The 40902-nt window shown below is 61.0% G+C and carries 34 protein-coding genes; 17 read left to right on the top strand and 17 right to left on the bottom strand.

Annotation, left to right across the window (positions count from 1 at the left end):
* Nucleotides 1–115: 115 nt before the first annotated feature.
* Nucleotides 116–610, bottom strand: coding sequence for a hypothetical protein (locus PMI28_RS14255; RefSeq protein WP_007987037.1), 495 nt, complete (start codon nt 608–610; stop codon nt 116–118).
* 70 nt (nt 611–680) lie between these two features.
* On the bottom strand, nt 681–1457 hold the full coding sequence (locus tag PMI28_RS14260; protein WP_007987035.1) for a helix-turn-helix domain-containing protein: 777 nt from the start codon (nt 1455–1457) through the stop codon (nt 681–683).
* A gap of 76 nt (nt 1458–1533) precedes the next feature.
* Between PMI28_RS14260 and PMI28_RS14265 the strand changes: the two genes are divergently transcribed.
* The gene (locus PMI28_RS14265; protein ID WP_007987033.1) at nt 1534–2226 is read left to right on the top strand and encodes an aspartate/glutamate racemase family protein; all 693 of its coding nucleotides are present in this window, start codon (nt 1534–1536) and stop codon (nt 2224–2226) included.
* A gap of 1 nt (nt 2227) precedes the next feature.
* Here the strand turns inward: PMI28_RS14265 and PMI28_RS14270 are convergent, their stop codons facing one another.
* From PMI28_RS14270 to PMI28_RS14280, 3 genes are all read right to left on the bottom strand, one after another.
* On the bottom strand, nt 2228–2749 hold the full coding sequence (locus PMI28_RS14270; protein WP_007987031.1) for a GNAT family N-acetyltransferase: 522 nt from the start codon (nt 2747–2749) through the stop codon (nt 2228–2230).
* Between the two features lie 173 nt (nt 2750–2922).
* On the bottom strand, nt 2923–3903 hold the full coding sequence (locus PMI28_RS14275) for a LysR family transcriptional regulator (RefSeq protein WP_007987029.1): 981 nt from the start codon (nt 3901–3903) through the stop codon (nt 2923–2925).
* Nucleotides 3904–3976: 73 nt separating this feature from the next.
* Nucleotides 3977–4417, bottom strand: a complete 441-nt coding sequence (locus PMI28_RS14280) for a carboxymuconolactone decarboxylase family protein (protein ID WP_007987028.1) — start codon at nt 4415–4417, stop codon at nt 3977–3979.
* A gap of 205 nt (nt 4418–4622) precedes the next feature.
* Here PMI28_RS14280 and pdxR point away from each other — a divergent pair, with 205 nt between their 5' ends.
* The 4 genes from pdxR to PMI28_RS14300 all read left to right on the top strand — a co-directional run bounded on the left by pdxR (nt 4623) and on the right by PMI28_RS14300 (nt 8093).
* Nucleotides 4623–6056, top strand: coding sequence for a MocR-like pyridoxine biosynthesis transcription factor PdxR (pdxR, locus tag PMI28_RS14285; RefSeq protein WP_007987026.1), 1434 nt, complete (start codon nt 4623–4625; stop codon nt 6054–6056).
* Nucleotides 6057–6179: 123 nt separating this feature from the next.
* Nucleotides 6180–6473: an antibiotic biosynthesis monooxygenase family protein gene (locus PMI28_RS14290; RefSeq protein WP_007987025.1), complete on the top strand. Its 294-nt coding sequence runs from the start codon at nt 6180–6182 to the stop codon at nt 6471–6473.
* Nucleotides 6474–6742: 269 nt separating this feature from the next.
* Nucleotides 6743–7153 carry a cupin domain-containing protein gene (locus tag PMI28_RS14295; RefSeq protein ID WP_007987023.1) on the top strand — a complete coding sequence of 137 codons (411 nt, stop codon included), beginning with the start codon at nt 6743–6745 and terminating at the stop codon, nt 7151–7153.
* Nucleotides 7154–7382: 229 nt separating this feature from the next.
* On the top strand, nt 7383–8093 hold the full coding sequence (locus tag PMI28_RS14300) for a hypothetical protein (RefSeq protein ID WP_007987022.1): 711 nt from the start codon (nt 7383–7385) through the stop codon (nt 8091–8093).
* A gap of 161 nt (nt 8094–8254) precedes the next feature.
* Here the strand turns inward: PMI28_RS14300 and PMI28_RS14305 are convergent, their stop codons facing one another.
* Complete coding sequence (locus PMI28_RS14305) at nt 8255–13150, bottom strand: NAD-glutamate dehydrogenase (RefSeq protein WP_007987021.1); 4896 nt, start codon at nt 13148–13150, stop codon at nt 8255–8257.
* Nucleotides 13151–13653: 503 nt separating this feature from the next.
* On the opposite strand from PMI28_RS14305, the gene PMI28_RS14310 reads away from it, so the two are divergent.
* The 10 genes from PMI28_RS14310 (at nt 13654) to PMI28_RS14355 (ending at nt 26881) form a co-directional block, all read left to right on the top strand.
* A complete protein-coding gene (locus PMI28_RS14310; protein WP_007987020.1) occupies nt 13654–14007 on the top strand; it encodes a hypothetical protein in 354 nt (117 codons plus the stop codon).
* Nucleotides 14008–14293: 286 nt separating this feature from the next.
* Entirely contained in the window at nt 14294–15253 is a 960-nt protein-coding gene (locus PMI28_RS14315; RefSeq protein WP_007987019.1) for an AAA family ATPase, read from the top strand.
* Between the two features lie 5 nt (nt 15254–15258).
* On the top strand, nt 15259–16203 hold the full coding sequence (locus PMI28_RS14320; RefSeq protein ID WP_007987018.1) for a DUF58 domain-containing protein: 945 nt from the start codon (nt 15259–15261) through the stop codon (nt 16201–16203).
* Nucleotides 16200–16694, top strand: coding sequence for a DUF4381 domain-containing protein (locus PMI28_RS14325; RefSeq protein WP_007987017.1), 495 nt, complete (start codon nt 16200–16202; stop codon nt 16692–16694). Before PMI28_RS14320 ends, PMI28_RS14325 begins: the two co-directional genes overlap by 4 nt.
* Nucleotides 16687–17769 carry a vWA domain-containing protein gene (locus PMI28_RS14330; RefSeq protein ID WP_007987016.1) on the top strand — a complete coding sequence of 361 codons (1083 nt, stop codon included), beginning with the start codon at nt 16687–16689 and terminating at the stop codon, nt 17767–17769. Before PMI28_RS14325 ends, PMI28_RS14330 begins: the two co-directional genes overlap by 8 nt.
* Complete coding sequence (locus PMI28_RS14335; protein WP_007987015.1) at nt 17766–19505, top strand: tetratricopeptide repeat protein; 1740 nt, start codon at nt 17766–17768, stop codon at nt 19503–19505. Before PMI28_RS14330 ends, PMI28_RS14335 begins: the two co-directional genes overlap by 4 nt.
* On the top strand, nt 19502–21151 hold the full coding sequence (locus tag PMI28_RS14340) for a BatD family protein (protein WP_007987014.1): 1650 nt from the start codon (nt 19502–19504) through the stop codon (nt 21149–21151). Before PMI28_RS14335 ends, PMI28_RS14340 begins: the two co-directional genes overlap by 4 nt.
* 254 nt (nt 21152–21405) lie before the next feature.
* The gene (locus PMI28_RS14345) at nt 21406–22650 is read left to right on the top strand and encodes an exonuclease SbcCD subunit D C-terminal domain-containing protein (protein ID WP_007987013.1); all 1245 of its coding nucleotides are present in this window, start codon (nt 21406–21408) and stop codon (nt 22648–22650) included.
* On the top strand, nt 22647–26288 hold the full coding sequence (locus PMI28_RS14350; RefSeq protein ID WP_007987011.1) for an AAA family ATPase: 3642 nt from the start codon (nt 22647–22649) through the stop codon (nt 26286–26288). Before PMI28_RS14345 ends, PMI28_RS14350 begins: the two co-directional genes overlap by 4 nt.
* Nucleotides 26285–26881, top strand: a complete 597-nt coding sequence (locus tag PMI28_RS14355) for a glutathione S-transferase (protein ID WP_007987009.1) — start codon at nt 26285–26287, stop codon at nt 26879–26881. Before PMI28_RS14350 ends, PMI28_RS14355 begins: the two co-directional genes overlap by 4 nt.
* Nucleotides 26882–27072: 191 nt before the next feature.
* Here the strand turns inward: PMI28_RS14355 and PMI28_RS14360 are convergent, their stop codons facing one another.
* From PMI28_RS14360 to PMI28_RS14395, 9 genes are all read right to left on the bottom strand, one after another.
* Nucleotides 27073–27330 carry a hypothetical protein gene (locus PMI28_RS14360; RefSeq protein WP_007987006.1) on the bottom strand — a complete coding sequence of 86 codons (258 nt, stop codon included), beginning with the start codon at nt 27328–27330 and terminating at the stop codon, nt 27073–27075.
* Nucleotides 27327–27539 carry a hypothetical protein gene (locus PMI28_RS14365; RefSeq protein WP_007987004.1) on the bottom strand — a complete coding sequence of 71 codons (213 nt, stop codon included), beginning with the start codon at nt 27537–27539 and terminating at the stop codon, nt 27327–27329. The genes PMI28_RS14360 and PMI28_RS14365 overlap by 4 nt, the downstream gene beginning before the upstream one ends.
* Nucleotides 27540–27654: 115 nt before the next feature.
* Nucleotides 27655–27780, bottom strand: coding sequence for a hypothetical protein (locus PMI28_RS31405; protein ID WP_007987003.1), 126 nt, complete (start codon nt 27778–27780; stop codon nt 27655–27657).
* A 217-nt stretch (nt 27781–27997) separates the two neighbouring features.
* The gene (locus tag PMI28_RS14370; protein ID WP_007979950.1) at nt 27998–28177 is read right to left on the bottom strand and encodes a hypothetical protein; all 180 of its coding nucleotides are present in this window, start codon (nt 28175–28177) and stop codon (nt 27998–28000) included.
* Nucleotides 28178–28333: 156 nt separating this feature from the next.
* On the bottom strand, nt 28334–29503 hold the full coding sequence (locus PMI28_RS14375; protein WP_033063337.1) for a lactonase family protein: 1170 nt from the start codon (nt 29501–29503) through the stop codon (nt 28334–28336).
* Nucleotides 29496–29834, bottom strand: coding sequence for a DUF5629 family protein (locus tag PMI28_RS14380; RefSeq protein WP_007986999.1), 339 nt, complete (start codon nt 29832–29834; stop codon nt 29496–29498). Before PMI28_RS14380 ends, PMI28_RS14375 begins: the two co-directional genes overlap by 8 nt.
* 141 nt (nt 29835–29975) lie before the next feature.
* A complete protein-coding gene (locus tag PMI28_RS14385) occupies nt 29976–31556 on the bottom strand; it encodes an aldehyde dehydrogenase (NADP(+)) (protein ID WP_007986997.1) in 1581 nt (526 codons plus the stop codon).
* A 10-nt stretch (nt 31557–31566) separates the two neighbouring features.
* On the bottom strand, nt 31567–32559 hold the full coding sequence (araD1, locus tag PMI28_RS14390) for an AraD1 family protein (RefSeq protein WP_007986995.1): 993 nt from the start codon (nt 32557–32559) through the stop codon (nt 31567–31569).
* A gap of 160 nt (nt 32560–32719) precedes the next feature.
* Nucleotides 32720–34042, bottom strand: a complete 1323-nt coding sequence (locus tag PMI28_RS14395; RefSeq protein WP_007986993.1) for an MFS transporter — start codon at nt 34040–34042, stop codon at nt 32720–32722.
* Between the two features lie 194 nt (nt 34043–34236).
* On the opposite strand from PMI28_RS14395, the gene PMI28_RS14400 reads away from it, so the two are divergent.
* Together PMI28_RS14400 and PMI28_RS14405 are read left to right on the top strand one after the other, a co-directional pair.
* On the top strand, nt 34237–35973 hold the full coding sequence (locus PMI28_RS14400) for an IlvD/Edd family dehydratase (RefSeq protein WP_007986991.1): 1737 nt from the start codon (nt 34237–34239) through the stop codon (nt 35971–35973).
* A gap of 184 nt (nt 35974–36157) precedes the next feature.
* Complete coding sequence (locus PMI28_RS14405; protein WP_007986989.1) at nt 36158–36877, top strand: FadR/GntR family transcriptional regulator; 720 nt, start codon at nt 36158–36160, stop codon at nt 36875–36877.
* Between the two features lie 176 nt (nt 36878–37053).
* Here the strand turns inward: PMI28_RS14405 and PMI28_RS14410 are convergent, their stop codons facing one another.
* Both PMI28_RS14410 and PMI28_RS14415 read right to left on the bottom strand, forming a co-directional pair.
* A complete protein-coding gene (locus PMI28_RS14410) occupies nt 37054–39438 on the bottom strand; it encodes an efflux RND transporter permease subunit (RefSeq protein WP_007986987.1) in 2385 nt (794 codons plus the stop codon).
* A gap of 28 nt (nt 39439–39466) precedes the next feature.
* On the bottom strand, nt 39467–40519 hold the full coding sequence (locus PMI28_RS14415; protein ID WP_007986985.1) for a WD40/YVTN/BNR-like repeat-containing protein: 1053 nt from the start codon (nt 40517–40519) through the stop codon (nt 39467–39469).
* Nucleotides 40520–40902 lie beyond the last annotated feature (383 nt).

Below are 40902 nucleotides of genomic sequence, written 5' to 3'. Positions count from 1 at the left end.
CGGGCTTGCTCGCGAAGGGGACCTGCCAGTCGACATTGATGTTGAATGTCCATCCGCCTTCGCGAGCAAGCCCGCTCCCACATGGGTTATTTACTGTTCACACAACTGGAACCCGTCAGACACGATCCCGGGGGATCAAAACCTGTAGCTGCTGTGCCAGAAAATCCGCATCGAACGCAAAGGTATCCGGGTCTTTCAAGCCATTGGTCTTGCGCCACTGCCAGGCGTTAGACGGCGGCAGGCACACCAGCGAAACGCTGCCATAGCGCGCAGCGGTAAAACCCATCACTGCCAGGGAAATCTGCCCACCGGCGCCCATCACATCCGGCACGAACTCCACCGGTTTGCCGGCAATCGCAATGGACAGTTTCTCGGTCTTGAACGTCGACGTCTCGACCGGTACGCTCGGCCCGAACGCAACATAGGCTTCGCGTGTCACCTCCAGCAGATTTGGCGCCAGCACTGGTTCCAGCCATTGCTGGATCTGATCGAACAAATCGCCAATGCGCGTCGCCCACTCGGCCGATTGCGCCTCAAACACTTGTTTCTTGTGCGCTTCGCTTTCTGCGTAGTGGCGAAGCATCTCGCCCAATTGCCGTACGTCGTCCATTGCGGTGTTCCTTTGGTTGCAGCGGTACTGCGGACTTCGAGCATGGCAGATGCGCGCTGCCGGTGTACGACTAAAAGCGCGAACGGTACTGGCTGGGGGTCATGCCCAGGTGTTTGCGGAAGGCGCTGCCCATGTGGGACTGGTGGGCGAAGCCGACGTCCAGGGCGATGTCGGCCAAGGGTCGGTCGGTGCGTTCGATCATCCGCCGCGCTGCCTGTAGCCGCACTTCCACGAGGTAAGCATGGGGCGTGAGGCCAATGTACCGGGTGAAGTCGCGCAGCAAGCGCAGTTCGTTTTGCCCGTAGACCGCCGCCAATTGCTCCAGTGTCAGCGGCTCATCAAACTGTTCGGCGATCTGCTCCAGCACGCGGGTGAACGCCTTCGGCGCGACACGCCGGGACATATTCGCCGTACCGTTGCCCAGTCCCACCAGCCCCATTGCACATTGTTCAAGCGCCAGCGCATCCGCTTGAGGTGCCAGCAGCAGGCGCCGCAATTCCCGCCCCAACATCAACGCCTGTCGGTTACCGGCCGACTGCACGCGGTGATTGACCGCCGGTAAATTCTGCTTGGCCAGTGGATCGTCCAGGCGCAGCAGCAGATATTCGCCACCGCTGGTCGACTCGGAAAAAACCTCCACGCCGACCGGGGTGTAGGCCAGCACGCCGGGCAAGGTATCGAAATCGACCCGCCGGTCCGAATCGATCGCGTGCACGCCCTGCTGGCGCTCCAGGGTCACGCCGAGGGTTTGCCATTGCGCAGGATCGCGGGCGCTGTACGCCGCCCGGGGCAACAGCTGCACATTGAGCCGACCGCCCAGCAGATCCTGGCTCAGTACCGTGGGCATGTGAAATTTCCTGATAGATCGAAGCGAAGATCCACGGGACACTCTCGAAAAGGGTTACCAACAACAGGAGCACAGCATGCGCACCATCGGCCTGATCGGCGGCATGAGCTGGGAGTCCAGCGCCGAGTATTACCGCCTGATCAACCAGCAGGTTCGCGACCGCCTCGGGCCGTTGCGTTCGGCGAAATTGTTAATGTACAGCGTCGACTTCGGCCCTGTCGAACAGGCCCAGCATGCCGGTCGCTGGGACGATGCGGCGTTGATCCTGGTGGATGCAGCGCAGCGCTTGCAGGCGGGCGGCGCCGATTGCGTGGTGTTGTGCACCAACACCATGCACAAGGTCGCCGGGCAGATTCAGGCCGCCATCGACATTCCCTTCCTGCACATCGCCGATCCGGCCGCTCAGGCCGCGGTCGAGGCCGGTGCCTTGAAGGTGGGCTTGCTGGGCACCGCGTTTACCATGGAACAGGACTTCCTCAAGGCACGCCTCGCTGCCCGGGGTTTGACGGTGCTGGTGCCGGAGACCGAGGAGCGCCAGGCCGTGCACCGGATCATCTACGACGAGTTGTGCGTCGGCGTGATCAGCGAAGCCTCACGCCAGGTATATCAGCAGGTGATCAAGGCGCTGACTCAGCGCGGCGCCCAGGCGATCATCCTTGGCTGCACGGAAATTGGTTTGCTGATCAAACCCGAACACAGCGCCCTGCCCTTGCTCGACACCACCGAGCTGCATGCGCAAGCTGCGGTGGCGTTCGCCTTGGGCGACTGACTCAACCGGCCTTGGGTGTGCGACGCAGGCGCGCCATGCTCAAGGTGTCCACCAGCACACCGTCGCGTACGGCGTAATCACGCAACAGGCCTTCGGATTCGAAACCGAACTTGCGATACAGCGCAATGGCCGCTTCGTTGTCGGCGTACACCGAAAGCTCGACGCGCTGCAGGTTCATCCAGTTATCGGCGATATCCAGCGCCGTCGCGAGCAGCTTCGAGCCCACGCCCTTGCCTTGCCACTCGACCGCAACGCCCATGCCGAAACTGCCGGCATGGCTGCGACGAATGCGCGAGAACTGCTCCAGACCAATGTTGCCGATGACCGTGCCTTGATGCAGGGCCACCACTTTCACCAGGCGTTCGTTATCCAGCGCCAGGCGACTGCGCCAGAGTTCGGTGGACTGAAACGGCATTTGCAGGGTTTGACGGGCGATTGCGGGGTCGTTGTACAGCGCCGTAATGCCTTCGATGTGGGATTCGTTGAAGCGTTCGAGGGTGATGACGGGATCAGTGGCTGGCATGGGTGAATCATCCTTGAAGCAGACATGGCCGTTCACTCTATAACGCTTCCTTCCTGTGTGGCGAGAACCAAAGTGGGAGCGGGCTTGCTCGCGAAGGCGGTTGACCAGACACCTTCAACGTTGAATGTGATGGCGCCTTCGCGAGCAAGCCCGCTCCCACATTTTGATCGCACTCACCTTTCGAACCACTCCCGACGCTCGCTGAAGGTGTTTTCAATCAACTCGACGATCATCCGTACCTGCGCGTCGTCCTCGGAACGGGCGTTGACCGCCATCCACACCTGACGTCGCATCGCCCGGTCAAACAGGCCCGGCAAGGCAATCAACCCACGATCTAAGTGCCCTATGTAGTGCGGCAGCAGGCCGATGCAGGCGCTGCAACGGATCATCTCCAGCATCAGTTCGTAGGATTGCAGATGCACCACCCCGGCCAGGCGTTCATCCACCAGTGCATTCCATGGCTGGAAGCTTTCAACCTGGCAGTCCTGTCGCCATTGCACCAGGAGAAAATCGGCCAGCTCATCCAGGCGTTCCGGCCTGGAAGCGACCCGCGAGTAGCGCTTGGCAATGTGCGGCAGGTAATCCAGTTGCGCCAGAGGCTGGGGTTCTGTGGTGGCAAAGCTTGGCCCCGGTAACGGCGAAGCGGTTTTACCCAGCCACACCACCACGTCGGCGCTGGCCACTTGCAGGGACAATTCGCTGTCGAGCGAAATGATATCCAGGCGCACGCGGGCGTTGCGCCGCAACAGTGCAACCAGGTCGCGACCGAGAACGTCACGCAGGATCGAGTCCGCCACGGCCAGCCGAATCAACGGCTGCTCGATCACCGGCAAATTGCGCTCATGGGCCAGGGCGATCAGTTGTGCGTGCAAGCGCAAGCCATCGCGGCTGAGGCTGAAGCCATTGTCTGAATGGTTGAACAGCGAACACTGCAGCTGCGTTTCCAGCAGCACCAATTGCCTTCGCAGGCGGGTGGCCTTGATGTTGAGACTGCGGGCGGCCTGCATGAAGCAACCGCAACGGGCACTGACGGTGAAATACAGCGCCAGTTCGGGGTCGAGCCCCGCAGCCAACTGGCGCCATGACGCATTTTTATCGATGGCTATACGATATTCGGCAGCCCCCTGGTGGGCGCTGGTTTCCATGACTGACATCGAGGACTCCCTGTCGACCTTGCAATGACAGTTGCATCCTGCGGATCATTCATGAACCTGCTGTGACAATGACTCAGGCGCTGGGTGTTTGCCGAAAGCTCACGGCCAGGCGATTCCAGCTGTTGATGGTGGTGACGGCGATGGTCAAGTCGACCAATTCGCTTTCACTGAACTGCTCCCGGGTTTGCGCGTAGACATCGTCCGGCACGTGGCTTTCGGAGAGCAAGGTGACCGCCTCGGTCCATGCCAGCGCGGCTCTTTCCCGCGGATTGAAGAAGTTACTGTCACGCCAGACCACGATGGAATACAGGCGCCGATCGCTTTCGCCCAGGCGCCTGGCATCCACCGAGTGCATGTCGGTGCAAAAGGCACAGCCATTGAGCTGCGAAGCACGAATCTTGATCAGGTGCAGCAGGCCCTGTTCGATGCTCAGGCTGCTGGTCAGGGCCTCCATGGCGATCATGGCTTTCATCGCTTTGGGGGACGCGCTGTAGTAATCCAGACGGGGGTTCATGGAGCGATCTCGTGCAGCCGTGAGGTGATCTTCACGGTAGCCGCTGGCGCGGGGGCATGACAGATCCAATTCGGCGATTTCCCCGTGGACCACCGCCACCAGACCAATTGACGGTTTTTCCACTGCACAACTTCTGCACCGCCGGCGGATAAGGGTAATCTTGCGCGACGCACACGCGCCTCAATCGCCCCGGAGCCTCGCCGGTATGGAACTACATGTTGTCATCAACGGTCGCAAGGACCTGGCCGGCCAGCTGTACAACCAACTGCGCAGCGCCATCGAGTCCGGTCGCCTGGCCGCCGGGACGCAACTGCCGCCCAGTCGTTTGCTGGCCGAACAATTGGGTATTTCGCGCAAGACCATATCCGATACCTACGCCCAACTGACCTACGAAAACTTCCTCACCGGAGTGGTCGGCAAAGGCACCTACGTCAACGCGCGCACTTCAAAGGTGCAGCGTAAACAGAGCCATTGCGAGCTCGCCGGTTTCGAGGTGATCGAATCCTGGCGCAACCTGCCGGTGTTTCTGCGTCACCCGACCCTGGAAGGCTCGCTGCGCTACGACTTCATCGGTGGTGCGACCAGCAAGGGCCAGTTTCCCCAGGATGACTGGCGGCGCTGCACCTCCCATGCACTGCGCCAGATAGCCGGTTCCAAGGGCTTCTACAGCGTGCCCGAGGGCCTGCCTGCCCTGCGCAACGCCATTGCGCGGCACATCGCGTTCTCCCGCGGGGTCAACTGCCAGGATGAGGATGTGGTGGTGTGCAACGGCGCGCAGCAAGCGCTGGACCTGATCGCCCGGGTGCTGATCAGTCCGGGCAGTCTGGTCGCCATGGAGGACCCCGGCTATCCGCCGGCGCGCCTGCTGTTCGGCACCCATGGCGCCACGGTGATTGGCGTGCCAGTGGACGCCGAAGGCATCGTGGTGGACAAAATCCCGCACGGCACGCGCCTGATCTACGTCACCCCTTCGCACCAGTTCCCGCTGGGCATGCCGATGAGCCAGGCGCGCCGGGTGGCACTGCTGGCCAAGGCCCACGAGTTGGGCGCGATCATCATCGAAGACGACTACGACAGCGAGTTCCGCTACGAGGGCCGTCCCACCGACTCCCTGCAAAGCATGGATGAACGCGGGGTCGTCGCGTACGTCGGGACTTTTTCGAAAACCCTGCTGCCCGAACTGCGCCTGGGCTATGCGATTTTGCCACCGGCGATCCTTGAGGCCGTGGTGCGCGCCAAGCAGCTCACCGACCTGCACACCTCGACCCTGCCGCAATGGGCGCTGGCCAAGTTCATCGCCGAAGGCTGCCTGCTCAAGCACATTCGGCGCTGCCATACGATCTATGCCGGCCGCCGTGAGCGGATCCTGGCGCGCATGGCCGGCGACCTCTCGCCCTGGCTGGAGGCCGTGCCGACCACTGCCGGCTTCCACATGGCGGTGATGTGCAAAGTGCCGCTGGATATTCCATTAGTGATCGAACTGGCGAAAAAAGTCGAAGTCGGGCTCTATGCCATCGACAGCTTTTTCTATCAGGAAGCGCCCAGGGCCGGGCTTTGGTTCGGTTTTGGCGCCATCGAAACCCTCGACATCGACATCGCCCTGGACCGTTTGCGCGACATCCTGCAACAGGTGGCCTGACGGATTGGCCTGCATCTTTATCCGGCGATTGGCTATTGGCGGTCCCGGGGTGCAGGCCTATCCTGCATAGGCGTTATCCCTCAATGAGCAGGATTCGTCCGGCCTGATTCAGGAGTGTGAGCAATGTCCTATGAAGTGATCAATACCGTACAGGTACAGGCCGCCGCCGGCCGCTCGGATGAACTGGGCAGGCAATTGCAGAAGATTGTCGAAACCCTGCGTGAATTGCCCGGCTGCGAATCCTATATGGTCGACCGCTGCCCCGAGGACACCAATCGCTGGACCGTCAGCGCCCACTGGCAATCGGAAGCGGCCATGCGATCGCATTTCAACTGCCCCGAAGTCCAGGGCTTCATCAGCCTGATCGATAGCCAACTGGCCAATGCCGTGGACTTCAACAGCTTCCCGATCGTTTAACCAATACCTGTGGCGAGGGAGCTTGCTCCCGCCGGGCTGCGAAGCGGCCCCAAAACCGGTACACGCAAAGGGTCAGGCAGACCGCGTTTACCGGTTTTGCGTCTGCTGCGCAGACGAGCGGGAGCAAGCTCCCTCGCCACAATTCATTCTCCGTTCCCCGAAATCGTCTGTAATTGGTCCCCTCGCCTTCCCGAATATTGGCTGTTTAACCTGTACTGCTTGCGCACTACTGTTGTTTACGACAACTAACCCACCGCAGGTAAACAACCATGAACGTATTGCGCTTTTGTGCTGCCCCCCTTGCTGCCCTGGCCCTGATGGTCTGCACATCGGCTTTTGCCCATGACCCTTCGGAAAAGGTCACCATCCTGCAAGACGAGATGTTGAAAAACGTCCCCGGTAAAAAAGCGCTGATGATCAAAGTCGATTACGAGCCCGGGCAGTCCTCCATCGCCCACAAGCACGAAGGTACCGCCATGGCTTATGTCCTTTCGGGACAGATCATTTCCCAAGTCAAAGGCGAGGCGGCGAAAACCTACAAGGCCGGTGAGTTCTGGTATGAGCCGGCGGGGTCGGAACACATGGTGTCGAAAAACGCCAGCGCGACCCAACCGGCCAAGTTGCTGGTGTTCATGGTATTGGCCCCCGACGAGAAAGTGTTGATCCCACTGGAACACTGATGGCTGAACGTACAGCTATAAATAAAAAGGCTCGAATCGCGAATTCGGGCCTTTTAATTTCCTCACGCAATTAACCGAAAGCTTTTAAACCAAACAAAACTATTGGTCGCCGGACAAGGGTGGATATTGGCTATTTAAATAAATCATCCAGGGTTTAGTCTTGAGTCACCGCCGGTACAACACCGGCAACTTTAACTTTCGACTGAAGTTGATTCACTGGAGAAACACCATGAAACTTGTGCTTGCCAGTACGTTGACCATGGCCGTTGTTTTAACCGGTTGCTCGATCCCCACCGCGCCGACAGCGGTTTCTTCACTGAACGGTATCTTTTCCGAACCGGTAGGCCGCAGCGGTGCCACCCGTATTACCAACGGCAGCCATGTCTCGCTGGGCATCGTCTACAGCCAGAATACTCAGACCAACCGCGCCTACCTTCGGGACTACCAGGCCAACGCCGGCACGGGTTTCGGTCAGAGTCTGCTGGTGCAGCCGATTCATGACGCCTACGTAGCCACTTCCAGGCCAGACCTGGCCGTGGATTGGGTCAAGGCCTCCCTGCAGCGGCAATTCGGCTCGGTTACGGTGTATCCGGACATGCAGAGCCTCAGGGCGGCAAAACCGGATGTGATGGCGGTGGTCGACACCCGCAGTCAACTGATAACGTCGCGCAGTTCGGATATACAGGCGGATGTCAGTGCGGATTTCTATGATAAAAATTTCAATTACATCGGTACTGCAAAAGGTCACGATGCTAAAGCGCTTAGTCCAGTCTGGGCGGACTATAAACGTAGTGAAGAGATAGTTGCGGACATTAACGAACAACAGAGCGTGCAAGTCCGGGCGCTGCAAAGGTTTGACCAGTCGCTCAGTAATTTACTGACCAGCCCGACAAGTAATGTATCGATGCTTGATTCTAAACAAAGCCAGAAGTTGTATTGAAACTGAAGACCCTATCGCGAGCAGGCTCGCTCCTACAGTTGACCGCATGCTACCTGTAGGAGCGAGCCTGCTCGCGAAGAGGCCAGTACAAACTCCCCTGAACCTCAAGCAAAAAAAAGCCCCGCATCTCTCAATGCGGGGCTTTTTCATTCAACGCCTGATCAGGCAGCCGGTTCCAGCTCGAGGCTGGCAGCGGCAGGCGCTACCGCTTGACCGCTCAATGCCAGGTCCAGCAGCTCGCGGTTGGCCACCGCGTACATGGCGTAGTCCGTGCCGCTGGCGGCACGGATTTCCACCAGCATGACGCGCCAGCGCTCGATCATGCTGTCGTTCTGCGCCATCCACAGGGAGAGCCGTGTTTCCACGTCCTGGGTACCGTCGCCCTGTTGCAGGACCGAGATGGTGATCGCACGTTGCTGCCAGTCGACGTCATCGCGGAACGCTTCACGGGCCAGGGCCTGCCAGTTGTTTTCAACCGGCAGAGCGCTGATCTGTTGCAGGTACCAGGTGATGTCCAGTGCGCTGCCCACGGCGAAGTAGGCCTTGGCCACGTCCGCAGGGTCCTGGCCGGTCACGTCGGAAGCCTCGATGATCGGCAGCAGGGTGTACAGGTGCGAAGTGCCAGCCACCATGCGCGCCAGCAACTCCGGTACACCGGCTGCGACGTACGCCTGATAGCGAGCCTGCCAGTTCTCGCGGATCTCGCCACTGAGCAGTTCGTCGAGCTTGAGGCCCAACTCCTTCAGATGCGGACCGAAGTGCGCGACGTCACGGGCAGCGTTCTGCTCGTTGCGACGGGCACGCAGGAACCAGCGCGTGGCGCGACGGCCCAGGCGCATCAGCTCGTCCATCAGCTCCAGTTGCACGTCGGCGGAAACCTGGTAATCGAGGTTTTCGATCTGACGGAACCAGTGCGGGAGATGGAAAATGTCACGCACGATCACGTAGGCGCCGGCCACGTTCGCCGGGCTCATGCCGGTCGACTCTTTGAGTCGTTGAACGAAGGTGATGCCCATGTGGTTCACCAGATCGTTGGCGATCTGGGTGCTGACGATTTCACGCTTCAGACGGTGACGGCGCATGGCCGCAGAGAACTTGCTCACCAGCGTTGGCGGGAAAGCGGTTTCCATGTCGCGGGTCAGGTAGTCGTCGTCCGGCACCAGGGAGCCCAGCAACTGCTCCTTGAGGTCGATCTTGCTGTAGGAGATCAGCACCGACAGCTCGGCACGGGTCAGGCCATGGCCTGCCGCGATACGCTCGTTGATGGCGTCTTCGGCCGGCAGGAACTCGATGGCGCGATCCAGCTTGCCGCGGCCTTCCAGATCGTTCATCAGGCGCTTGTATTCGGCAATCCGCGGCAAGGCGCGACGGGCTGCCAGGGACAGGGCCTGAGTCTGCTTATAGTTGTTGCCCAGCACCAGACCACCGACTTCGTCGGTCATACTCGCCAGCAACTGGTTACGTTGCTTGTCGGTCATGTCGCCGGCCTGAACCACTTCGTTCAGCAGGATCTTGATGTTCACTTCGTGGTCGGAGCAGTCCACGCCACCGGCGTTGTCGATGAAGTCGGTGTTGGAGCCGCCGCCATTGAGGCCGAACTCGACGCGACCCAGCTGGGTCATGCCGAGGTTACCGCCCTCGCCCACCACTTTGCAGCGCAGTTCGTTGCCGTTCACGCGCAGTGCATCGTTGGCCTTGTCGCCGACATCGGCGTGGCTTTCGCTGCTGGCTTTGACGTAGGTACCGATACCGCCGTTCCACAACAGATCCACTGGCGCCTTGAGCAAGGCATTCAGCAGTTCGGTCGGGGTCAGCTTGTCGGCCTCGATGTCGAAGCGCTCTTGCATCTGCGGGGAAATCGCGATGCTCTTCGCGCTGCGCGAGAAGATACCGCCACCTTCGGACATGATGCTGGTGTCGTAGTCCGACCAGGCCGAACGCGGCAGGTCGAACAGGCGCTGACGCTCGGCGAAGCTCGACGCCGGCTCAGGGTTCGGATCGATGAAGATGTGCAGGTGGTTGAAGGCTGCGACCAGTTGCAGCTTGTCAGACATCAACAGGCCGTTACCGAACACGTCACCGGCCATGTCGCCGACGCCCACAACGGTGATGCTGTCTTCCTGGACATTGATGCCGCGCTCGCGGAAGTGGCGCTGTACGCCAACCCACGCGCCCTTGGCGGTGATGCCCATTTTCTTGTGGTCGTAACCGGCCGAACCACCGGACGCAAACGCGTCACCCAGCCAGAAGCCGTAGTCGATGGCAATGCCGTTGGCGATGTCGGAGAAGGTCGCAGTGCCCTTGTCCGCCGCCACGACCAGGTACGGGTCGTCGTTGTCATGACGCACGACATTGGCCGGCGGTACCAGTGCACCGTCTTTCAGGTTGTCGGTGATGTCCAGCAGGCCGGAAATGAAGATGCGGTAGCAAGCGATGCCCTCGGCCGCGATCTCGTCACGGCTGCCGCCCAGTGGCAGGCGACGCGGCAGGAAGCCGCCCTTCGCACCCACCGGCACGATCACCGAGTTCTTCACTTGCTGGGCTTTTACCAGACCCAGGACTTCGGTACGGAAGTCTTCTTCACGGTCGGACCAGCGCAGACCGCCACGAGCAACGTTGCCGAAGCGCAGGTGCACGCCTTCGACGCGTGGCGAGTAAACGAAGATTTCGAACTTCGGTACAGGCTTCGGCAGCTCGGGAATCAAGTGCGGGTTGAACTTGAAGCTGAAGTACGACTTGTTATGGCCGTTGGCATCGGTCTGGTAGAAGTTGGTCCGCAGGGTGGCCTTGATCAGGTCCAGGTAGCGACGCAGGATGCGGTCTTCGTTCAGTACCTGGACGTCGTCCAGGGCGCTGAGAATCGCGTGTTCCAGGCGTTGCTGCATGTCTCCCAGATCGTCGCCGGTCAGCTTGCGCGCCAGGTAGAAACGGGTCTTGAACAACCGGGTCAACTCGCGAGCGATGTCGGTGTGGTTGTTCAGGGTGCTGGCGATATAGCCCAGATCGAAGCCCAGACGAATCTGCTTCATGTAGCGGGCGTAGGCGCGCAGCAGCGCCACGTCGCGCCATGGCAGGCCCGCGGTCAGTACGAGGCGGTTGAACGCGTCGTTCTCGGCTTCGCCACGCACGATGTGGACAAATGCGTCCTGCAGCGTGTCGTTAAGCTGCTGGATATCGAGTTCCAGGCCTTCGGCGGCAGTGAACGCGAAGTCGTGAATCCAGAATTCGCGACCATTGCTGTGACGCAGGTGATACGGGAACTCGCCCAGCACGCGCAGACCGAGGTTTTCCAGGATCGGCAGGACGTCGGACAGTGCCAGCGGAGTATCGGCGTGGTACAGCTTGCAATGCAGCTGGCGCTGACCGGCGAGCTGGCCCAGCGGCTGATAGAAGCTCATCACCAGCGGGTTTTTGTCGCTCAGGCTCAACAGATGCTGCATGTCGACCACAGCGGAATGCGCGGCGAAACGCTCGCGGTAACCGGCCGGGAAGCCTTTCGGGAAATCGGCCAGCACGTTGGTGCCCTGGGCTTCACCGAAGCTCTCGACGGTCAGTGCGGCGTAGTCGTCCTGCCAGCTGCGGCAGGCCTGCACCACTTCTTTTTCCAGCAGCAGCGGGTCGATGTCGAGGCGGTTTTTCGGGTCGACGCGCAGGATCAGCTGCACGCGGGCCAGCACGGACTCGGAGAAGAAGGTCCAGAACTCGCAGTCGGTCGCTTTCAGGCGATCCATCAGCACTTGCTGGATCTTCTGGCGCACTTCGGTGGAGTAGATGTCACGCGGCACGTAGGCCAGGCAGTAGCAGAAACGGCCATACGGGTCTTTGCGCAGGAACACGCGAATCTTGTTGCGTTCCTGGATCTGCACGATCGACATCACGGTGCTGAACAACTCGTCCACTGGCGTCTGGAACAGATCGTCGCGTGGCAGCACTTCGAGCACTTGCGCCAGTTCCTTGCCCAGGTGAGCCTTGGCCTGGAAGCCGGAACGGCGTTCGATTTCCTCGACCTTGCGGCGGATGTACGGGATCACCCGCACGCTCTCGCCATACACCGACGAGGTGTACAGGCCCATGAAACGGCATTCCTTGATGACCTTGCCGTTGGCGTCAACTTCACGGATCGACACGAAATCCGGGTAAGCCGGACGGTGGACACGGCTTGGGTGCGAAGCCTTGGCGAACGACAGCAGGGTCGGTTCGCGCAGGTAGTTCACGGCGTAGTCTTCGATGCGCAGGTCATCGTAGGTCAGGCCGGCACGCAGCAGCTTGGTCAGGCCGAGGAAGGAGTCCTTGTCGTAGACGATATGACCGCCATCGGCCTCATCGCTGACCACGAACTCTTCGTAGCCGAGGAAGGTGAAGTGGTTGCCCACCAGCCATTCCAGGAAACTCTTGATTTCGTTCTTCTCGTCGGCGTCGACGGCGAACTGGCTGTTGTCCAGCTTGGTCAGGATGTCCTGGACCTTGGCCTTCATCGGCTCGAAATCGCCGACGGCAACACGAACTTCACCAAGCACCTGCTCCAGCTCTTTGCTCAGGACATTGAGCTCGGCGGTGTTGGCGCAGCGGTCGATTTCCAGGTACATCAGCGACTCTTGCTGAATGTCGTCGCCCTGGGTGCCTTTCGGCAGGATTTCCAACAGCTCGCCCTTGCTGCCACGACGCGCGCTCAGCACGGTGGTTTGCAGGGTATGGATGCTGTAGCCGCGGCGGTTCAGCTCGGTACGCACCGAGTCCACCAGGAATGGCAGGTCGTGGTGCAGCACTTCGACCGCGGTGTGGGTCGATTGCCAGCCGTGGCGTTCGTAATCGGGGTTGAAGACGCGCACTTGCGGTTGCGCGTGATCGAAGCGCTCAAGCAGGCGCCACGCAGAAAGGGTGCAGCCAGCGAGGTCGGACAACCGACGCTGGGTCAGCTCGTCAAGGGAAATGATGCCGAAGAATTGTTCAGAGAACAGCGCCACTTGTGGCAGTGCCTGTTCACTGATGTGCTGCGCCAGTGCCGCTTGCAGTTGGTGCTGGAAGTCGGCTTTGCTGGCTGCGGTGAAGAACGCCATCTGTGGTACTCCGCTTGGGCTTGTTATTGATGGAAGCGTCGCGTGCAAAACCCCTTTTCGGGGCTACCCGTCATCCTGTTCCTGATTCTCGGGCAGAGGAAACAGGGTGACAGGTGGGTGAAGCTGGACGAGACACTCAGGTCACATTCACCTTCCGTGAATGGGCATCTGCAAAAACGACTGGCTGCGTGCAGCGCAATGTCTTTACGGGTGCTCATCCGTTGCGCAGCTTAACGAGAGCGGCAAGGCCCGTGCTTGCGATGCTGCGACATATTCGGTCAACGGTACGCAGCTCAAGGCATACGCATCGAACAACACTAGCATTCGCACAGAAAAATGACGGTTTTCCGTCCGGTTTTACGGGACATGCGTACCAGAAATGACCAGTAACACCCTGTCCGTCCACAACCCGCTCATTGACACTCGGACGAGCAGAAATGTGCGCGGGCTGGCAGAATCGCCCTTTGTTGCGTTTACCACGCTCGTCGAGCCAGGAATTTCCCATGAAAATGAAAACCGCCCTCTTGATCGTCAACCCTTGCGACGACGAAGAAGACAACATGGCCATGCTCTGCTGCCACAGCGACCAGGGCGAAATGTTCCTGATGAGCCGCTATCCCGATGAAGACGAGCTGGAAATCACCCTTGACGGCGAACCCTCGACCCTCGACGGCGTGAAAGTCACCCTCAGCCCTACGCTCCTGAAGATCGAAATTGCGGCGGCAGATGCCGATGCGCTCAATGGCGATGATGTGCTGGAAATCACCTTTGATGCCGATATGACCGATCTGGCCGAAGTGGAAGAAACCTTGCAGAACATTCTCAAGGGTACTGGCACCTATATCAGCCAAATTTGATGGTGTCTGAGCGGGCGCCTTCGCGAGCAAGCCCGCTCCCACAGTCGACCGCGTTCTTCCAGTAAGAATGCGATCAAATGTGGGAGCGGGCTTGCTCGCGAAGAGGCCCGAAAGAACACCGCCAGCCTGTAACCTGTAGAAAGTTCCTACAACGATTGCCAACCATTTCCTGCACTTTGCACAAAATGCCGTTAGTCGCCGCCCCCCGCGATGGATTAAAGTAACGCCCCCAGCCCTGGCGCATTTTCGAACGTCCTAGGCCACCCTTTTGCAGGAACAGTCATCGATGGAACATCGTGAAGCGCTGCTCGCGCTGCGAACCTTTCTTTCAACGCAGATTCTCGGCCAGGAAAAACTCATCGAGCGCTTGCTCATCGCCCTGCTCGCCGATGGCCACATGCTGGTCGAAGGCGCCCCTGGCCTGGCCAAGACCAAGGCCATCAAAGAACTTGCCGAAGGCATCGAGGCTCAGTTCCACCGTATCCAGTTCACCCCCGACCTGTTGCCGGCCGACATTACCGGTACGGAAATCTACCGCCCGGAAACCGGCAGTTTCGTGTTCCAGCAAGGTCCGATCTTCCACAACCTGGTATTGGCGGACGAAATCAACCGCGCCCCGGCCAAGGTTCAGTCGGCCTTGCTCGAAGCCATGGGCGAGCGACAAGTCAGTGTCGGGCGCAGCACCTATGAGCTGTCGCCGCTGTTCCTAGTGATGGCCACGCAAAACCCCATCGAGCAGGAAGGTACCTATCCGCTGCCAGAAGCCCAACTTGACCGCTTCCTGATGCACGTGAAAATCGGTTTCCCCGATGCCGCTGTTGAGCGCCGGATTCTGCAGCAAGCCCGTGGAGAGGCCCTGAACGGCGAAGCGAAGCCTGAGCGGCGGGTGACGCAACAGACGATTTTTGTCGCACGCAAGGAAATCCTCGGCTTGTACATGGCCGACGCCGTGGAGGAATACCTGGTGCAACTGGTCATGGCCACCCGCACTCCGGCCAAATTCGATCCGGAGATGGCCGAGTGGATCGCCTACGGCGCCAGCCCTCGTGGTTCGATTGCCCTGGACCGCTGCGCCCGTGCCCACGCCTGGCTTGCCGGGCGCGACTTCGTCAGCCCGGAAGACATCCAGGCCGTACTGTTCGACGTGTTGCGCCATCGCATCATCCTTTCCTTTGAAGCCGAAGCCGCTGGCATCGATCAGGACCGGGTGGTCCAGCGGATTCTCGACGTCGTAGCCGTCGCTTGACCCCGATGAACGCCAGCCAGCCGCCCGAGCCGGGCATTCGTGTCAGCCTCGCCGACCTGATCGAGATGCGCCACCGCGTGCGCGAAGTGCAGCTGTTTTCCACACCGAGCCAGCGCAGCCCGCTGATCGGCCTGCACCATTCCAAACTGCGCGGACGGGGCGTGGATTTCGATCAGGTGCGGGTCTATCAGGCCGGCGACGATGTGCGCACCATTGACTGGCGCGTGACCGCGCGTACCCAGGAACCCCACACCAAGCTGTTCCACGAAGAACGTGAGCGGCCGATTTTCATTATGGTCGAACAAAGCCGCCGGCTGTTTTTCGGCTCGGGCCTGATGTTCAAGTCGGTGCTCGCCGCCCAGGCCGCGAGCCTGATCGGTTGGGCAGCCCTGGGTCACAATGACCGGGTTGGCGGCCTGGTGTATGGCGATAATGTGCATTACGAAATCAAGCCCCGGCGCAGCAAGCAAAGCCTGTTGCAATTGCTCAACCGACTGGTGCGGGTCAACCAGTCGCTGAGCACCGAAGGCGAGCCGGACCGCGACGCCTTCGGCATTGCCTTGCGCCGCGCGCGGGAAGTGTCTCGTCCGGGCAGCCTGGTGATCGTGATTTGTGATGAACGCGCGCTGTCGGAAAGCGCCGAGCAACAGCTGAGCCTGTTATCGCGCCATTGCGACCTGTTGCTGCTGCCGGTGTCCGATCCGCTGGATCATGCCCTGCCCGCCGCCGGCCTTTTACGTTTCGCCGAACGCGGTGCGCAACTGGAGCTCGACACGCTGAATTTCGACCTGCGCCAGACCTACCGGGCCCAGGCCGAATTGCGCATCGCTCGCTGGGAACTGCTCGCACAGAAACTACGGGTGCTGATGATGCCTTTGAGCACTCAGAGCGAGATGGTCGAGCAACTGCGCGAATACCTGAACCCACAGAAACCGGGGAAAGGTCGATGAGCAGCCTTGATCAACTGCAACCGCTGATTTCCCCGCCACCGGTGGAGTTCTGGCCTCCGGCACCGGGTTGGTGGTTGCTGCTTCTAGTGGTGCCACTGCTCGGCCTGGGCCTGTGGAAGCTGCGTCGCTTTATTCCGGCCAAGCGCCCCGTGGTACGAGCCGAGCAGCCGCTTGACCCGGTGCGCCTTGCCGCCCTGGCGGAGCTGGCACTGATGCCCAAACCCTACGACGGTGCGCCAGCCGGTGCCTGGCTGCAGCAACTCAACGGTTTGCTCAAACGCCTGTGCCGCAACCATTACCCCTACAGCCAGAGCCACACCCTCAACGGCCGCAAATGGCTGGCGTTCCTCGACAACCGCTGCCCGGCGGCCGGCCTGACCCGCTGGATGGTGCTGGTCGAAGGCGCGTACAAACCCGAATGCAAACTCGACGACAAGGCCATTGCCGGCCTGACCCAAGCCGTTGAAACGTGGATTCGCAAACATGTTTGAGTTCGCCTGGCCGTGGATTTTCGCCCTTTTGCCACTGCCGTGGCTGATGCGCATTGTATTGCCGGTGGCTGACAGCGGTGAACCGGCACTCAAGGTCAGCTTTCTCAGCGATCTCGAAGGCCTCGCCGGGCGTCGCGCCCGGGCCAACCTGCCAGCATGGCGCCAGCAGGCACCGTTCATGCTGCTATGGCTGTTGCTGCTGATCGCGGCGGCGCGCCCGCAGTGGCTCGGCGAACCCTTGCCGATTGCCGCCAGCGGCCGCGATCTGCTGGTGGCGGTGGACGTTTCCGGCTCCATGGATTTCCCTGACATGCAATGGCAGGACGAAGAGGTCAGCCGGCTGTCGTTGGTCCAGCATCTGCTCGGCGATTTCCTCGAACTCCGCGAAGGTGACCGTGTCGGCCTGATCCTGTTTGGCAGCCGGGCCTATCTGCAGGCGCCGCTGACATTCGACCGGCACACCGTACGCGTCTGGCTCGACGAAGCGCGCATCGGCATTGCCGGCAAAAATACCGCCATCGGCGATGCTATCGGTTTGGCCCTCAAACGCCTGCGCTTACGGCCGGCAACCAGCCGTGTGCTGATACTGGTGACCGATGGCGCCAACAATGCGGGTGAAATCGGCCCACTCACCGCTGCGCGGCTGGCGGCCAAAGAAGGCGTGAAAATCTACCCGATCGGTATCGGTGCCGATCCGGAGCAAAGTGGCACGGTCGGCTTTCTCGGCGTCAATCCGAGCCTGGACCTTGACGAACCTTCTCTCAAGGCAATCGCCGAGGTCACTGGTGGCCAGTACTTCCGTGCTCGCGACGGCAAGGAACTGCAGGCAATCAAAGACACCCTTGACCAATTGGAACCCGTGGCCCAGCAACCCACCCAGGCCCGCCCGGCTCAAGCCTTGTATCACTGGCCACTGGCCCTGGCGCTGTGGTTGAGCATACTGCTGGTGGCCCCCGTACTCTGGCCGGACAACCCACTGCATCGCCTGTTTACCAAGGATCTGTTTTTGCAAACCCAACTGCTGCCTGACTGGCGCCAGCGTCTCAAACGCCTGCGTCTGCGGAGGCGTCGATGAGTGTGTTGTGGCCTTACTGGTTCCGCCCCTGGTGGCTACTGTTGCTGCCGGTGCTTGGCTGGTTGCTCTGGCAACTCTGGCACCGCGAGCAACGCGCCGGGCGCTGGCAAATGATTCTGCCTCCGGCCTTTCACGCAGCACTGCTCAGCGGTGGCAGTGGACGTAACAGTAAATTGCCCTGGATCGCCCTCGGTCTCGCGTGGCTGTTGACCGTGCTCGCCCTGCTGGGGCCGGGCTGGCAGCGTGTCGAACAGTCCAGTCAAAAGCCCGCCGACCCGCTGGTGGTGATTCTCGAGCTGACCCCGGAAATGCTCGCCACCGACGTCATGCCCAACCGACTCGAACAGGCACGACGCAAGTTGCTTGATCTGCTGCAGATTCGCAGCGACGCGCAAACCGCCATTGTCGTCTACGCCGGCAGTGCCCACACGCTGGTACCGCTGTCGGATGACCTTTCCACCAGCCGCAACCTGTTGGATGCACTAAAACCGTCGTTGATGCCAGAGGCCGGGCATCGTGCCGATCTGGCGGTGCTCAAGGCCCTGACGCTGCTAGAACAGGCAGCTCTGGGCGATGGCCGGATTCTGCTGATTGGTTCGTCCCTGACCGAACAAGAGCGGCTGGGCATCCGTCACGCGCTGGACGGCAAATCGACCCGGTTCCTGATGCTCGGCATCGGCACCGCCGAAGGCTCGCCCATCACCCAGGAGGACGGTAGTTTCCTCAAGGATGAACAAGGCGCCATTCTCGTACCGCGCCTCGACGAGCCTGGCTTGAAAAGCTTTGCCAACGACCTGGATGGACGCTATCGCCAAGCGCGCCTGGACGATAGCGACCTGCACGCCCTTGGCCTGCTCGACGGTCCACGCAACTTGCGTGACGACGGTCAGACTTTGCTTCTGGACACCTGGGCCGATCAAGGCTATTGGCTGTTGCTCCCGCTGTTGTTGCTCGCGGCCTGCGCAGGACGTCGCGGTTGGCTGCTCTGCCTGCCGCTGCTATTCACACTGCCTCAACCGAGCTACGCCTTCGATATTGCAGACGTGTGGCTGCGTCCTGATCAACAAGGCGCGCATTTACTCAAACAGAAGCGCCCGGCCGAAGCCGCCAGGCGTTTCGACGACCATCAGTGGCAAGGCGTGGCGCTTTATGAAGCCGGTGACTACGCGGGCGCCGCCGAGCGTTTCGCTGAAGGCAACAGTGCCCACGCCCACTACAATCGAGGCAATGCCCTGGCCAAAAGCGGTGAGCTGGAGGCAGCCCTGGACGCTTACGAACAGGCACTGGAACGTCAACCGGATTTGCGGCCGGCGCTGACCAACAAGGCGCTGGTGGAAGAGTTGCTCAAGCAGAAAAACAGCTCGACCGCTGTGCAACCGGACAAATCCGCGAGTGACGAACTCCAGCCCAAGGAACAACAGACGCCGCCCGGCGCCACGTTACAGCCTTCGGACAGTGGCGAGCCGCAAGCGCAAGAACCGCACACCAGCGCCGACACCGAGCAATCGCCAACGTCGCCGCCCAAACCCGGAACCAACGAAGTGCCAGGCAGCGAGTTGGGTGACGAACAACACACCACGCCGCCCTTGCGCCCGGCCACCGACAGCATCGAAGGTGAACAGCGCCAGGCACTGGAACAGTGGCTGCGGCAGATCCCGGATGACCCCGGTGAACTGCTCAGGCGCAAATTCTGGTACGAACAGCAACAACATCAGGATCAGGAAGAAACTCGATGACCCGCTTCACCGTTTTATTGCTCGCGCTGCTGCATGGCCTGTTGTTCTGCACTTTTCAGGCACAGGCAGCAGAGCTAGTCGCCAGTGTTGATCGCAGTCGCCTGAGCTCGGGCGAGACGGTCGAGCTGACCCTGGAATCCACCGATGTAACGCAGTTCGGCAAACCCGACCTGGCGCCGCTGGAGCCGCTGTTCGAAGTGCGCGGCACACGCCAGGTCAACCAGTTGAACACCCTCAGCGGCGAAAACCGGGCCACCACCCGCTGGATCGTCACCCTCCTGCCCCGGCAAAACGGCAGTGTGGTAATTCCGTCACTGCAACTGGGCGAACTGCAGAGCCAGCCGATCACCCTGCAAGTAGTCGAAAGCGATACGCCGGACAACCCGAACAAACGGGCCCCGGTGTTCATCGATGCCAGCCTCGATCAAACCAGCGTGTACGTACAGGCCCAGGCGATCCTGACCCTGCGCATCTACCATTCGGTGTCGCTGTACGACGACAGCAGCCTGCCGCCCTTGCAGATACCTGATGCGCGCATTGAACAATTGGGCGACTCACGCACCTACGAAAAAGACATCGATGGCCAGCGCCACGGCGTGATCGAAATGCGCTATGCGATCTACCCGCAACACAGTGGCGAACTGATCATTCCGGCACAGGTATTCAACGCCGCACTGGTCGATGCGCAGCCGGCACAGGACGCGACCCAAGTGCCGAAATCCGGCAAGCAGATGCCCGTCACCTCGACCGAACTGTTATTGACGGTCAAGGCCAAACCCATCACCTATCCCGCCGACGCGCCCTGGTTGCCTGCCCGCAGCCTGAACCTGAGCGAAAGCTGGAACCCGGAGCCGGATCACACACAGGTCGGCGATTCGCTGACCCGCAGCCTGACAGTGACGGCCGAAGGCTTGTCCAGCACCCAACTGCCGCCGCTGCCCGGCACCGATGTCGGCGGCCTGCGCCGCTACCCGGATCAACCGGTGCTCAGCAACCAGAACAGCGAACGCGGCCTGGTCGGCAGTCGTGAAGACCGGGAAGCATTGGTACCGACACGCACCGGCGTCATCGAGTTGCCCACCGTCGACGTGGTCTGGTGGAACACCTTCGAAGACCATCTGGAACACAGCAGCCTGCCGGCGCGCACGCTGCACGTGGCGGCCAACCCGAGCCTGGTGATCGACACCCAGGCCGGCGCCTCAGCGGTCGATGCCGGTGTCGACAACGGAGCACTCTGGCGCTGGAAGCTCAGCACCCTGATTCTGGCCTGCACCACCCTGCTCGGCTTCGGCCTCTGGTGGCGTGGCCGCTGGCAACCGGCGGTGACGCGTGCCGCTCAAACCGGCCCGAGCCCGCGCACCGTGCTCGACGACCTCAAGCGCGCCTGCCAGGCCAACGACTCCCACGCCACCCGCCAGGCCCTCGACGCCTGGGCCCGGCAACAACCGGAAACCCTGGCCGACATGGCCGCCCGTTTCGTACCACTGTCCGACGCCCTCGACGGCCTGAACGGCGCGCTCTACAGCGAAACCGGCCAGTACTGGCAAGGTGACGAATTGTGGCGGGCGATCAAGGCGATCCCGATGGCCGAACGGGCCCAGGACCCGGTTGGTGACAGTGGGTTGCCGCCGCTTTATCCGAAGTAAACTCCGATCATTGTGGCGAGGACACTTGCCTGTGGCGAGGGAGCTTGCTCCCGCTCGGTCGCGAAGCGGCCGTAAATCCCGGCAACTCGGTGTGCCAGAAAAAACCTGGGTCCGCTTCGCGGCCCAACGGGAGCAAGCTCCCTCGCCACAAAACACTCCATCGCGCGACCGGGCGTTTTTACCAGTAAACTCTTTCCCCTTTCGCCGCCTTCATTTTTCACGCGGCCATTACCTATTTTGTAGCGGAGTTCGCCTTGCGCTTGTTTCACACCTCCGACTGGCACCTCGGGCAGAACCTGCACGGCCAGGATCGTGATTTCGAACATGGCTGTTTTCTTGACTGGCTGTTGCGCCAGCTGAAGCTGGATCAGCCGGATGTGCTGTTGATCGCCGGCGATATTTTCGACACGGTCAACCCGCCGGTCAAAGCCCAGGAGCGTCTCTACGACTTCATCGTCAGCGCCCACGAGCAGCAGCCGTCGCTCACCATCGTGATGATTGCCGGCAACCACGATTCCGGCTCGCGGATCGAACTGCCCGCGCCATTGATGCGGCGCTTGCGTACCCACGCGCTCGGCCGCGTGCTGTGGCTCGACGACGGTCAACTGGACGCCGAGCGCCTGTTGCTGCCCTTGCCGGATGCCAGTGGTGAAGTCGCCGCCTGGTGCCTGGCACTGCCATTTCTGCGCCCGGCGGAAGTCACTGGCGCGCACTTGGGCGACAACTATCTGCGCGGGATCGGTCAGGTGCACGAGTGGCTGATCGAAGCGGCCAACGCCAAGCGCCAGCCGGGGCAGGCACTGATCGCCATCAGCCACGCGCACATGGCCGGCGGCTCGGTGTCGGAAGACTCCGAGCGCAGCCTGATCATCGGCAATGCCGAAGCCCTGCCGGCCAGCCTGTTCGGGCCGAGCATCAGCTACGTTGCCCTGGGCCACCTGCACAAGCCGCAGAAGGTCAACGGCGAAGAGCGCATTCGCTACAGCGGCTCGCCAATTCCGCTGTCGTTCTCCGAGATCAGCTATCAGCACCAGATTCTGCACATCCATCTCGACGGCGAAACCCTGGTCAGCGTCGAGCCGAAACTGATCCCTCGCGCAGTCAACCTGCAACGCATCGGCCCGGCGCCATTGAGCGAGATCCTGCTGCAACTGGCGGATCTGCCGAACATCGACCTGTTGGCCGACATCCAGCGCCAGCCATGGCTGGAAGTACGTGTACGCCTGGATGAACCGCAGCCCGACCTGCGCAATCAAGTGGAAACCGTCCTGCAAGGCAAAGCCGTGCGCCTGGTGCGCATTGCCGCTGAATACGCCGGGAACGGCAGCCGCGACGGCGTCGAGGATGGCAACGCGCTGATCGAACTGGATCAGCTCACGCCCCAGGAACTGTTCAGCCGCACCTGGCAGGACAACTACGGCAGCGAGGTCGACGAGCAGACCCTCAAGGACTTTGCCGAGCTGTTGCAAGACGTGCAGATGGAGAGCGAACAACCATGAAGATTCTCGCAATCCGCCTGAAAAACCTCGCCTCCCTGGCCGGGCCGTTTGAAATCGACTTCACTGCCGAACCCCTGGCCAGTGCCGGACTGTTCGCCATCACCGGCCCTACCGGCGCTGGCAAAAGTACCCTGCTCGACGCTTTGTGCCTGGCGCTGTTTGGCGCCGTACCGCGCCTGAACAACACCGGCCGCGACGCGAAAGTGCCGGACGCCGACGGCGAAATCGCTACCGGCGACCCACGGACGTTGCTGCGTCGCGGCACGGGTGAAGGCTATGCAGAAGTGGATTTCGTCGGCGTCGATGGCCGCCGCTATCGCGCACGCTGGGAAGCCAATCGCGCCCGGGAAAAGGCCGGTGGCAAACTGCAAGCCAGTCGCCAGAGCCTGCGCGATATCGATCAGGATCAATTGCTGGCCAGCCAGAAAGGCGAGTACAAGACTCAACTCGAAGCCGCGCTGGGGCTGAACTTCGAACAGTTCACCCGCGCCGTGCTGCTGGCGCAAAGCGAGTTCAGCGCGTTCCTCAAGGCCGATGACAACGACCGCAGCGAACTGCTGGAGAAACTCACCGACACGGCGCTCTACACCCGCCTCGGTCGTCGGGCCTTCGACAAGACCAAGGAGGCTCGCGAGGCGCACAAGCTGCTGCAGGATCAGGCCAGCGGAGTGACGCCGCTGTCGCCCGAAGCCCGTGCGGAACTGGATCTGCGCTTCAACGAAGCGCAGCAGCAACTCAAGACCCAACAGGCGCAACTCAAACAGCTTGAACTGCAAGACACCTGGCTCAAGGACTTGCATCGATTGCAGGACGAGCATCTGGCCGCCAGCGAACAACTGCAATCGGCGCAGACCCACTGGGAAGCCTTGGCCAGTGAGCGCTTGAGGTTAACGCGCCTCGAACAGCTTGCCCCGCAACGACATCAGTTCGCCCGTAAAGCCGAGGTCGATGCACTGCTGACACCGTTGGTGGCGCAAATTGCCTTGCATACGCAGCAACATGGCGAACTCGGCGAGCGCCAGACGCAACTTGAGCAACAGCTCAGCGCCGCCCGGATCACCTTGAGCGAAACGCAACAGCGGCAAGCCGACAGCACGCCGTTGCTGCGTCAGGCCTTCGAAGCGCAAAGCACCCTCGCCCGCCTGGCCAAAGACACAGCCCTCAGCGCCGAAGCCAAGCAACAGGCGGAACAGGCCTGCACCCAGGGCCAGAGCACGATTCAGACCTTGCTCGATCAACAGGCCCGTGGCGCCGGGCAGTTGCAGCGCATCGCCACCGAGCTGGAACAAAGCACTCACCTGGCACCGTTAAGCGAGGCCTGGAATGCCTACCGCGATCGCCTGCAGCAGTTGATGCTGATCGGCAACCGGTTGAATCAGGGCCAGGCCGAACTGGCCAGCCTCGAACAAAACGCCGCGACTACCGATCAAGTGCTCACCGCGCAGAAGCAGCAACTTGAGGTGCTGTTCAAGGAGGCCGGTGCCGAACCGGATGCCGTCGCCGAGCAGATCGGCATTCTGGGCAGCCTGTTGCAGGACAACCGCAAACAACTGCGCGCCATCGAAGACCTGGCGCGCTTGTGGGCCAGTCAGCAGGACCTGGACAAGCGCGGTACCGAGCTGCAACAGCGCCAGTTCACCGCACAGCAGGAACGTGAACGCCTGACCCAGGACGGAGTAAAGACCAAGGCTGAACTGAGTGTTGCCGAGCAAACCCTCAACGTCACCCGCGAACTGCTGGAGCGTCAGCGTCTGGCGCGCAGTGCCAGTGTCGAAGAGCTGCGCGCACAGTTGCAGGATGACCAGCCATGCCCGGTCTGCGGCAGTAGCGAGCATCCGTATCATCAGCCTGAAGCGCTGCTGCAAAGCCTCGGCCGCTTCGATGAAAGTGAACAGGCCAACGCCCAGAAGGCCGTGGACCTGCTCAAGGAAAAACTCACTGACTTGCGCGCCGAAGTCGGTGGGCTGATCGCCCAGCAAAAGGAACTGCTGCAACAGCAGGAACAACTGGCGATCCAGCAGCAAGCCCTCGCCCCCAGCCTGGAAGGTCATCCGCTGGCGACTCAACTGCTGAATCAGGATGCCGCCAAACGCGACGCCTGGCTCAACCAGCAAAACAGTCAGCTCAACCAGAGCATCAGCCAGGACGAGCAACGGCAGAGCGCACTGCTTACCCTGCAACAGGATGCCGCACGCCTGACCCAGCAACTGCGCCATGCCGAAACCGCGCACCAGCAGGCAGCCCAGCACCTGAGCAATCAACAGCGTGAGCTGGGCAACGACCGCCAGCGTCTGGACGAAGAACTCAAAGCATTCGCCAGCCTGCTGCCAGACGAGACCCTGCAAGCGCTGCGCGTCGAGCCAGCCGCGACCTTCTTGCAGCTCGACCGGCAAATCGCCGAGCGTCTGACGCAACTCGATCAACAAAAGGAAGAACTGACCGAACAGCAACAGCGCCAGCAAAACCTGGAGAAGGAACAGGATCGCCAGCACAGCCGCGTGCAGCAATTGCATGCCGCCGAACTGCAGTTCACCGGGCTGGCCGAACAGCAACAGGCTAGCCAGCACACACTCGGGCAATTACTCGGCGAACACACCAGTGCCGAGCATTGGCAGCAGCAACTGGAACAGGCCGTGGAACAGGCGCGCAACGCTGAAACCAGCACCGCGCAGGCGCTGCAAAGCGTCCTTACGCAGTCAGTGCAAATCGCCGCCGAGCTCAAGGCCCAGCAAGAGCGCTTGCACGCACTGGAAGGCGAAGAGCATGAACTCGCCGGCAAAATCGGCGATTGGCGCGCCCGCCACCCTGAACTGGATGACGGCGGTCTCGAAGACCTGCTGCGGGTTGACGACACTCAAGTCAGTGAACTGCGCCAGCGCTTGCAGCACAGCGAAAAGGCCATCGAACAAGCCAGCGTCCTGGTGCGGGAGCGCGACAAACGCCTGCTCGACCATCAAGCACAACACAACGGCAACCTCGACGCCGGGCAATTGGCCGCCGCACTGGTCGATCTGCAAAACCTTGCCGCCACCAGCGAGCAACGCTGCGCCGAACTGCGCGCCGAGCAGGCCGAAGACCAGCGCCGACAGAACGCCAATCAGGCCCTGGCGCAACAGATCGCCGATGCCTACAGCGAATATCAGCGTTGGGCGCGGCTCAATGCGCTGATTGGCTCAGCCACCGGCGACACCTTCCGCAAGATCGCCCAGGCCTACAACCTCGACCTGCTGGTGCACCATGCCAACGTGCAATTGCGCCAACTGGTGCGGCGCTATCGCCTCAAGCGCGGCGGCAGCATGCTCGGGTTGCTGGTGATGGACACCGAAATGGGTGACGAACTGCGCTCGGTGCATTCGCTGTCCGGTGGCGAGACATTCCTGGTATCGCTGGCGTTGGCCCTCGGTTTGGCATCGATGGCGTCGAGCACGCTGAAAATCGAATCGCTGTTCATCGACGAAGGCTTCGGCAGCCTCGATCCGGAGTCCTTGCAACTGGCCATGGACGCCCTCGACGGCCTGCAAGCCCAGGGTCGCAAGGTCGCGGTGATTTCCCACGTACAGGAAATGCATGAACGGATTCCGGTGCAGATTCAGGTCCAGCGCCAGGGCAACGGCCTGAGCACCCTGGAGGTGAAATGAATACGCTGTATTCCTTCCGCCGCTGCCCGTACGCCATGCGCGCACGCATGGCCCTGCGTTATTCGGGAGTGGCCGTGGACATCGTCGAAGTCAGCCTGAAGGCCAAGCCCGCCGAAATGCTCGCGCTGTCGGGCAAAGGCACGGTGCCGGTGCTGAGTGCCGATGGCCAGGTGATCGACGAAAGTCTCGACATCATGCGCTGGGCCCTGGCGCAGAACGATCCGCAAGACTGGTTGCTCAAGGACAATCCTGCCGCAGCAGCGCAAATCGCCAGTCTGATCGAACAGAACGATCAGGTGTTCAAGGTGCACTTGAATCGCTACAAGTACGCCGAGCGCTATCCCGAGCAGCCGATGGAAGTTTATCGCGCCGAAGGCGAGGTGTTCTTGCAAAGGCTGGATGAGTTGCTGGAGGAACGCGACTACTTGCTGGCCGACCATCCAAGCCTGGCCGACGTGGCGCTGATGCCCTTCGTGCGGCAGTTCGCCCACGTCGACCGCGAATGGTTTGCACAGACACCGTATCGGCGGTTGCAGGATTGGTTGCAGCGGTTTCTGGAGTCGGAATTGTTTACCGGAGTGATGCGAAAATAAGAACACCGACACTGTGGCTCTGTGGCTCTGTGGCTCTGTGGCGAGGGAGCTTGCTCCCGTTCGACTGCGCAGCAGTCGCAAATCGGAGAATACGGTATGTCTGGCAAAACCAATCGTCTGAAATTGGGGCCGCTTCGCAGCCCAGCGGGAGCAAGCTCCCTCGCCACAAAAGATTCAGTTGCCAGCTGGGATCACGCGAACACCTCACACATCCCGATCACCGAGCAATCGACCTGGAACGGCCCGAAAACCACCCCTTCAGTCCTGATCGGCGGATTGCCGGCCAGCATCCCCTGGGCCTTGGCGTTTTCGATGTTGCGGGCGATGTTGTGATTGGCTTCGATGGACCGTGCCACCGAGCCCGCCGAGCCCTGCCCGATCCCCAACAAGGAGGATCCGTTGGTCATGAACGCCAGGAAGGCGATGACCCAAAGTCTGTGCCCTTTCATGCGCCGGCGACTCCTGCGAGTTCAGTCTGATCAACGCTCGCGTTTTGCGCACGGTGTTCAAACTGGATGCCGGGATGAGCGACCTGGATCGGTGCTTCAAAGGTGAATTGCGACTGGGCGCAAAGGCTGACCACCAGCACCAGGGCAAGGTAAAGACCGATCGCCACATAGGCGCCGTGCTTGGCAGAAGTGAGAATTGCGCTGGCCATGATGTTCTCCGCAGGCATGTTTCAATGCCCACAGAATCGATCAAAAAAGCCTGGGTAACCACTCAGGGTTATCCATAGTGACCATCAGCTTCATTGATCATTAAGCCAGACTATTTCAGTCTTCAATAAAACTTATCAAGCGTTCCCGGGCTGCATCCGGTTCACCCGGAACAGGGTCGGCCGCCGACAAAATGGGGGTGGAATAGAGGAAAAGAAGAACCAATGCCAGACGCGTCACCATGCTGCCGATCCTTGCCGTGAGGAGGAGTCAAAAAATCAGCGTCAATTTAAACGTATGGCTATGTGATATCAAGCGCGACATTGATGGCAAACTGATACTGTCGCAAATGCGTTATGCAGGAGCGACATCACTCTGATCGTTTTCGACACTTGGCTTTGAACACCACGGTCTTCGATCATCAGTGACTTCGCTCCTGCATAAAGGCAGGGATGAACTTTCAGGCTTGGGTTTTGTGATCCAGCGCGGCGTAGAAGTTGGCGCTCTGTTGCAGGTATTTCTGGGTGTAGCTCTGGGTGTGGGCTTTTTTATCGCTGATTTCAACGTTGGCACTGGCTGGCAGCGCAACGGTGGCAGAAATGGCGGAAGCGGCGATGACAGAGAAGATGTTGAAGTTCATGGCGGTATTCCTCGGATTCAGTTGGCTTGCTTGCCCGGTGGGGCCGTGAAGCAAACTTAACCCTCGAGGGTTCTTGCCTTGAAATGCTTTGTAGCATTACCGAATATCAGCGTCATTGATAAAAGCAGGCAGGCCCCACGAACCGGGGCCTGCGGCCTATTGACGCAGCAGAAACCCGAGATCGCTCGGGGCATCCATCGGCAGTTTTTGCACGGTTTTACCCAGCAGACCGGTCTTGGCATCGCGTTCGACGACGACAATCTGGTTGCTCTTCTGGTTGGCAATCAACAGGAATTTGCCACTCGGGTCGAGGCTGAACTCCCGTGGATGGTCGCCCTCCACCGCCCGACGCTGCAGCTCGCTGAGGTGACCGCTCGCCGGATCGATGGCAAACACCAGCAGCTGATTGGCCGTGCCACGGTTGCTGACGTAGAGGAACTTGCCGTCGGCAGAGGTATGCAACGCCGCGGCAGCCTTGTCTGAAACGGGTTGCCCGGCGGCCAGATCGACCATCTGCGTCTGCTCAAGCGTGCCATCGTGGTAATCGAACACCGCCACCTGAGCGCTCATCTCCATGGCCAGCCAGGCGTGTTTGCCATCGGCGCTGAACAGCAAGTGGCGCGGCCCGCTGCCGGGCGGCAGTTGCACGAATGCCGGGATCGCTGCGATCAACGGCAGATCCGGGTTGGCCTTGGGGTCGAAGCGGTAGGCAAACACCTTGTCCGCCCCCAGGTCGCAGGCAAACACGTACTTGCCATCTGGAGACGGGATCGCCGAATGCACATGGGCCGAGGCCTGGCGCTCGGGATTGACCCGGCTCGCCGGGTGGCTGCTCATCTGTACCACAGGTTTGAGCTTGCCATCGACCGCCACCGGCACCACCGCGAGGGTGCCACCCGGGTCTTCGGCCACCGAGTAATTGCTGACAAACAAATGGCTGCCATCGGCGCTGAGGCTGGAATGGGTCGGCTCGTTGCCCAGGCTTTGCACCTGACTGATCAGGCTCAACGCATGGGTCTTGGGATCGATCGCGTAACTGCTGACGCGCCCGACCGGATCAGCCTGGCCCGGGCCGTTTTCGTTGACCACGAACAGGTGTCGCTGGTCTTTCGACAGGGTCAACCACGATGGGTTTTCGCTTTTGATGATTTGTAGAGGTTTGGCGTTGATCTGCCCGGTCGCGCTGTCGAAGGCCAGGCGATAGATCCCCTGGCTTTGACCGGCGGTGTATGAGCCGACGAGCAGTTGATAGTCATCTGCGGATGCGGCCTGGACGCCCATCGCGCCGATACTGCCGGCCATCAACAGTGGCCAGAGCTTACTCATCCTCAGGTTCATCGTCATCGTTGTCACCGCTGACGACGTCGCCCAGGCAGACCAAACGGTGTTCACCCGAATCACCGGTGATCAACCAGCTTTGCAGCGAGTTGTCGAAGGTCGCCGCCTGGATCTGCGCCGGGGTGAACTCCCAGTGTTTGGCCGCACGGCCATCCATGCATTCAATGTGCAGGTTATCAAACTCGTCGAGGGCGAATTCGAAGGCATGCAGCCCGTCGATTTCCACCATTCCACAGTGTTCGAGGGCATTGAGCAGGGTATCGGTTGCGGAAGTCATGGCAGTCAATCTTTGAATGGGAAAGTCGCAATGATAGCTCATCGCACCCCATTTCCCTCGGTTGGAATGACCAACCTGTGGGAGCGGGCTTGCTCGCGAAAGAGGAGTGTCAGCCAACAGAGATGTTGAATGATAAACCGCATTCGCGAGCAAGCCCGCTCCCACAGGGATTGTGGTTGCCTGTTACAACGCGTCACGGGATGGCTGGCCATCCACCAGACGCTGGATGCGCAGCGGATTGCCGTTCTTCAGCGCGTCCGGCAGCAAACTGTCCGGATAGTTCTGGAAACACACCGGGCGCAGGAAACGATCGATGGCCAGTGTGCCCACAGACGTGCCTCGCGCATCGGACGTTGCCGGGTAAGGCCCGCCGTGGACCATCGAATCGCAGACTTCCACGCCAGTCGGGTAACCATTGAGCAGGATTCGCCCGACCTTCTGTTCCAGTAATGCCGTCAGCCCGGCGAACTGCTCGAGGTCTTGCGGCTCGCCAATGACGGTGGCGGTCAATTGGCCGTGCAGGCCGTTCAGGGCGGCCACCAGTTGCGCCTGATCCGCGACCTCGACCACCACGGTGGTCGGCCCGAACACTTCCTCTTGCAGGACTTTATCGCCATCGATCAGCAGGCGGACATCGGCCTTGAACAGCTGCGGCTGTGCCTGATTGCCCCGTTGCGGATCGCCGGCCAGGTGTTCAATTCCCGGATGCGCGAGCAGTTTTTGCAAGCCTTGGCCATAGCTGCTCAGGGTTCCAGCATTGAGCATGGTTTGCGCCGGCTGGTCGCCCATCAACCCGGCCACTTGCTGCACAAAGGCACTGAACGACGCCGAGCGAATGCCGATCACCAGACCCGGATTGGTGCAGAACTGCCCGCAGCCCTGCACCACCGAGGCCGTGAGGTCCCGGGCAACCGTGTCGGCCCGCGCCTGCAATGCCTGAGGCAACACGATCACCGGGTTGATGCTCGACATCTCGGCGAACACCGGAATCGGTTGCGCACGTGCCGCAGCCATGACGCACAGGGCTCGACCACCCTTGAGCGAGCCGGTGAACCCCACGGCCTGGATGGCCGGATGCTTGACCAGTGCCTCGCCGACACCCCCGCCGTAGATCATATTGAACACGCCGGCCGGCATACCCGTTTTTTCGGCAGCGCGAATGATCGCATCTGCCACCTGCTCGGCCGTGGCCATGTGGCCGCTATGGGCCTTGAACACCACCGGGCACCCGGCAGCCAGCGCCGAGGCGGTATCGCCGCCGGCGGTGGAGAACGCCAGCGGAAAGTTGCTGGCACCAAACACCGCCGCAGGTCCCAGGCCGATGCGGTACTGACGCAGATCCGGACGCGGCAGGGGCTGACGCTCAGGCAATGCCCGGTCGATTCGCGCGCCGTAGAAATCACCGCGACGCAGCACTTTGGCGAACAGGCGCATCTGCCCGCTGGTACGCCCACGCTCGCCTTGAATCCGGCCTGCGGGCAACGCCGTTTCGCGGCAGACGACAGCGACAAAATCATCAGCGAGGGCGTCCAGTTCATCGGCGATGGCATCGAGAAACTGCGCCCGTCGCTCCGCGCTCAGGCTGCGATAGGCCGGATAGGCGGCCGCTGCTGCGTTGGCCGCCGCATCGACTTCCTGCGGTGTCGCCTGAAAAAAATCGTGGGGCAAGGTCTCGCCGGTGCTGGCATCGACACTCTGCAACTTGACGCTGCCGGCGGCGCTACGTTGGCCGCCGATGTAGTTGTGACCAAGAATCCGGATCATGGGCAAATCCTCAAAGTGTGCCGACAGTGCCGGGTTCGAAAGCCGCCGGGACCGGTGCGATGCCATTGATCAACGGTGCGCCGAATTCAGCCTGGGTGATCTCGAACACATCACCCGGTCGGGTGCGAATGCCGTCGGCAAAGGACAGGGTCGCGGTACCGAAGAAGTGAATGTGCACGTCCCCCGGGCGCAGGAACTGGCTGTACTTGAAATGATGGAATTCCAGGTTGGCGAGGCTGTGGCACATGTTCGCCTCGCCACTGAGGAACTCGTTCTGCCACAGCACTTCGCCGTTGCGCAGGATGCGGCTGGTGCCCGCCAGATGTTGCGGCAGTTCGCCGACCCGCAGTTCCGGGCCGTAGCTGCAGCTACGCAGTTTCGAATGGGCCAGGTACAGGTAGTTCTTGCGCTCCATGACGTGGTCGGAGAACTCGTTGCCCACGGCAAAACCCAGGCGATACGGCTTGCCGTCGTGACCGATCACGTACAGGCCAGCGATCTCCGGCTCTTCACCGGCATCTTCGGCAAACGGCGGCAATGGAAACGGCTGCCCCGGCCTTACGACGATGCTGCCATCGCCTTTGTAAAACCATTCCGGTTGCACGCCGGCTTCATTCGCCGCCGGCTTGCCACCCTCCACGCCCCATTTGAAAATGCGCATGGTGTCGGTCATCGCGGTTTCGTCGCCGCTTTGCTGGTGCATCTTGTCCCGGGCCGACGCGCTGCCCAGATGGGTCAGGCCCGTACCGCTGACCAGCATGTGCGCCGGGTCCGGATGGTCCAGCGGCGGCAGGATGCGCCATTGCGTCTGCAGTTCGGCATAGTCATGGCTGATGCCCAGCCCCAGGCTCTGCACCTGTTGCTCAAGGCTCGCACCCGCCTCGATCGCCGCCAGTGCCAGGTCGCGGACAGTGCGCGCGTCCTGCACTTCACGCACCAGACCGTTGTCGACCACGCCGACACGGCGTTCACCGTTACTCAATTCGAATTGAACCAAATGCATGAATTTTCTCCTGTTAACCCAGAACCTGGGCAAACACGCCCCCCTGTGGGAGCGGGCTTGCCCGCGATGACGGCGGCACATTCAACATTGATGTGCCAGACAGATTGCTATCGCGGGCAAGCCCGCTCCCACAGGGTCCGTGGTGATTAACTGTTCCCTGTCAGGTACGCGACGCCCCACGCGCACTCGCCGCAAACTCATCGACCGGCAACACGTGCTTGCACTCCAGCAAGCGATACACCACACCGGTCAACACCAGCCCGAACACCATCACGCCCGAAAGGAAATACAGGCCCGAAGCCAGGTTGCCGGTGTATTCCTTGAGTGCGCCGATCACGAATGGGCCGAGGTAGCCGCCGAGGTTGCCCACCGAGTTGATCAAGGCTATCCCCGCCGCCGCGCTGGCGCCGGCAAAGAAGCGGCCCGGCAAGGTCCAGAACACCGCCGTGCAGGAGAACAACGCGAATGCCACCAGGCACAGCGCCGCCAGTTGCAGCACCGGCACCGACAGCCAGGCGCTGAGAAACAGGCCAATCGCACCCAGCACGTAAAGCACGGCGAGGTGGCCGTAGCGGTCATTCAAGCGATCGGAACTGCGCGGAATGATCAGCAGGCCGACGATACCGAAGATATACGGCACCGCGGAAACGAAACCGGTCACCAGGTCGCTGCCGCCGAACTGCTTGATCAGTGTCGGCAACCATAAGCCGAGGCCATAGATGCTCAGGGTCACCGGCAAATAGAACAGCGCCAACAGCAGGACGCGCTTGTCCTTGAGGGCGTGCAGCGGATTGCCGTGTCGGGTCTGGCCGTACGCGTCCAGGTCCTTTTTCAGCTCGCCGCTCAGCCAGTCTTTTTCCGTCTGGTCCATCCACTTCACTTGCTGCGGGCCGTCCGGCAACCAGCGCAGCACTGGCCAGGTCAGCAGGATCGCCGGGGTGCCGATGACAATGAACAGCCACTGCCAGCCGTGCAGCCCGAGCACGCCATCCATACCCAGCAGGCCGCCGGACACGGGGCCTGTGATCATCATCGCAATGGGTTGCGAGAGGATGAACAGCCCGAGGATCTTGCCGCGATGGCGCACCGGGAACCATTGGGTGATGTAGTACAGGACGCCTGGGAAGAACCCGGCCTCGGCGGCGCCGAGTAGAAAGCGCATCACATAGAAGCTGTTCGGCCCCTGGACGAAGGCCATGCCGATGGTGATGGCGCCCCATGTAAGCATGATCCGCGCGAACCAGCGCCGTGCGCCGAAGCGGTCGAGCATCAGGTTGCTGGGGATTTCCAGCAGGAAGTAGCCAATGAAGAACAGCCCGGCGCCAAGGCCGTAGGCCGCATCGCCCAGACCGATGTCGGCGCCCATGTGCAGTTTGGCGAAGCCCACTGCGGAGCGGTCCACGTAGGCGATCAGGTACAGCAGGATCAGGAAGGGAATCAGTTTCAACGTGATGCGACGGATAAGCCGCAGTTCCTGGCTCATGAGATCGGTCTCCGATTGTTGTTGTTATGGAACCTCGGGGGACGCCTCTCGCGAAAGATTCGCCAGGGCCATCCCTCCGTTTGAGCGGACTATATAGTAATACTATTTATTCAACAACACTTCCAAACAGAGCAATTTGAGCTTATGTTACGCCTCAGCTCGAACTATATAGTCATACAATAAGAGAACAAATCATGTCTGATAAGAAACCCACCCTGCGCTCCGCCCAATGGTTTGGCACGGCCGACAAGAACGGCTTCATGTACCGCAGCTGGATGAAGAATCAGGGCATCGCCGACCACCAGTTCCATGGCAAGCCGATCATCGGCATCTGTAACACCTGGTCGGAACTGACTCCGTGCAACGCGCATTTCCGCCAGATTGCCGAGCACGTCAAACGCGGCGTGATCGAGGCCGGCGGCTTCCCGGTGGAGTTCCCGGTGTTCTCCAACGGCGAATCCAACCTGCGTCCTACCGCCATGCTCACCCGTAACCTGGCGAGCATGGACGTGGAAGAAGCCATTCGCGGCAACCCGATCGATGGCGTGGTGCTGCTGACCGGTTGCGACAAAACCACCCCGGCACTGCTGATGGGCGCCGCCAGTTGTGACGTGCCGGCCATCGTCGTCACCGGCGGGCCGATGCTCAACGGCAAGCACAAGGGCAAGGACATCGGCTCCGGCACCGTGGTCTGGCAGCTCAGCGAACAGGTCAAGGCCGGCACCATCAGCATCGACGACTTCCTCGCGGCCGAGGGCGGCATGTCCCGCTCGGCCGGCACCTGCAACACCATGGGCACGGCCTCGACCATGGCCTGCATGGCCGAAGCACTCGGCACTTCCCTGCCCCACAACGCCGCGATCCCGGCCGTGGATGCGCGCCGTTATGTGTTGGCCCACATGTCCGGCATGCGTGCCGTGGAGATGGTGCGTGAAGACCTGAAACTGTCGAAGATCCTCACCAGGGAAGCCTTTGAAAACGCCATTCGCGTCAACGCTGCCATCGGTGGTTCGACCAATGCGGTGATCCACCTCAAAGCCATCGCCGGGCGTATTGGCGTGGAGCTGGACCTCGACGATTGGACCCGCATTGGTCGCGGCATGCCGACTATCGTCGACCTGCAACCGTCAGGGCGCTTCCTGATGGAAGAGTTCTATTACGCCGGTGGCTTGCCGGCGGTGCTGCGTCGCCTCGGCGAAGCCAACCTGATCCCGAACCCGAATGCCCTGACCGTCAACGGCAAATCCATCGGCGAGAACACCAGGGATGCGCCGATCTATGGCGAAGACGAAGTGATCCGCACCCTCGACAACCCGATCCGTGCCGACGGCGGCATCTGTGTTTTGCGCGGCAACCTGGCACCGCTGGGCGCCGTGCTCAAGCCGTCCGCCGCCGCGCCGGAACTGATGCAGCATCGCGGCCGTGCGGTGGTGTTCGAGAACTTCGACATGTACAAGGCGCGGATCAACGACCCGGAACTGGACGTGGATGCCAACTCGATCCTGGTGATGAAGAACTGCGGGCCGAAGGGTTATCCGGGCATGGCCGAAGTGGGCAACATGGGTTTGCCAGCCAAGCTGCTGGCCCAGGGTGTAACCGACATGGTGCGCATTTCCGATGCGCGCATGAGCGGCACCGCGTACGGCACTGTTGTCCTCCACGTCGCCCCGGAAGCCGCTGCCGGTGGACCGCTGGCCGCAGTGAAAGAAGGCGACTGGATCGAACTCGATTGCGCCAGCGGCCGTTTGCACCTGGATATTCCGGATGCAGAACTGGCCGCGCGCATGGCCGAACTGCAACCGCCGCAGAACCTGATCGTCGGTGGGTATCGTCAGCTGTACATCGACCATGTGCTGCAAGCGGACCAGGGTTGCGACTTCGACTTCCTGGTCGGTTGTCGCGGGGCTGAAGTGCCGCGCCATTCCCACTGATACCGCCCTCTAATGGGGGAGCGGGCTTGCTCGCGAATACGGTTTATCATTCAACATTTCAGTTGGCTGAGATTCCGCATTCGCGAGCAAGCCCGCTCCCACATTCGATTTTCGTCTGCCTCAAGATTGCGCCGCGCCTGCTATCATGCGCGACACCTCATCGCACAGGATCGCGTGGTTCCCCATGGATTACCGCAAACCCTCCGACCGCAAAAGCATGCACTCGCGCATTGTCCAGGAACTGGGCATGCAGATCGTCTCGGGACGTTTCCTGCCGGACGACAAACTGCCCGCCGAAGCGCAGTTGTGCGAAGAATATGCGGTCAGCCGGCCGGTACTGCGCGAAGCCACCCGAGTATTGGTTGCCAAGGGCCTGGTGTATTCCCGCCCGCGCGTCGGGACCGTGGTCAAGCCGCGCAAGGACTGGCACATGCTCGATCCAGACGTGCTGCACTGGCTGATGCAAAGCAGCCCACAGAATGAGTTTTTCGACCTGCTGACCAGTGTGCGCAGCATCATCGAACCGGCCGCTGCCGCCCTCGCCGCACAATTCGCCACCGAGGCGGACATCGCGTCCATCGGTGAGGCCTACCAACGCATGGAAGCCGCACCGACACCGGAGGCGCTGTTGCAGCCGGACCTGGACTTCCACAGTCGCATCGCCGACGCCACGCACAACGACTTGCTGGCCAACCTGTGCAACATGCTCTCGGTGGCGATTGCCGAAGCCTTGAAGCATTCGAACCAGCGGCCGAACCTGCATGAACTGGCGCTGCCGCGGCACAAGGCGATCCTGACCGCCATCGAAAACCGCGACGCCCTCGGCGCACGGCATGCGACGCTGGTGCAGCTGGATGATGCGCGTAATGCGTTGAATGTCGTATTGGGCACCGATCTTTCATAACGACCAAAGAACCCATGTGGGAGCGGGCTTGCTCGCGAAAGCGGCGTGTCAGTCGACATCAATGGTGACTGTCAGTCCCCTTTCGCGAGCAAGCCCGCTCCCACATTGGACGGTGTGAAATTCGAAGCAAAAAAAAGCCGCAACCTGAGGTTGCGGCTTTTTCATTTCAGCGTGGATCAGTGGGCGAACAACGAATTGCCCTTCTGTCCCGCCAGTTTTTCAGGCTTGATCAGGAACCGCGCCAGTGCCGGCAACAGCCACAGCGCACCGAACATGTTCCACAGCAGCATGAAGGTCAGCATCAGGCCCATGTCGGCCTGGAACTTGATGGCCGAGAAGATCCAGGTGCACACGCCGATGGCCAGGCACAGACCGGTGAACAGCACCGCCTTACCGGTGGACTTCAGCGTCTGGTAGTAGGCTTCTTGCAGCGGCAAACCGGCACGCAGGAAGCTTTCCAGGCGACTGTAGATGTAGATGCCGTAGTCCACGCCAATCCCCACCCCAAGCGCCACGACCGGCAGGGTCGCGACTTTCACACCGATGCCCATGAAGGCCATCAGGGCGTTGCCGAGTACCGAGGTCAGCACCAGCGGCAGCACGATGCACAAGGTCGCCGCCCAGGAGCGGAAGGTGATCATGCACATGACCGCCACACAGATGTACACCAGGATCAGGATGGTCAGCTCGGACTTCTTGATCACTTCGTTGGTGGCCGCCTCGATCCCGGCGTTACCGGCAGCGAGGATGAACTCCAGGCCTTCCTTGTTGTTTTCCTTGGCGAACTCCTGCACCGCAAGCACCGCGCGATCCAGGGTCTCGGCCTTGTGATCGTTGAGGAACACCAGCACCGGCGCCAGGGAGCAACTGTTGTTATACAGGCCATCAGCGCGGGCGATGGAGTTGTTCAGCACATCAGGGTTACGCGACAGGGTTTCCCATTTCAGGTTGCCTTCGTTCATGCCCTTGATCATTTGCTTGGACACGGTCACCAGGGAAATTGCCGACTGCACGCCCTCGGTGTTCTGCATCTTCCACATCAGCTCGTCGATCGGCGCCATGGCTTCGTAGCGCGAGCAGCCTTCGGACTTGGTCTTGACCATCACCACCAGCACATCGGAACTGGTCGAGTAGTTCTTGATGATGAAGTTGTTGTCCTTGTTGTAGCGCGAGTCCGGACGCAGTTCCGGAGCACCCTGGTCGAGGTCGCCGATTTTCAGGTTCTGGCTGTACCAGAGGCCGCCACCAAAGGCGATCAGCGCCAGCAGGATGGAAACCGGCGCGACTTTCGGGCTGGCGAAATTTGCCAGCAGCCGCCAGAACGGATGTTCGCGATGCGCGTCCTTTTTGCTGCGTTCGACGGCGCGCTTGCTGATGCCGACATAGGAAATCGCCACCGGCAACAGGATCAGGTTGGTGAACACGATCACCGCCACACCGATGGATGCGCCGATGGCCAGTTCGCGGATCACCCCGATATCGATGATCAGCAGCGTGATGAAACCCACGGCATCGGCGAGGATCGCGATCATCCCCGGCAGGAACAATTGACGGAAAGTGCGCCGCGCCGCCGTCAGGGCGTTGTCCGCTTCACTGGATTGCAGGGCGATCCCGTTGATCTTCTGCACGCCGTGGGAAATACCGATGGCGAAGATCAGGAACGGCACCAGCATCGAATAGGGGTCGAGCCCGAAGCCGAAGAAGTGCATCAACCCCAGCTGCCAGACCACCGCCACCAGCGTCGTGCTCAACACCGCGACGGTACTGCGCAGGCAATTGGTGAACCACAGCAGGAGGATCAGAGTGATGACGAAGGCGATGCCGAAGAACATCACGACCATCACCAGGCCATCGATCAGGTCACCGACCTTCTTGGCGAAACCGACGATGTGGATCTTCACGTTCGGGTTCTGTGCTTCGAACTTGTTGCGGATCTTGTCTTCAAGTTCGTGGGAGAACTGACGGTAGTCCAGCGCCAGCAGCTTGCCCTGGTCCTGCGGGTCCGGGTAGGACTCCAGCAACGGAATATCGACGATGCTCGACTTGAAATCGTTGGACACCAGGCGCCCGACCTGGCCGGACTTGAGCACGTTGTTGCGCAGCAGATCGAGGCTGGCCTGGGAGCCGTTGTAGCTCTGCGGAATCACCTCACCGCCGGCGAAGCCCTCCTCCGTCACTTCGGTCCAGCGAACGCTGGGGCTCCACAGCGACTTGAGACCGGATCGGTCGACACCGGAGATGTAGAACACCTCGTCGTTGATCTGACGCAGGGTCTCCATGTACTCCTTGGAGAAGATGTCGCCATCGGTGGCTTCCACCGAAATCCGCACCGTGTTGCCCAGGTTCGCCAGATCGTTGCGGTGCTCCATCATCTTCTGGATGAAGGGATGCTCCAGCGGGATCATTTTTTCGAAACTGGTGGACGGCCGGATCAGCGTCGCCTGCCAAAACAGGAAAATACTGACCAGCAGGCAGATGGTGATCACTGCCGGGCGGTTGTTGAAGATCAGGCGCTCAAGAAACGTCGCCTTGTCCTGATGATGAGTGCTCAAGGAAGTCATAGCCCCGCCTTCTTATTATTAACCCGGCTCATTTGCCCGACTCGGTGCCGTTTGGCGAGGTGACGCGAACGCCGCCCTGCCCGGCCAGAACCAGATTGCCATTGCCTGCCGCAGTCACCGCCGAGACCGAAATACGGTCCGGACGGTTGACCACCTTGAAGGTTTCGCCATTGTCACTGCTGCGAATCACCGAGCCACCGTTACCGACGATCACGATGGAACCATCGTCGAGCAGCGTGCCGCCGGACAGCCCGAACTCCAGAGCGCCGCGTTCAGCCTTGAGCTCGACCTGCTCCCAGGTGCTGCCGAAATCCGTGGAGCGATAAAGGTTGCCGCGCAGACCGTAGGCCAGCAGCGTATTGGCTTGTGCTGTGCCGATCACGCCGAAAAGCGAACCTTCGTACGGGCCTTCGAGCTTCTCCCAGGTCTGGCCCCAATCGGCGGAGCGGAACATGCTGCCCTGCTCGCCGACGATGAACAGCCCGGCGTCCTTGACCGCGGCAATCGCGTTCAGGTGGTACTGGTCTTCGTTGTCCAGGCGGTCGCTGGCGTCTTCCCAATGCTTGCCACCGTCGGTGGTTTCCATCAGCGAGCCATAAGCACCCACGGCAAAGCCGCTGTCGACGTCCTTGAACCAGACATCGAGCAGCGGCGATTCGCGTTTCAGATCTTCGAATTGCTTGGTCCAGGTCGCGCCGCCGTCCTCGCTGGCGAGGATCTGCGCGTCATGGCCGACGGCCCAGCCGTGCTTGTCATCGACAAAAAACACCGACGTCAGCAGGGCCCGGGTCGGGACCTTGGCCTGGGCCCAGGTGGCGCCCTGGTCATCGGAATACAGGATGTGCCCACGATCCCCGACCGCCACCAGGCGCTTGCCGGCGTGGACGACATCGAGCATCAGGCTTTTGGCAGCCTTGGCAGATTCAATGGAATAAACAACGTCGGATGCTGGCGCCGCCGCGGCCAGCACTGGTGCCGACAGCATGGCAGAGCCCAACAGCGAGAGCGCTGTAGCCAGCAACGCGAATTTGCGCAGTGCCGGCGGGCGGCAGATACCCACACCCATGACAGGCTCACTCATAGACCTTCCCCCATTATTATTGTTAGGTCGTTCAACCTTTCAGGGCGCCGCAAGGGTGCGTGTCTGGACCGGCTGTTTCAGAGCATAGTCCTGAAACCCGCAATCCAGAGCCCCTTCGGAAGCTGGCTTATCCTATCGGTGTTTTTTAATGTCTGACAATCGACGCCACGTTATCTTTTGTTAACCGGGGGGATGGGGGCTTGTTCTGAATGATTGGGTATCAGGTGGGGTGATTGGGGGGTTGGTGGTTGTGGTCGGTCGTCGGTGTACATATCCGTTGTTGCGGTAACGGCTGCTTGTTCAATCGGTGTACATATCCGTTGCTGCGGTAACGGCTGCTTGTTCAATCGGTGTACATATCCGTTGCTGCGGTAACGGCTGCT

This window comes from Pseudomonas sp. GM48, from assembly GCF_000282335.1.
Lineage (GTDB): Bacteria > Pseudomonadota > Gammaproteobacteria > Pseudomonadales > Pseudomonadaceae > Aquipseudomonas.
This window is presented reverse-complemented; position numbering and strand designations above follow the sequence as displayed.

Bases quoted from the DNA above. Each gene is read 5' to 3' on its own strand.
- PMI28_RS14310 (WP_007987020.1), top strand. From the start codon at position 13,654: ATGAAAATGAAAACCGCCCTCTTGATCGTCAACCCTTGCGACGACGAA.
- pdxR (WP_007987026.1), top strand. From the start codon at position 4,623: ATGGAACTACATGTTGTCATCAACGGTCGCAAGGACCTGGCCGGCCAG.
- PMI28_RS14290 (WP_007987025.1), top strand. From the start codon at position 6,180: ATGTCCTATGAAGTGATCAATACCGTACAGGTACAGGCCGCCGCCGGC.
- PMI28_RS14395 (WP_007986993.1), bottom strand. From the start codon at position 34,042: ATGAGCCAGGAACTGCGGCTTATCCGTCGCATCACGTTGAAACTGATT.
- PMI28_RS14415 (WP_007986985.1), bottom strand. From the start codon at position 40,519: ATGAGTGAGCCTGTCATGGGTGTGGGTATCTGCCGCCCGCCGGCACTG.
- PMI28_RS14380 (WP_007986999.1), bottom strand. From the start codon at position 29,834: ATGAGCTATCATTGCGACTTTCCCATTCAAAGATTGACTGCCATGACT.
- PMI28_RS14375 (WP_033063337.1), bottom strand. From the start codon at position 29,503: ATGAGTAAGCTCTGGCCACTGTTGATGGCCGGCAGTATCGGCGCGATG.
- PMI28_RS14370 (WP_007979950.1), bottom strand. From the start codon at position 28,177: ATGAACTTCAACATCTTCTCTGTCATCGCCGCTTCCGCCATTTCTGCC.
- PMI28_RS14300 (WP_007987022.1), top strand. From the start codon at position 7,383: ATGAAACTTGTGCTTGCCAGTACGTTGACCATGGCCGTTGTTTTAACC.
- PMI28_RS14410 (WP_007986987.1), bottom strand. From the start codon at position 39,438: ATGACTTCCTTGAGCACTCATCATCAGGACAAGGCGACGTTTCTTGAG.
- PMI28_RS14320 (WP_007987018.1), top strand. From the start codon at position 15,259: ATGAACGCCAGCCAGCCGCCCGAGCCGGGCATTCGTGTCAGCCTCGCC.
- PMI28_RS14305 (WP_007987021.1), bottom strand. From the start codon at position 13,150: ATGGCGTTCTTCACCGCAGCCAGCAAAGCCGACTTCCAGCACCAACTG.
- PMI28_RS14295 (WP_007987023.1), top strand. From the start codon at position 6,743: ATGAACGTATTGCGCTTTTGTGCTGCCCCCCTTGCTGCCCTGGCCCTG.
- PMI28_RS14270 (WP_007987031.1), bottom strand. From the start codon at position 2,749: ATGCCAGCCACTGATCCCGTCATCACCCTCGAACGCTTCAACGAATCC.
- PMI28_RS14405 (WP_007986989.1), top strand. From the start codon at position 36,158: ATGGATTACCGCAAACCCTCCGACCGCAAAAGCATGCACTCGCGCATT.
- PMI28_RS14360 (WP_007987006.1), bottom strand. From the start codon at position 27,330: ATGAAAGGGCACAGACTTTGGGTCATCGCCTTCCTGGCGTTCATGACC.
- PMI28_RS14265 (WP_007987033.1), top strand. From the start codon at position 1,534: ATGCGCACCATCGGCCTGATCGGCGGCATGAGCTGGGAGTCCAGCGCC.
- PMI28_RS14400 (WP_007986991.1), top strand. From the start codon at position 34,237: ATGTCTGATAAGAAACCCACCCTGCGCTCCGCCCAATGGTTTGGCACG.
- PMI28_RS14330 (WP_007987016.1), top strand. From the start codon at position 16,687: ATGTTTGAGTTCGCCTGGCCGTGGATTTTCGCCCTTTTGCCACTGCCG.
- PMI28_RS14325 (WP_007987017.1), top strand. From the start codon at position 16,200: ATGAGCAGCCTTGATCAACTGCAACCGCTGATTTCCCCGCCACCGGTG.
- PMI28_RS14255 (WP_007987037.1), bottom strand. From the start codon at position 610: ATGGACGACGTACGGCAATTGGGCGAGATGCTTCGCCACTACGCAGAA.
- PMI28_RS14385 (WP_007986997.1), bottom strand. From the start codon at position 31,556: ATGATCCGGATTCTTGGTCACAACTACATCGGCGGCCAACGTAGCGCC.
- PMI28_RS31405 (WP_007987003.1), bottom strand. From the start codon at position 27,780: ATGGTGACGCGTCTGGCATTGGTTCTTCTTTTCCTCTATTCCACCCCC.
- PMI28_RS14335 (WP_007987015.1), top strand. From the start codon at position 17,766: ATGAGTGTGTTGTGGCCTTACTGGTTCCGCCCCTGGTGGCTACTGTTG.
- PMI28_RS14350 (WP_007987011.1), top strand. From the start codon at position 22,647: ATGAAGATTCTCGCAATCCGCCTGAAAAACCTCGCCTCCCTGGCCGGG.
- PMI28_RS14260 (WP_007987035.1), bottom strand. From the start codon at position 1,457: ATGCCCACGGTACTGAGCCAGGATCTGCTGGGCGGTCGGCTCAATGTG.
- araD1 (WP_007986995.1), bottom strand. From the start codon at position 32,559: ATGCATTTGGTTCAATTCGAATTGAGTAACGGTGAACGCCGTGTCGGC.
- PMI28_RS14315 (WP_007987019.1), top strand. From the start codon at position 14,294: ATGGAACATCGTGAAGCGCTGCTCGCGCTGCGAACCTTTCTTTCAACG.
- PMI28_RS14275 (WP_007987029.1), bottom strand. From the start codon at position 3,903: ATGTCAGTCATGGAAACCAGCGCCCACCAGGGGGCTGCCGAATATCGT.
- PMI28_RS14355 (WP_007987009.1), top strand. From the start codon at position 26,285: ATGAATACGCTGTATTCCTTCCGCCGCTGCCCGTACGCCATGCGCGCA.
- PMI28_RS14340 (WP_007987014.1), top strand. From the start codon at position 19,502: ATGACCCGCTTCACCGTTTTATTGCTCGCGCTGCTGCATGGCCTGTTG.
- PMI28_RS14280 (WP_007987028.1), bottom strand. From the start codon at position 4,417: ATGAACCCCCGTCTGGATTACTACAGCGCGTCCCCCAAAGCGATGAAA.
- PMI28_RS14365 (WP_007987004.1), bottom strand. From the start codon at position 27,539: ATGGCCAGCGCAATTCTCACTTCTGCCAAGCACGGCGCCTATGTGGCG.